Raw genomic sequence first — 56,416 nt, forward strand, 5'->3', positions numbered from 1 at the left:
CGGCGACGGGTACTGGCGAAGGCGGTGGTCAGCGAGAGATCCAGCGGCACCTCCCGCAGGCGGATGCCTTCGCGGTCGAGCCCCGGCTCCTTCGCCATGACCAGCAGGCGGATATATTCCTCCGGCTGCAGGCGGATCACCAGCGTGTTGGGCTGGAGCATGCCGCCGCGCTCGGCGAAGATCGAGTGCGGCACCGGCTTGAACTGGATGGAGATCTCCGACTGGCGGGCTGCCAGCCGCTTCCCCGTACGCATGTAGAAGGGCACGCCCTGCCAGCGCCAGCTGTCCACATGCGCCTTCACCGCGACAAAGGTCTCGGTGTTGGAGGGCTTCTCGAGCTCGTCCACATATCCGCGGACGATTTCCCCGTTGACGGCGCCGTCGCGATACTGGCCGATGACCGTTTCCGACTGGACCTCGGCCGGTCCGATCGGCCGGAGCGAACGCAACACCTTCACCTTCTCGTCGCGAATGGCGGTGCCGTCGAAACGGGCCGGCGGCTCCATCGCGATCAGCGCGAGCAGCTGCAGCATGTGGTTCTGGACCATGTCCCGCAGCGCGCCGACATCGTCATAATATCCGGCGCGACCCTCGAGACCGACGGTCTCCGAGACCGTGATCTGGACGTGGTCGATGCCGCGGGCGTTCCAGATCGGCTCGAACATGGCGTTGCCGAAGCGCAGCGCCAGGATGTTCTGGACCGTTTCCTTGCCGAGATAATGGTCGATCCGGAAGGTGCGATCCTCGGGAAAGGCTTCCGCGACGATGTCGTTGATCTCGCGGCTCGACTTGAGGTCGTTGCCGAGCGGCTTCTCAAGCCCGATCCGTACGTTCGAGCCGGCGAGGCCTGCCGATTCGAGCCCCTTGATCGTGGGGGCGAACAACCACGGGGCGGTGGACAGGAAGATCGCAAGCCCGCCGGAGATGTCACCCAGCTTTTCGGCGAGGCCGGCGAAGCCTTCGACCTGGGATGCGTCCATCGCATGATAGTGCAGGCGGTCGAGAAAGCCTGCGACGGCCGCCTCGTCCTGCCGGTCCGTTGGAAGATGCTCGTCCAGTGCGGTCTTAGCGAACGCGCGGTAGCCGGCGTCGTCATGGTCGTGACGTGCGGTGCCCGTGATGGTCAGCCCCTCCGGGAGCAGCCCGTCGGCATGGAGGCCGTACAGCGAAGGCAGCAACATGCGCTGCGCCAGGTCGCCCGTGGCCCCGAACAGCAGCAGCTTGCCGACCGGCTGTCTCATATACACTCCCTTATTCTAGCTCCGGGCCTGCGATAGCCGGCTTGCCGCGGCGCGCAACCCGCAGGATCGCCAAACGGCTGCGCTTACAGGACCAGTCCAGCGGCGGGATCAAACCCGGCCATGATGTTGAGGTTCTGCACCGCGGCACCTGCCGCTCCCTTGCCGAGGTTGTCCAGCGTGGCGAGGAGCCGCAACTGGCCGGTCACGGCATTGCCGAAGACGCGCACGGTCAGCCGGTCCGATCCGGCATTTTCCTCAATCGATACGGTCGGCGCCTCCGCCGACCCGACACGAACGACGGGAGAGCCACGATAGGCGTCCTGGAGCGCACTCTCGATCGCCGGGAGCGTGGGACGGGGCGTCATCGCGTGGAGCGGCAGCGGAACTTCCACCACCATGCCGCGATAGGTGTTCGCGACGGCGGGGGTGAAGATCGGCGGATGCGCGAGTCGTGCGTGGCGCTGCATCTCGGCGACGTGCTTGTGGCCGAGCGCCATTGCATAGGCGCGGAACGCCGGCGGGTTCGGCTGCTGATACTCCTCGATCATCGATCGACCGCCGCCGGAAAAGCCGGAGACGGCATTCACGCTGACGGGCCAGTCGTGCGGAATGAGGCCGGCCCGGACGAGCGGGCGTACCAGCGCAAGGAAACCGGTGGGATAGCAGCCCGGGTTCGCCACCCGTGCGGCTTCGGCGATCAGGGCCGGCTGGGCAGGTTCCAGTTCCGCCATTCCATAGACCCAGCCCTCGGCCGTTCGATGCGCGGTCGAGGCGTCGATCACGCGCGTGCGATCGTTCTCGATCAGCGACACGGCCTCGCGAGCAGCGTCGTCGGGCAGGCAGAGGATGACGAAATCGGCGTCGTTCAGCGCTTCCCGCCGCGCGACCGGATCCTTGCGCCGACTGTCGTCGAGCGTGACCAGCGCGATTTCAGGCCGGCCGGCCAGTCGTTCGCGGATCTCGAGACCGGTGGTACCGGCGGCACCGTCGATGAATATGGTCGCGGTCAAGGCTGCCGCCTCCGGACAATAGGACCATGGGTGGCGATCAACGCCGCGATGGGTGCCCGTCCGACGCCCGTCGCGCCGACATGAACGGCGTTCTGCGCATCCACCACGACTGCCGCATCGTTCTGGAAGAAGAGGATCTGGCCCCGCACGAAGGGCGCGGTCTCGGCCAGGTTCATCCCCATCTGCGTCGACTGGAGATCCAGGAAGCGGGGCGCTTCGATCCCGGCAAGCTGAAGCGAGAGAAAGACCAGCCCCGCGGTGTCGAGGCCGGCGCCCGAGCGGCCACCAGGACGCGCTGGGGCGCCCACCAGGCGCTCGGCTGCCGCCGCGATGTCCAGGGAAAGAACGTCGAGCGGCAGTAGCGCGTCGGCGTCGATATAGCCGCCGTCCACTTCGAACGCCGATTCGCCGGAACGAAGCGCAGCCACGCAGTTCCCCATCGCCAGCTCGCCGACGCTGTTGCTGTCGAGCGACGGCAGCGCCCGAACCTTGGCGTTTCGCACGGCGACAATGTGGGTCGGTGCCCAGAATGCCGTGAAGACGTCCGCGTCGACAAAGCCAACGCTCCCGTCGACCGGCGATACGCCCCAGATATGGTTGCCGGAGAATTCCAGAGCGTCGAAGGGTTCGCCCGCAAGCACTTCCGAACGCACGCTTTCCAAGACGCCGGCCTGCGCCAGAACCGGTGTGCTGCGGCCCGCGGTGCGCGGCACGGACAGGGCGTAATGCGGCGCGAACACGCGCGTTGCGAGGCGGATGTCGGCTAGGTCACGGCGCGCGGCATCGACGCGCGCGTCCAGGATCGAAGAGCGTCCCGCGAGCGAAAACCGGCTACGCGGTTGCCCTTCGGGCAACGAGCTCGCTGACTCGATCGTCCGCGAGGAAATGCCCGAACTCTGCAAGAAAATCTGCCCCTTCGCTGGTTTGTGCGACGAAGATGTTGCGTTTGTCCGCCTCGTCGCGCTGACGGCGCAGATACCCGAGGGTGCCCAGCCTGTTCAAGGCGCGCGTGACGACCGGCTTCGACACGTTCAATGCCCGCGCCAAGCCGCGCACCGTATGCGGGCCCGGCTCGAGATAGACAAGCAGCATCAGCGCCATCTGGCGATTGGTCAGGTCGGGTTCACCGGACCGGACGTAATCGACCAGTCCGCGCATCCACCTCCCGAGCGAGTTCTCGGAGAACGGTTTCACGTTTTCTCCCATGACGTTATGCTTCGTCCGCGCTGGAGCTGACCGGGAGATGAACGCCCTTGGGAGGGGCAAGTTTCCCGCCGCTTGCGAAATGTTACGGGTGCGTCGATCCGTTCCGGTTGATCCCCCGCCTGCGCTCGCCTATGTCGCCGCCATCCCAGAAAAATTCGGATCGCTGTCCCGACATGTTCACCTTCCTGCTCGTCGTTCATGCCATCATCGCTGCGCTCCTCGTGACGGTGATCCTGATGCAGCGTTCGGAAGGGGGCGGCCTGACCACGGGCGGTAGCCCGTCGGGTCTGATGTCGGCACGCGGCGCGGCCGATTTTCTCACGCGCTCCACTGCGATCCTGGCGGGGCTGTTCATCGCGATGAGCATCCTGCTCGCCGTGCTGGCGGCTACGCGGCACGATGCTATCGACACGTCGCTCGCCCGCCCGACGGCACCTGCGGCCGCTCCCGCGGCACCGACCGCTCCCGCGGATGCAGGGGCGCCCGCGAACCTCGCGGCTCCGGCTCCGGCCGAGAACGGCGCGGTTCCGATCGCCCGCTAACCTTCTTTTTTCAAACCATCCGTCGCTTTTGTTGAGCGCGCGAGGCATCGCGCGCTTGCGCAGCACGGCTGCTACACGTTAGGCGTTTCCTCCCATGGCGCGGTATATTTTCATCACCGGCGGCGTGGTATCGTCGCTCGGCAAAGGACTCATGGCAGCCAGCCTCGCGGCGCTGCTTCAGGCGCGGGGCTACAAGGTCCGCATCCGCAAGTTCGATCCGTATCTGAACGTCGATCCCGGCACGATGTCGCCCTATCAGCACGGTGAGGTCTATGTGACCGACGACGGCGCGGAGACCGACCTCGATCTCGGTCACTACGAACGGTTCACGGGCGTCGCGGCGCACCAGTCGGATAACGTCACCTCGGGGCGGATCTATCAGCAGATCATCGCGCGCGAGCGGCGTGGCGACTATCTGGGCGCCACCGTCCAGGTGATCCCGCATGTGACCGATGCGATCAAGGCGTTCGCGCAGGCGGACACCGACGATCTGGACTTCGTGCTCTGCGAAATCGGCGGCACCGTCGGCGACATCGAGTCGCTGCCGTTCATCGAGGCGATCCGTCAGCTCAAGAACGAACTCGGCCGCGGCCAGTCGATCAGCGTCCATGTGACGCTGGTGCCCTATATCTCCGCAGCCGGCGAGTTGAAGACCAAGCCGACCCAGCATTCGGTTCGCGAACTCGCAGCGCTCGGAGTGCAGCCGGACGTGCTGGTCTGCCGTTGCGAGCAGCCGCTGCCGGAGGGCGAGCGCGCCAAGATCGCGCTGTTCTGCAACGTTCGCAAGGAAGCGGTCATCCCGGCGCTCGACGCGTCGAGCATCTATGCGGTGCCGCTCCAGTATCACGGCGAAGGGCTCGACTCCGAGGTCCTGCGCGCCTTCGGCATCGAACCGGGCGAACCGCCCAGGCTCGATCGCTGGTCGAACATCGTCGAGCGACTTTCCAACCCCGAGGGCGAAGTGACGGTCGGCGTGGTGGGCAAGTACGTCGGCCTCCCCGACGCGTACAAGTCGCTGCACGAGGCGCTGGTCCACGGCGGCATCGCCAACCGGGTGAAGGTCAACGTTCGCTGGCTCGACGCCGAGCTGTTCGAGCGCGACGAGGAGACGATCGCCAGCCAGCTCGAGCCGATGCACGCGATTCTGGTGCCGGGCGGCTTCGGCGAGCGCGGGTCCGAGGGCAAGATCGCCTCGGTCCGCTTCGCACGCGAACGCGCGGTGCCGTTCTTCGGGATCTGTCTCGGCATGCAGATGGCGTGCGTCGAGGCAGCGCGGGAGCAGGGGATCGCCAAGGCATCGACCACCGAGTTCGGGGCGACCGAGGAGCCGGTGGTGGGTCTGATCACCGAGTGGATGTCGGAAAAAGGTCTGGAGAAGCGCGAGGCCGGCGGCGACCTTGGCGGCACGATGCGCCTCGGTGCCTATCCGGCGAAGCTTGCCGGCAACAGCGTCGTCGCGTCGATCTACGGCAGCACCGAGATCAGCGAGCGGCACCGTCACCGCTATGAGGTGAACACGCATTATCGCGACGTGCTGGAGCGCGGCGGCCTGGTGGTGTCGGGCACCTCGCCCGACGAGACGCTTCCCGAGATCGTCGAGCGGCCGGATCACCCCTGGTTCGTGGGCGTCCAGTTCCACCCGGAGCTCAAGTCGAAGCCGTTCGATCCGCACCCGCTGTTCGCGAGCTTCATCGAGGCCGCAGTCCGGCAGTCGCGGCTCGTCTGAGCGGGAAGGGCTGGCATCGCGCCAGCCCCGGACATGCAAAGGGCGCCCGGGCCATCGCCCGAGCGCCCCTGCTTCGGCGCGCAAGGGAGCGACGCGCCTTAGTCGGTAAACTGGATCAGGCGGCCTGTGCCTCCTGATGGTCATCGGCCGGACGGTGCTCCACGGCCGGAGCCGCACCCGTCGAGACCGCAATCTTGCGCGGCTTCATGGCTTCCGGAACCTCGCGAACCAACTCGATCACGAGCAGGCCGTCGGCGAGATTGGCGCTTTCCACCCGCACGAAGTCGGCGAGTTCGAAGCGACGCTCGAAGCTGCGGTTGGCGATGCCAAGGTGCAGGAACGCACTACGCTGTGCATCCGTCTCGGCGGCCTTCTTGCCGGTCACCAGCAGCATGTTCTGCTGTGCGGTGATATCGATCTCCTCGGGCTTGAAGCCGGCGACCGCGAGCGTGATGCGATAGCGGTCCTCAGCCAGGCGCTCGAGGTTGAACGGCGGGTAATTCTCCGACGAGGCCTGCCGGGCCGAAGCCTCCAGCATGTCGAAAAGGCGATCGAAGCCGATCGTCGAACGGCGGTACGGGGTGAAATCGAACTGGCGCATGCAAATCCTCCATTGAGCAAGTTGCTTGTCTGGGACGCCGGCATCTGCCCGGCTCCCGAGCGACCCCGAAGGCATCGCTCATCAGAGGATTTGGTGAACGGGATCGGCCTTTCAAGAGGATCGACGGAACCCGAAACGACAAACGCTCGGACCGTTTCCGATCCGAGCGCCTGCGTGACGATCGCTCGTCAGCCCCCTTGTCAGCTTCCTGCCCGCGCGCTGCTTCCCTTTAAGGACAGCGGGGCTTGAAAGCCTCCCCGAACCACGGCCTGTTTGCCTGCGTTTCGTGGGGACTTGCTACGTCGCGCGCCGGACCTTGTCACCAGCCTGCGCCGCTCTCCTAAGAGAATCGCTTAACCGTGTGTTCATTCGGCAACAGGGCAGATTGCCTCTCTCCGCCACGCCACCTACAGGCGTGCTCATCTGTTTCTCTTGCGAGACCTGCCCAGCCGATGCTCCTGTCCAGCTACGAGCGCATGATCGCCCGACGCTACCTCCTGCCCGGAAGGGGGGAGGCGTTCATCGCCCTCGTCGCCGGGATCAGCCTGATCGCCGTGATGCTGGGCGTTGCCGCCCTGGTGATCGTGATGAGCGTGATGAACGGCTTTCGAGCGGAGCTGTTCGACAAGATCGTGGGATTGAACGGCCACGCGGTGGTGCAAGGCTACAACGGCGTGCTGCGGGACTGGCGGCAGGTTCTGGACGACGCGCGCAAGACGCCCGGCGTGACTTCGGCAACCCCGCTGATCGAGCAGCCGCTGTTCGCGACGCTGGAAGGCAGGTCCGATTTCGTGCTGGTGCGCGGCATGGAGGTGCCGGACATCCTGGGCAATCCCACGATCCGCGACAATGTGAAGGCCGGCTCGCTCACTTCGCTCGTGCCCAACAGCGGAACGGTCGCGATCGGGTCGCGCCTAGCGGAGTCCCTGGGCGCGTCGGTGGGAAGCGACATCTCGATCATCAACCCGCAAGGCCCGGCGACGCCTTTCGGTACCGCGCTCCGGATGGTGAGCTATCGGGTCGGAGCGATCGTCGAAGTCGGCGTCTACGACTATGACAAGGCGTTCGTCATCATGCCGATGGAGGATGCGCAGACCCTGCTGATGCTCGGTGACGGCGTGAACATGGTCGAGATCAACACCAACGATGCCGATCGGGTCGAGCGCATCTTGGCGCCGCTGGCCGACAAGGTGGGTGCGCGCGGGCGGTTGGTCGACTGGCGTCAGCTCAATTCCCAGCTGTTCGAGGCGCTCGCGGTCGACCGCATCGTCACCTTCACCGTGCTGTCGATCATCATCCTGGTCGCCGTGTTCAACATCCTGTCGTCGCTGATCATGCTCGTGCGCGCCAAAACGCGCGATATCGCGATCCTGCGGACGATGGGGGCAAGCAGGGCGAGCCTGCTGCGGATCTTCATGACGGTCGGCACCACCGTGGGGGCGCTCGGCGTCGGGGCAGGGCTCGTGCTGGGCTTCGTGTTCCTCCACTTCCGCCAGAGCGTCGTCGGGTTCATCGGGCTCGTGACGGGCCAGAACATCTGGGACCCGACCGTCCGCTTCCTGACCACGCTGCCGTCGAAGGTCGATCCGGTGGAAATCACCGCCATCTCCGTCGTCGCGCTGCTGCTGGCCTTCCTCGCCACGCTGTATCCGGCCCTCAAGGCCGCCAACACCGATCCCGTGCAGGTGCTCCGTTATGACTGATCCCGTCCTGCAGACCCAGGAGCTGCGCCGCAGCTTCACCCAGGGCGAACAGACGATCCACGTGCTGCGTGGCGTCGACCTGGTGGTCCAGCGCGGCGAGATCGTCGCCCTCCTCGGGCCGTCGGGTTCGGGCAAGTCGACCCTGCTCCAGGCGGTCGGCCTCCTCGAAGGCGGGTTCGAAGGATCGATCCGGATCGCCGGCGTCGAGGCGGCGCGCCTGGACAGCGCCGGACGCACGGCGATGCGGCGGGAGCGGCTGGGCTTCATCTACCAGTTTCACCACCTGCTGCCGGATTTCAACGCGGTGGAGAACGTCGTGCTGCCGCAGTTGATTGCGGGAAGCGATCGGCCGAACGCCGAGGCACGCGCGCAGGCGCTGCTGACGGCATTGGGGCTTGGCCATCGACTGGGGCATCGCCCCAGCCAGCTGTCGGGCGGCGAACAGCAGCGGGTGGCGGTGGCGCGTGCCTTGGCCACGCAGCCGGCCCTCGTGCTCGCGGACGAGCCTACCGGCAATCTGGACGAGGCGACGGCCGATGTGGTCCTGGCCGAGTTCCTGCGCCTGGTGCGCCATGAGGGGTCGGCCGCGCTGATCGCCACGCACAACGAACGCCTCGCCCAGCGAATGGATCGTGTCGTGCGCCTACACGAAGGCAAGCTGGACTGAGCAGGAGCCGCCGATGACCACGATCACCGAACTTCCCGTGACGCGTTCGGACGGCAGTGTCGGCACGCTTGCCGACCATGCCGGCGAGGTCCTGCTGATCGTCAACGTTGCGTCGAAGTGCGGTTTCACGCCGCAGTACGAGGGGCTCGAGGCGCTGCAGCGGGGGTATGCGCACCAGGGCTTTTCGGTGCTGGGGTTCCCCTGCAACCAGTTCGGCGCCCAGGAGCCCGGCGACGCGGCGGAGATCGCGAGCTTCTGCTCGCTGACCTATGATGTCACCTTCCCCTTGTACGCGAAGATCGACGTCAACGGGGAGAATGCAGCACCGCTATTTCGCGCTCTTGCGGCCGAGGCTCCAGGCTTGCTTGGCAGCAAGTCGATCAAGTGGAACTTCACCAAGTTCCTGGTGGATCGCTCCGGCAAGGTGGTGGCGCGCTATGCTCCCACCACCAAGCCAGAGGCGATCGCCGCAGATATCGAGCGTCTGCTCGGCGCCTGATCGTTCAGCGGGATACGTCGAAGGCGGGTGCTCCCGCGCGGTGGCTGATCGCACTCGCGATCGCCGTGATGCCGCCGAGCAGGAAGCTGAAGCCGAGGATGTAGCCCGGCAGGGTCAGCGCGGAGAACGGCACGGTCGCCAGGATCAGGATGGCCAGCACTAGATTGACCGCGCCGAGGACTAGCATCAGCCCACGGAGCCGCCGCAGCTTCAGGCCCCAGCGAATTTCCATCAGCCCGCGCACCGCAAGCCAGATCGCCACCAGCAGGGTCAGAGAGATCGCGCCGGCGACCGGGCGGAACATCAGCATCAGGCCAACGATGACCGACAGGATGCCGTAGGCGATCGAATAGCCGCGGACGTCATGTCCTCTCCCCGCGAAGCCCGCAATGATCGCGAGGACGCCGGAGATCAGGAAGAAGCTTCCAACCACGATCGTGACCGCGATGGTGGCGGAGAAGGGCCAGGCGAAGGCGAGCAGCCCTAAAATGGCAGAGGCGATCCCATAGAGGAGGATCCAGCCCCACCCGGCGCCTGTCCCGGGAAAGGCGGTAAACGGATCCTGGGGGGAAGTTCGAAAATCGGCCATCGCGCAACTCCCGTTCGGTTCGGACCAGAACGGCGGGTCGTAGCGGACGTTCCACCGGTCGGCGCGCTGGAAGAATCACGCGATCTCGGCTAGGCATCGGGCATGCCGCATTCCGGGTTCGTACCACTTCGCACCTTTTCCTCCTTCACCATGCTCGAAGGCGCGATCGATCCCAAGGTGATCGCGAAGAAAGCTGCCAAGCTCGGGTTTCCCGCGATCGCACTGAGCGACCGTAACGGCCTCTACGCGGCGATGGCATTCTCGGACGCCTGCAAGGCCGAGGGCGTGCAGCCGATCATCGGCACCCTTCTCAGCGTCGCGCGCCCGGTGCCGGAGGGGGTGGAGCCGCCGCTCGACTGGCTGGCCCTCTACGCGCAGGACATGCGCGGCTACGAAAACCTCTGCGCGCTGGTGTCGAAGGCGCATCTCGATCGCCCGGTCGAGATCCCCGCCCATGTGCCACTCTCGGCGCTTGAAGGGTGCACCGATGGCCTGCTGGCGTTGACCGGGGGCGGCGAGGGGGCGCTCGCCCGTCTCTTCGCGGAGGGGCAGGAGACAGCCGCCCTTGCCTACGCGGACAAGCTGGAGGCGCTGTTCCCCGGCCGGCTCTACGTAGAGCTGTGCCGGCGGAACGAGGAGATCGAGCAACGGGCGGAGGCGGCGCTGCTCGATCTGGCGTATGACCGCAACCTGCCGCTGGTCGCCACGAATCCCTGTTGCTTCGCGGATCCCGATTTCCACGAGGCGCACGACGCGATGCTCTGCATTGCGAGTTCCAGCTATGTCGCGAGCGAGGATCGCCAGCGGAGTTCTCCCGATCTCTGGATGAAGCCCGCGGACACGATGCGGGCGCTGTTCGAGGACCTGCCGGAGGCGATCGCGAACACGCTGGTGGTGGCGCAGCGCTGCGCCGTGGCTGCTCCGAAGCGCAAGCCGATCCTCCCCAGCCTGGCCGGTGATCGCGAAGGCGAGGCGACGCGGCTGCGCGAAGACGCCTTCGCCGGGCTCGTGGCGCGGCTTCGCAAGATCGTGGAACTGGAAGACGGGGAAGGGACGGAGCTTGACGAACCCGCCTTGCGCGCGCGCTTCCCGGAGTATTTCGAACGTCTGGAGTTCGAGGTCGGCATCATCATCCAGATGGGCTTCCCCGGCTACTTCCTGATCGTCGCCGACTTCATCAAATGGGCCAAGGACCACGACATTCCCGTGGGGCCGGGCCGTGGTTCGGGCGCAGGCTCCGCGGTCGCCTGGGCGCTCACCATCACCGACCTCGATCCCATCAAGCTCGGACTGCTGTTCGAACGCTTTCTCAACCCGGAACGCGTGTCGATGCCCGACTTCGACATCGACTTCTGCGAAACGCGGCGTGGCGAGGTGATCCGCTACGTCCAGGGCAAGTACGGCCGCGATCAGGTGGCGCAGATCATCACCTTCGGTAAGCTGAAGGCGCGCGCGGTGTTGAAGGACACGGGCCGCGTACTGCAGATGAGCTATGGCCAAGTCGATCGACTGGCCAAGTTGGTCCCGAACCACCCCACCGATCCGTGGACGCTCGAACGCGCGATCAACGGCGTCAGCGAGCTTGCGCACCAATATGAGCGGGAGGACGATGTCCGCCGCCTGCTCGACCTCGCGATGCGGCTTGAGGGCCTGCCACGCCACAGCTCCACTCACGCCGCCGGCGTGGTGATCGGGGACCGGCCACTGGCCGAGTTGGTGCCGCTGTACCGCGACCCCCGCTCGGACATGCCGGTCACCCAGTTCGACATGAAATATGTCGAGGGAGCGGGGCTGGTGAAGTTCGACTTCCTCGGCCTGAAGACACTGTCGGTTCTGAAGAAGGGCGTGCAGCTTCTCGCGAAGCGCGGGGTCACCGTCGACCTGGACAGCCTGCCGTGGGACGATGAGGGCGTCTACGCGCTCCTCCAGCGCGGCGAGACGGTCGGCGTGTTCCAGCTGGAATCGGAAGGCATGCGCCGCACGCTGACGGCCGTGCGGCCGACCAATTTCGGCGACATCATCGCGCTCGTGTCGCTCTATCGGCCGGGTCCGATGGACAACATCCCCAGCTTCGGCGCGCGCAAGGCGGGTCGCGAGGAAATCGTCTATCCGCACGACCTGCTCGAGCCGATCCTGAAGGAGACCTACGGGATCTTCGTCTATCAGGAACAGGTGATGCAGGCCGCCCAGATCCTGGCCGGCTACAGCCTGGGCGGCGCCGACATGCTTCGCCGCGCGATGGGCAAGAAGGTGCAGGCGGAGATGGACGCGCAGCGCTCGATCTTTGTCGAGGGCTGCGCCAAGGTGAACAACATTCCCGAGGCGAAAGCCAACGAGCTGTTCGACTTGATCGACAAGTTCGCGGGCTATGGCTTCAACAAATCGCACGCGGCCGCCTATGCGCTGCTCGCCTACCAGACCGCCTGGCTGAAGGCGCATTACCCGCACGAGTTCTTCGCCGCGTCGATGTGCTTCGACATGGCGCAGACCGACAAGCTCGCCATCTTCGTCGACGACATGAAGCGGCTCGGCATCGCCTGCCTGGGGCCCGACCTTAATGCGAGCGAGGCGGAGTTCGACGTGCAGCCGCACGGCGACGGACTGGCGGTTCGCTATGCCCTCGCGGCGCTCAAGGGCGTGGGCGAGCGGGCGATGGAGCTTCTGGTCGAGGAGCGCCGCGCAAACGGTCCTTTCAAGACGCTGGACGACTTCGCCCATCGCGCCGACCCGCGGCTGCTCAATAAGCGCCAGCTGGAAACGCTCGCTTCCGCCGGTGCCTTCGACAGCATCGTGCCCGATCGCGCCGCGGTGGCAGGCGCTGCCGAGATCGTCCTGGGCGTTGCGGCGCGGACGCAGGAGAACAAGCTGAGCGGCCAGGGCGGCTTGTTCGGCATCGGCGGCGGCGCGGCCGAGCCGGCGATCCGACTGCCGGATGCGCACTGGTCGATGACGCAGGCGATCTCGGCAGAGCGCGAGGCGTTCGGCTTCTACTTCTCTGCCCATCCGCTCGACCGCTATGCGCATCTCGCAAAGGTCCATGGCGCGCGCAGCATCGCGGCGCTCGCCGACACGCCGGTGCCGGAGGGCGGTCGTTCGGGGGCTACGGTCGCCGCATTGGTCGAGGATGCACGCTGGCGTACGTCCGCGCGCGGCAAGCGGTACATGATGGCGACCCTGTCGGACGCGAGCGGCCAGTGCATCGCCACCTGCTTCGAGGATGCCGCCGCCGATGCGCTGGAGGAAGCCAGCAAGCTCGGCGGGTGCGGGCTCATGACGCTCGAACTCGATCGTCGGCCGGGGGACGAAAGCGCGCGCGTGACGGTGAAGGCGGTGAAGCCGTTCGAGGCGCTGGCAAACAGCGTCCGACTCACCCTCGAACTCAAGGTCGAGGACGCCACGGCGCTCCCGGCGCTGGCGACCCTTTTGGCCGGACACCGGGGTGCGCGGGGTGAGGTTTGGGCCGAAGTCGCCGCAGCGGGCGAGACCACGGCGCATCTGCTGCTGGGGCGCGACTATCTGCTCGACGGGGAACTCACCAGCCACGTCGAACGCCTTCCTGGGATCACCTCCGCCAATCTGCGCGCGGCCGACTCGAAACGGCTGGCGGCCGTCGCCTGAAGCTCAGCCGGCTACGACCAGCTTGACCAGCCGCCCGGGCGTGAGCGTGGGCGTGTCCTCAAGACCGTTGAGGGTCACGAACCGCTCCCGCTGGTAGCTCGGATAGGCCATCTGGCGCGCGAGGCTGTCGATCGTGTCGCCGGCTTTCACCGTCACGATGCGGATCCGCTTCCCCTTGATCGCGGCGGCTGCCTGCGGGGACAGTTGCGCCACGCTGGACACCATGCTCGCAAAGGCGCCGAGGCGATTGCCGGAGGGCGTCACCACGAGAAAGTAGTAAGTCGCCGACGGAAAGCGATACGCCACGACGGTCGCGTCCACCGCACGGCCGTTGCTAGTGGCGGAGACGGTGCCCTGCACCATCTGAAGCCCGTTCACCTCGCTGGTCCGCAGTTCGACACCGGACGTATCCCGAGCGCCAAGTTCCCCCAGGCGCGCTCGCACGAAGCCGGGCAGGTCGCTGGTGGCGGCCGCGGCCCGGAACTGCGCTTGTCCACCGGTTCCCGCCACTGTCACCGCATCGGTGCCGTTGTCGATCTTGTAGCCTGTCGGGGCGGTAAACTGCAGCCGCAGCTGCGGATGGCGGAAGGTCTGGCCGTCGATGATCCCCTGTGCCGGATTGTCGTCATACGGAAGTCCATCGAGCATTCGCAGAAACGCGGTGTCCTGAACGTTCGAAGCGGGTGCGGCCCGCATCTGCTGCGCAAGCTGGCGGGCGCGGGCGACACGATCTTCGCCGTTCGGATGGGTGCTCGCCCAGGTCGGCACCGCATCGGCCTGCCGTCCCTCGATCCGCGCGGCGAGCGTCTGGTCATCGTTCAGCTGGCGAAGCATCGCGGACATACCATAGGGGTCATAGCCCGCAGCGGTGGCGTAGCGGACGCCCAGGCCGTCCGCTTCATACTCCTGCGACCGACTGAATCCGAGGGTGTAGAGCTGTGTTCCGGTGCTCGCGATGCGCCCTAGGACGTCGCTGCCGGTGAGCCAGCCTACTCCCGCCGAGAGAAGGCCGCCCAAGGTCGCTCGCGTGTTGCGCTTGTTGGAATGCCGCGCGGCAACATGCCCGACCTCGTGGCCGAGCACCGCGGCGAGTTCCGCCTCGCTGTTCATCAACGCGAGCAACTGACGCGTGACATAGACATAGCCGCCGGGGATCGCGAATGCGTTCTCGACCGGCGAGTCGAGCAGGGTCACCGTGAAGTCGCCCTGCGCGTTCGAGAGACCGGACTGGACGGCCACGCGCTTGCCGACCCGTTCGACGAACGCCGCCTGAGGCCCTGTATAGGCGCCGCCGAACTCCGACAGCAGTTGGGGATGGGCCTGCGCACCCTGAGCCTTGTCGGACCGGGAGATGGTGCGGGCTGTCTGTGCCGAGGCAGGAAGCGTCGGCGTCACGATCAGGGCGGTAGCGACCGCCGCGGCTATGTAGGTACGGGTCATGGCGTCTCCGGGGTGGAGAGCGCGCGGAGCCCCCGGCGGTTCCCTCATCGCCCGCTTAGTCGAACAGATCGCCCTGCGGTCCCCTCGGCCGGCGAAACCGGTCGCAGTTCAGCGGCGCACGTCCGCGTTCCAGTCCGTAGCGGCGGATCGCGATGCGGAACCGGGTCCGCATCAACTCGGCCCAGGGGCCCGAGCCCTGCATGCGCGTGAAGAAGTTCGGATCGTTGACCCGCCCGCCGCGTAAGGAGCGGATGATTGCCATCACCTTTTCGGCACGGTCCGGGAAATGCGTGTCGAGCCATGCGCGGAACAGCGGGGCGACCTCCCAGGGCAGACGGACGGGGAGAAAGAAGGCGCCGCATGCGCCCGCGGCCGCCGCCTCTTCCAGGATGCGCTCCAGCTCTCCATCGGTGATCGCGGGGATCACCGGGGCTACGGAGACGGAGCAGGGGATTCCGGCTGCGGTGAGGGCGGCCACTGCGGCGAGCCGCTTGCGCGGGTGCGGCGCGCGCGGTTCGAGGGTGCGGGCGATCACAGGATCGAGCGAAGTGATCGACATCGCTACGGAGACGAGGCCCTTCGTCGCCATCGGCGCCAGTAGATCCAGGTCGCGCACCACGCGGTCGGACTTGGTGGTGATGGTCAGCGGATGGTCGCACTCGGACAGCACCTCGATGCATGCCCGAGCAATCCGCCAGTCGGCTTCGATCGGCTGATAGGGATCGGTGTTGGTGCCGAAGGCGATCGGCCGGACCTGGTAGCCGGGCTTCGAAAGCTCGGCCCGGAGCAGCGCAGGCGCATCCGGCTTGGCAAACAGCCGTGTCTCGAAGTCGATGCCCGGGGACAGATCATGAAAGGCATGGCTCGGCCGCGCGAAGCAGTAGATGCAGCCGTGCTCGCAGCCATTGTAGGGATTCACCGAGCGATCGAAGCCGATGTCGGGCGACCGGTTGTAGCTGATGATCGTGCGCGGCGTGAGCAGGCCCACGCTGGTACGCACCGGCGGTGGCGCACCGTCGATCGCCTCGCGGGCATCCAGCCAGTCGCCATCCACCTCCCGCTCCGGCAGGTTGAAGCGGGTGCTGGTGGTGTTGATCGTTGCGCCACGGGCAGTGCGAGCCATGACGCAGAAAGAACATAAGCAGAACGCGAAATCAACCCTGCGGCAATCAGCGCTCGCGCAGGCGGGGCATCAACTCGACGAAATTGCAGGGCGTGTGGCGGCTATCCAGTTGCGAGGCGAGAATGCCCTCCCAACCGTCGCGAACCGCTCCGGTGGAGCCGGGCAGGGCGAACACATAGGTGCCCCGGGAGACGCAGGCGCAGGCGCGCGACTGGACGGTCGACGTGCCGATCTTCGCATAGCTCAGCCAGCGGAAGAGCTCGCCGAAACCGGGGATCATCTTGTCCGCAACGCGCTCCACGGCTTCGGGCGTGACGTCACGCCCGGTCACGCCTGTGCCGCCGGTCGTCAGGATGCAATCGATTGCGGGATCGTCGATCCATCCGTGCAACCGTCCTACAATCGCGGCGACATCGTCGGGAAGCAGCGCGCGATCGGCGAGCACATGACCGGCCTCGGTCAACAGCCCGACGAGCGTATCGCCCGACCGATCCTCCGCAAGCGTCCGCGTGTCGGAAACCGTGAGGACAGCGATGCGGACAGGGATGAACGCGCGCTGGAGATCAATTGGCATGGGCGACGGACGAGCGGCCGTTGCTGCTGAGACGCACCGCGCCGCCGCCCTTGGCTCCGGGGAACTTCGGCCACATGCCTTGCGCGAGCGCCGCGCGGCTGGCGGAGGTTTTTCCCTCCTGCTTTTCGTACATCCAGTAGTTGCGCAGCACTGACATCACGTAGCCGCGCGTCTCCCAATAGGGGATCGACTCGATGTAGAGGAGCGGATCTCCGCCGTCGTGCGCCTGCAGGTCCCAGGCCTGCACCGGACTCGGCCCGGCGTTATAGGCGGCGATCACCTTGGGCAGCAGCCCGCCGGTCGCCTGCATGTCACGCAGCTTCTCGAGATAGCTTTGACCCACTTCGATGTTGGTCGAAGGACGGGCGAGGGCAGAGCGATCGATCGTCACGCCCTTGGCACGGCCGAAGTCGCTCGCGGCTGCCGGCATGATCTGCATCAGGCCAAAGGCGCCCGCGGGGCTCACCACCTGCGGGTTGAACTTCGACTCCTGCAAGGCGTGGGCATAGACCAGTGCCTTGTCCACACGCCAACCGCCGTCCGGCGTCCAGTCTGGTGCCGGGTAACGGGCCTCCAGGACGGGCTTCGCCCCGACAGGTGCATTGTGCGACAGCCAAAGCTGGGTCGCCGGCAGGTTCATGCTGCCCGCGACGCGCGTGAGCGCAGCATAGTCGCTCGCATCGCCGATCCTGGCCTGGTGCCGCAGAACCTGGTCGGCCAGTGCCGCTTCGCCGATCTCGGACAGGGCGGCCGCGACACGGACATTCGGGCGCCGTTCCAGTGCCTGCCAGTCCGCCGTCACGCGTTCAGGGGCCGACTTGCGGTCGACCATGCCCAGCGCCTGGCGGGCGAGCAGACCGTAATAGGTTTCGCCATATTGCGCGGCGCTTTGCAGGCGCGGCTGCACCAGGTCCGGACGACCGCACGCGATGTCCGCCCGGGTCGCCCAATAGAGGCCGGCGGAGCGCAGCTCGGTATCGGTGGCACGACGGGCGACGTCGCCGAACGCCACCTGCGCCGCGGCGCAGTCCTTTTGCCGCCAAGCCGCGAGGCCCTGCGTCCAGTCCGCCTGCGCGGCCCAGTCGCCTTGCCCCCTTTGTGCGAGCCGCGCGACCCGGCGGGCGTTGCCGTCGTCCCCGGCCACGAAATAGATCCAGGCGACGCGTTGCTGCCATTCCGTCAGCGCGTCAGGCGTCAGCTCGCTCGCGCGCTGATTGAGCAACGCCTCGGCCGCAGGGCCATCGTCGAGCTTGACGAACGGCTTCATGGCGATGGCGAGTTCGGCGGCCACCTGGTCGCTGCGGATCGCGCGCGTCCGGACGCGCGTCGGCGCACCATCGAACCACGTCATGCGCTGTTGGCTGGGCAGCGCGGGAAGGGAGGCCGCGCCGCGAAGCTGTGCAAGACGGGCGAGCTGCGGCGCCTCCGGGAGTTCGGGCGCTTCCGCCAGAAGCGCAAGCAAAGGCTCAAGCGCGACCTTGGGAGAATTGGGCGCGGTATAGAGCTCGGCACGGGCAACGGCGTGCAGCGGGCCCGGCTTGAGCGCATCGAGCTGAAGCTGTGCATCGGCCCAGCGCGCATCCCGGATCGCTGCGAATACCGAGCGATAGGCTGTGCGCTCTTCGCTGCTCAATTGGCGAGGGACGCCCTCGAGAGCGCCGTGTTTCGCGCTGCCCCGCGCAAGGACGCGACCCTCGTCGAGATCGCTGGCGTTCGCGGCCAGAGGAGCGGCCATCAACAGGGCGCCTACCGCAAGAGCGATTTTCACGCGTCGTTTTCCTCGATCAACAGCTGCAAGTCGCGCCAGGCCTCCGCCTTGCACATCGGTCGCTCCAGCAGCACCCGCGGGTGGTAGGTGGCGACCGCCTTGCACGCCAAATTGTCATCGCTGAGCACGTCCGAACAGTCGCCGTGCGCTCCAGCCTTCGAGCCGAGCACGGCGCGACTTGCGATCTGGCCGAGCAGCAACAGCCGCCTGGGGCGGACGATCCCCACCAGGTGCCGGGCCATCGCCTCAAGTTCGGTGGCGCTCGCACGCGGCACCCGCCCCGCAAGTGGGCGGGCGACGCAGACGGAGGCGATCAGCGTCTGTTCGCGGGCCAAACCGATCGCCGCCAGCATCCGGTCGAGCAGGCGGCCTTCGGGTCCAGCAAGCAGGTGCCCGGCTGCGGCGTCCGCCTCTTCGGGAACGTCGGTCAGCACCATCAGCGCCGCAGTGGCTGGGTCCCCGCTCGGCGCAACGCGCGCCAGCGCCCATTTTGCGTCGGGTGCCTGATCCCCCATCCGGTAGGCGAGGAATTCCTCATAGGTGACCGGATAGCCTGGGTTCGGCGCTGCCGCCGGTGCTGCCGGCGGAAGTGGAGCAGGTGCCGGCAGAGCGTCAGGAACCAACCAATCGCGCGGCCGTTCTTCGACCAGCGTGTCGACACCCGCCTCAAGCCACCAATCCAGTGTGCTTGCCGCGATATTTCGCCAATCGAGATGCTGATCCGCCCCCATCACCCTATATAGGCCACCGGGTTGACGCCGCGGTCAATCTGAATGAATTCCGCTGCCGACAAGACGTTGCAGGTACGCGACGACACGGTGCCGCAGCGAGCGTGGGAGTAGGAGTGCATGAACGAGCGGGAATCAATGCCCTATGACGTCGTGATCGTCGGCGCGGGCCCCGCAGGTCTGTCGGCTGCGATCCGGCTGAAGCAGCTGGCGAACGAGGCCGGTCGCGAGATCGCGGTCTGCGTGCTGGAGAAGGGGTCCGAAGTCGGCGCCCACATCCTCTCGGGAGCGGTGATCGATCCGCGCGCGCTGGACGAGCTTTTGCCGGAATGGCGCGATCAGGGCTGCCCGCTCGCAGCGGTGCCGGTGACGGAGAACCATCACTGGATCCTGAACGCCACGGGCAAGACGGAAATGCCGCACTTCGCGCTGCCGCCGTTCATGTCGAACGAGGGGACTTATACCTGCTCGCTCGGCAGCCTGTGCCGCTGGCTGGCGGAACAGGCCGAGGGTCTCGGCGTCGAGATCTTCCCCGGCTTCGCCGCGGCCGAGGTGCTGTTCCACCACGATGGATCGGTCAAGGGCGTCGCGACCGGCGACATGGGCATTGCGCGCGACGGTACCCGCAAGCCGGACTGGCAGCCCGGATTGGAGCTCCACGCCAAATATACCTTCCTGGCAGAGGGCGTCCGTGGGCACCTTAGCAAGGAGCTGATCCGCATCTTCGACCTCGCGAAGGATGCGCAGCCGCAGGTCTATGGCATCGGCATCAAGGAGCTTTGGGACATTGCGCCCGAAAAGCATGTGCCCGGACGGGTGATCCACACGCAAGGCTGGCCACTGTCAGAAACCCGCGGCACCAACGGCGGCGGCTTTCTGTATCACCAGGCGAACGGGCAGGTGGCGCTTGGCCTCGTCACCTGGCTCAACTATTCCAATCCCCATCTTTCGCCGTTCCACGAGATGCAGCGGTGGAAGACGCATCCGGAGATCGCCAAGATCCTGGAGGGCGGCAAGCGCGTGTCCTATGGCGCGCGTGCGATCAACGACGGCGGCTGGCAATCCGTACCCAAGCTGGTCTTCCCCGGCGGCGCCCTGATCGGCTGCTCCGCAGGCTTCGTGAACGTGCCGCGGATCAAGGGCACGCATACGGCGATGAAAACCGCGATGCTCGCGGCCGAGGCCGCGTTCGACGCCATCGTGGCCGAACGCGCCGGCGACACGCTCGACGCATATCCCCGCGCCTATGAGGCGAGCTGGGTGTATGAGGAACTGCGCAAGGTCCGCAACGTGGTGCCGCTGGTCAAGAAGTTCGGCGACTTCGTCGGCTCGGGGCTCTCCGGCATCACCATGTGGGCCGAGCATTGGGGCATCCGCATGCCGTTCACGATGCGCCACCATCCGGACCACGAAAGCCTGTGGCGCAAGGATCAGGTCCAGCCGATCGCCTATCCGAAGCCCGACGGGAAGCTGACGTTCGACCGTCTTTCCTCGGTGTTCCTGTCGAACACCAACCATGAGGAGGATCAGCCGGTCCACCTCACGCTGCGCGATCCCGACATTCCGATCGACTATGACCTGCCGATGTTCGACGAGCCGGCGCAGCGTTATTGCCCCGCGGGGGTCTACGAGGTGGTGGAGACGGAGGGCGCCAAGCCGCGCTTCGTGATCAACGCCCAGAACTGCGTCCACTGCAAGACCTGCGACATCAAGGATCCCACGCAGAACATCAACTGGGTGGTGCCCGAGGGCGGGGGAGGGCCGAACTATCCCAACATGTAAGCGCCTGCTGCTGAGCGCCGTTGCTTCAGCGGGTGTTGCCGTTGCGTCGCCTGCCGCCGCTGCCGAGGAGAACCTGCCCGCCTATGTTCGTGCACGCGCGGCGGATGCGGACGGCGCGGTGGACGCGGCTGCACGCTATTACGCCCTCGCGCTCGCTGCCCGGCCCGGCAGTGAAGTGGTCGCAATTCGTGCGTATCGCGAGGGCCTCGCGAGCGGAGACCTAGCGCTTGCCCGCAAATCGCTGGCGGTGCTGTCGCGTGCGGGCGTTGCGCCGCCGGACGCCGCTGTTCTCGAGTTCGCGGATGCGGTGGTGGCTCGGCAGCCGGATCGTGCGTCTGGGGCAGTGGAGACGCTGGGCGAAGGTCCGCTCGACTTCCTGCAACCGGTGCTTGCCGCATGGCTTGCGCTCGATCGGGGCGACCCGGCAGCCGCACTGCAGTTCGCCTCGCGAGAAGGCGACGCCCTCGACCGCCGCTATGCGTCCGAGAACCACGCGCTGATCCTCCTCGCAAGCGGTCGCGCGGCAGAGGGGCTGGCTGCGGTCCAAGCACAACTCGGCACCCTGCAGGAGGACCTGCAGTTTCGGCTGGCCGCCGCGGCGCTGCTGGCGGGCAAGGGCAAGCGGGACGCCGCGCGGGCTTTGCTGGCGGGAGAGGATCCCGTGCTGGCGCTCTACCGCCAACGGCTGGGTCGGGGCGCAAAGGGCGACGCCAGGTTCGGGGCGTCGCGCTTTCTGACACGCGTTGCCAAGGATCTCGCGTCCGAGGAAACCGCGTCCCTCGCGATCGCGCTTGCGCGTGCGGCCCTGGTCCTCGACCCGCGCTACGACGGGGCACGGATCGCGCTCGCCGATGCGCTGTCGCTGGAGGGCGCCGATGCCAAGGCGCATCAGGCGCTGGCGGCGATCTCCGCCGGAAGCCCGTTCGCTCGCGAGGGACGTGCCGCAGAGGCGACCGTGCTGGCGCGCGCCGGCGAGGAGGATGCCGCCATCGCTGCAGCCACGGCGCTCTCCTCCGGCTCCGATAGCAGCGGGGAGGATGCACGCCGGCTCGGCGACCTGCTCGCCGAGGAGAGTCGGTTCGGGGAAGCCGCTGCCGCTTATGCGACAGCGCTTGATCGGGAAGGGGAGCCGCAGGACTGGGCGTTGCTGCTCCAGCGGGGGGCGGCTCTGGAGCAGGCGGGACGGTGGGATGAGGCGCTGCCGGTCTTACGCCGCGCCGTCGAGGTCGCGCCCGCAGAGCCGCTGGCCCTCAATTACCTCGGCTATGCCCAGGTCGAGCGGAACGAGAATTTGCCTGGCGCCATCGCGATGCTCGAACAGGCCCGTCAGCTTGCCCCGGAGGATCTCAACATCGCAGACTCGCTGGGGTGGGCCTATTATCGACAGGGGAACGCAGCGCGTGCCCTGCCGCTGCTGGAGCAGGCAGCCCGTGCCAACGAAGTGAGCGGGACAGTGCAGGAACATCTGGGGGACGTGCTTTGGCGGCTCGGCCGCCGTTATGAGGCACGCTATGCCTGGTCCGCCGCCCGTCTGGACGCGGATCCAGCGAAGGATGCGCAGTTGGCGGAGAAGCTCCTGCAAGGATTGCCCGCGGCCTCGGCGTCGCCCCGCCAATGATCCACGAAGTCGCTCGCGCGAAGCTGAACCTCGCGCTTCATGTCCGGCACCGCCGTCCCGACGGCTATCATGCGCTGGAGACCCTGTTCGCGTTCGTGGAGGACGGCGACCGGCTGACCGTCGCCGACGCCGAGGCGGACAGCTTCGTCATCACCGGCCCTTTCGCAGGCACGCTCCAGGCGGAGGGCGACAATCTCGTCACGCGCGCCCGCGATCGTTTCCGCTTGGCCTTCGGTAATGGGGGACCCTGCGCGATCCTGCTCGACAAGCGGCTTCCGGTCGCCTCCGGCATCGGCGGCGGATCGGCGGATGCGGCCGCGACGCTTCGGGCGCTCGCGACTCGCGCCGGGGTACGGGACGACGATCCGGCCCTCCTCGCCTGTGCGGACGCGCTCGGATCGGACGTGCCGGCCTGCCTGCTCAGCCGAACGGCGATCGGCCGGGGGCGCGGTGAGGATCTAGTCCCGATGGACGGTCTCACCGGAATTCCTGCGTTGCTGGTGAACCCGGGCGTGGGCGTCCCCACGGCAGCGGTGTTCGGCCGCTGGGACGGTGTGGACCGCGGGCCGATCGGCAGCGGCGACCTGCTGGAGGTCGCCTGTTCCGGCCGCAATGACCTGGAGCCTCCGGCACGGTCGCTGGCACCTGCCATCAACGCCGTGCTCGCCCTCCTGGAGCGCCAGCCCCGCACCCGTTTGGTACGGATGTCGGGTTCGGGCGCGACTTGCTTCGCCTTGTTCGAGGACACGCTCGCCTGCGCTTCGGCAGCCGAGGCGATCCGGGATGCCGAGCCCGCGTGGTGGTGTCTCGAAACGGCACTGATCTAGACTGGGAATCCCGCGGCGGGACGGCGTGTCGCGGCAGAATTGGCTTTTGCAGGATTGCAGCCGTGTCTCCGCTCGGGCCTAAACGAACGGCGGATCAGACGCCGTCAGCGGACGTCCGTGGATGGCCCCTGCCTCGTGCAAGCGCCATCCTCCCGTCCAGGGGGTGACAGCCGGCCGTTCCTGGGGCAGGTCGCTGCCATGTCAGACCGCAGCCCTGCCGGATCCTCTTCCTACCCGAACGATCTTCCGCCCGCCGAGCGGATCGACGGCATCGCAGGCGGTGTGCTGCTGCTGTGCGACCATGCGTCTAACCACGTGCCCGCGGACATCGGGCTTGGCGTGCTGCCCGCCTTGCTGGATCTGCACATCGGCTATGACATCGGCGCGGCCGCGCTGACCCGCAGCCTCGCATCAAGCCTGGGTGCGCCGGCGGTTCTCGGCACCGTTTCCCGGCTGGTGATCGACCTCCATCGGGAGCCGGATCATAGCGGTCTCATCCCGGCTCTGAGCGATGGCCAGGCGATCCCGGGCAACCACGGCGCCGATCGGTCCGCACGGATTGAGCGGTTCCACATTCCCTATCACGCCGCGATCGGACAGGCGGTGCAAGACTATCGGCCCGAACTGGTCGTGGCGATCCACAGCTTCACGCCGCGGCTCGCGAGCGATGGCCGCGAACGGCCCTGGCAGGTGGGGATTCTCTACAATGAGGACAGTCGGGCGGCTCACCCCGCGATCCGGGTGCTTCGGGAGCGGGGTTTTGTCACGGGAGACAACGAGCCCTATTCCGGGCGCGAGCTCAACGCGACGCTCAACCGCCATGCGGAGGCGCATGGCATCCCGAGCATGTCCGTCGAGGTTCGCAACGACCTGATCCAAGACGAACACGGTGTAGGCAAGTGGTCGATCATCCTCGCCGATGTCATCGCGCAGGTGCGTGCGGAGCTCGTGCGATGACGGCGGTGTTCTGGCGATGCGGCGGCACCGGGCTTCTGTCGCTGATGCTCGCAGCGTGCGGCGATGCCGGGCCGCCTGAGCCTCCCAGCGGCTTGCGTATCGCCTGCGCAGCGGAGGGTGCGCAGTTGGCGCAGAACTGCTTGGTCGAACAAAGTGAGGGGCAGCAAGGCTTGGTGCTGACCGTGCGGCGTGCCGATGGTGGTTTCCGGCGTCTTCTCGTCGCCAGGGACGGGAGCGGCGTCACTGCCGCGGACGGTGCGGAGCCGGCGCTCGTGCGCTTGCGGTCACCCAGCGAGATCGAGGTGCAGATCGGCGGCGACCGGTACCGTTTGCCTGCACGCGTAGACGGAGGGGCTGGAGCATGAGGATCCTGCCTCCAGGCGCCCCGATCCTGCGTGCAGACGAAATGCGGGTAGCCGAGCAGCGCTGCTTCGACTGCGGCGTCTCCCAATCCGAACTGATGGAGCGCGCCTCGCTCGCCGTTGCGCGGGAAGTCGCCCGGCTGGGCGCGGGGCAGCCGGTGCTCGTGCTTGCGGGACCGGGAAACAACGGAGGCGATGCCTATGGCGTCGCGAGGCTGCTGCGCAACTGGGGCCATGACGTGGCGGTCGCCGCGATCGGCCGGCCCAAGAGCGGTGCGGCCGCAGCCAACGCCGCGGCGTGGCAGGGTCCGGTGGAGAGCCTTGAGCAGGTGAGCTCAAGGCCGGTCCTGGTCGACGGCTTGTTCGGTACCGGCATGTCGCGCGCGCTGGACGCTCCCGTAGCCGCCCAGCTGGCGCGGCTCGTTGCGGCGGCCTCCGTTTCGGTGGCGATCGATATCCCCTCGGGCATCGAGACCGACACCGGCCTCGATCTGGGCGCGCCGGACGGGATGACGGCCACGGTGGCGCTCGGCGCGCTCAAGCCGGCGCATGTGCTCGGCGCCGGCCTCTCCAAATGCGGTCACGCCCTGCTTGCCGACATCGGCGTGGAGATGGCCACTGACTGGCGCAGCATCGCACGTCCGACCATGCAGGCTCCGAAAGCGCAGGCGCATAAATATGATCGAGGGCTGGTGGTCGTGGTCGCCGGCAGCATGGCCGGAGCCTCTCGCCTCGCGGCGCGGGCGGCGCTCCACGGTGGCGCCGGCTATGTGATCCTGGCGGCGCCGGAGCCTGCCACCAGCGGCCCCGACGCCATCGTCCACCGCACGATCGACGGCGGGGATGCGCTCGCCGACCTGCTTGCGGATCCGCGCATCGGCGCGGTGGTGATCGGACCTGGCCTCGGCCGGGACGCAGCGGCCATGGACCTCCTCAAGGCGGCGATCGGCTGCGAGCGGGATCTGGTGATCGACGGCGACGCGCTCAGCCTGCTGGGCGGGACGGCTGCCGAACGTCTGCGCACCCGCAACGCCGCGACGCTGCTTACCCCTCACTCGGGCGAGTTCGCGCGCATGTTCGATGCCGCCGGCAGCAAGATCGAGGCGACACTCGCTGCCGCCAGGAACAGCGGCGCTACGGTGATCCACAAGGGCGCGGACACGGTCATCGCGTGGGCTGACGGCAAGGTCGTGGTCGCATCCGCGGCATCGTCGTGGCTGTCGACCGCCGGTACCGGCGACGTGCTGGCGGGGCTCGTCGCCGCGCGTCACGCCGCCGGCGGCAGCGCGGATGAAGCCGTATGGCTGCACAGCCGCGCCGCGCGACTTGCCGGTCCCGCGTTCGCAGCCGACGACCTGATCGCCCGGATCCCAGTCGCGATCGGAGAATGCCTGTGAGCGGCGATCTGATCGTGCGCGTGGCGGCCCGCGGCGAGGGCATCTCCGCCGATGGCCGTCACGTAGCCTTTGCGGCCCCCGGCGACCGGCTGCTCCCCGACAACAGCGTGGTGCCCGGTCCCCATCATCAGGTGCCGCCCTGCCGGCATTTCCCGGCATGCGGCGGCTGCCAACTCCAGCATCTCGACGAAGAAAGCTACGCCCTGTTCGTGCGCGATCGCGTGCTAGGCGCGCTTGCGACTCAGAACCTGGCGACGGAAGTCCTTCCCGCGCTTGTCTCGCCGCCGCGCACCCGGCGTCGCGCAACGCTGCATGCCGAGCGTCGCGGACGCCAGGTGTTGCTTGGCTTCACGGAAACCGGCAGCCACCGCATCGTCGACATGATGGAATGCCACGTGCTGCTTCCGGAGCTGTTCGCGCTGGTCGCGCCGCTGAGGACGCTGCTGGCGGCCATGCTGGGAGAGCGCCGCGCGGACGTCCATCTGGCGCAGACCGATCGCGGCGTCGACGTGCTGATCACCGGCTCCCTCGGCGACAAGCTCGCCGAAGTGGAGGCGCTGACCGGCTTTGCGGAGCGGCACGGCCTCGCCCGCCTGTCGGTGGACGACGGCTATGGCCCGGAGACTCGGTGGGAGCCGGAGCCCGCGACGATCAGCTTCGCGGGCGTGCCGGTCGCGCTTCAACCGGGTGCCTTCCTGCAGGCTACGCGAGAAGGCGAGGCGGCCTTGGTCGCGGGCGTGAAGGATGCGGTCGGAAGCGCTCCGATCGTTGCAGACCTGTTCGCCGGACTGGGCACCTTCTCCCTCGCGTTGGCAGAGCGCGCCAAGGTATATGCAGGCGAAGCCGCCCGGGAGCCGATCCTCGCGCTAAAGGCCGCCGCCTCGCGCGCTGGCCGACCCGTATTTGCCGAGCATCGGGACCTCTACCGCCGTCCGCTGGCCCCTGCCGAACTCGACCGGTTCTCGGCAGTCGTGATAGATCCGCCGCGTGCCGGTGCTCGCGAGCAGGCAGCGGCGATCGCCGCCAGCAAGGTGCCGGTCGTGGCGTATGTTTCGTGCAATCCCAGCAGCTTCGCACGAGATGTGAAGATGATGTGCGAGAGCGGCTACCGGCTCGATTGGGTGCAGCCGGTTGGCCAGTTCCGCTGGTCCACCCATGTCGAGCTGGTGGCGCGGCTCAGCCGCTAGTGGGGTACACGGCCCCGGTGAAGTAGAGTCCGTCCGGCGGCGCATTGAGGCCCAGCCGCGAGCGATCGCGCGCGGCGAGCACCTCGCGCACCTGCTCCGGGCGCCAGCGTCCTTGCCCCGCCAGGGCGAGGCATCCGACCATCGAGCGAACCTGGTGGTGCAGGAACGAACGGGCGGCGGCGTGGATGAGCACCCGATCGCCACGCCGTTCGACGTCCAGTTGGTCGAGGGTGCGCAGCGGGCTCTCGGCCTGGCAATGCGCGGAGCGGAAGGTCGTGAAGTCGTGCCGACCGACGAGATACTGCGCCGCGGTCTGCATTGCATCGACATCGAGCGGTTGCGGCACTTGCCACGCGAGGCCTGCTTCCCAGGTGAGCGGTGCCCGCCGGTTGACGATCCGGTATTCGTAGGAGCGACCGACGCAGGAGAAGCGGGCGTGCCAGTCGTCCTCCACCCCCTCGCAGGCGAGAATGGCGACGGGATCGGGCCGCAGATGCGCGTTCAGCGCTTCCATGAGGCGGAAGGGCAGGATGGTCTTTTCGATTTCGACGTGCGCCCGCATGGCGAGCGCATGGACCCCTGCGTCCGTGCGACCGGCAGCGTGCACCGCGACCTGCTCACCGGTGACCCGCCAGGCCGCTTCCTCGATCGCCTGCTGGACGCTCGGACCGTGCGATTGCCGTTGCCAGCCCATGAAGGGGCGGCCGTCATATTCGACCGTCAGGGCGAACCGGCTCACGACAGCAGCGTGCCCGCGGGAATGGGGAAGCCGCGCAGGAGGTCTGCCGCAGGCATGGCGCCCCGGCCGGCGCGCTGAAGCAGGGTGGGCCGGATCGCCCCCGTGCCGCACGCGATCGTAAGCCGCTCGTCCAGCACGGTACCCGGCGCGCCGCTCTCTTCTGAGACTTCCGCCGCCAGGACCCGGAAGCGCTCGCCATTGAATTCGAAGAACGCTGTGGGATGAAACGCCCGGACCTGCCGCTCCACCGCGTCTGCTGCTGCATCGAAGCGCAGGCGCGCTTCGGACTTGTCGAGCTTGGCGGCGTAGGTGACGCCGGTTTCCGGTTGGGGAACAGGCGGATAGCCGTCGATGTTGCCAAGCACTTCGACCATTGCCGCGCCACCCAGTTGCGCAAGGCGATCCGTCAGTTCGGCGGCCGTGTCCCTGCCGATCGGCGTGCGTAGCTCATGCCGCACCGGGCCGGTGTCCAAGCCAGCTTCCATCTGCATTATGCCCACGCCCGTCTCGGTGTCGCCGGCCAGGATCGCCCGCTGCACGGGCGCAGCGCCCCGCCACCGCGGCAGCAGCGAGGCGTGGACGTTGAGACAGCCGAGCCGCGGCGCATCCAGAACCGCTTGCGGCAGGATGAGCCCATAGGCCGCGACGACTGCCACGTCCGCGCCCAACGCTGCGAAGTCCGCTTCGGCTTCGGCAGTGCGCAACGTCGTCGGATGCCGGACCGGGAAACCGAGCGCTTCGGCGCGGGCATGCACCGGCGTCGGGGTCGGCGCCTTGCCGCGGCGGCCGCCTGCACGCGGCGGCTGCGTGTAGACGGTGACGATCTCGTGCCCGGCAGCCACCAGTGCGTCCAGGATCGTGACCGCAAAGCCGGGCGTGCCCATGAAGATGATGCGCATCCGCGCTCTCGACACGCTAGCGGCCCGGCACGCAACCCCCTATCTGTCGTAGCGATGGCTTCCCCAGAGATCGAGGCGCTGACGCAGGCGCTGTCCCGCTTGCCGGGCCTTGGCCCACGCTCCGCGCGTCGGGCCGTATTGCACCTCATCAAGAAGCGCGAAACGGCACTGGTTCCGCTGCTCGGCGCCTTGGAGCGGGTGAGCGAGCGGCTGTCCACCTGCTCGGTCTGCGGCAATGTTGATACCAGTGACCCTTGCGCCGTCTGTGCCGATCCGCGGCGGGACGCGCGTGCGCTGTGCGTCGTCGAGGAAGTGGCGGATCTGTGGGCGCTGGAGCGTTCCCGTCTGTTCCCGGGCCGCTTCCACGTTCTGGGCGGGCGGCTGTCGGCGCTCGAGGGCGTACGCCCGGAGGACCTTGCGATCGACCGGCTCGTCGCGCGCGTGGCCGATGGCGGCGTCGACGAGGTGGTGCTCGCGATGAACGCGACGCTGGAGGGACAGACGACTGCGCACTATCTGGCAGAGCGGATCGAGGCGTATCCTGTACGGATCACGCAGTTGGCGCATGGCTTGCCCGTAGGCGGGGAGCTGGATTATCTGGACGAGGGCACCCTGGCACAGGCGCTGCGAGCGCGACGGCCCGTGGTGTGAGTGCATCGCTTGACGTGCCGGGGGGGCTTACCTAGCTAGCGCCCATGGCCATCCTGCCCATCATCGAGATTCCCGATCCGCGCCTGCGGCTGATTTCCACCCCCGTGGATGCGGTCGACGACGAGGTTCGCACGCTCATCGCCGACATGTTCGACACGATGTACGACGCGCCCGGCATCGGCCTCGCGGCGATCCAGGTTGCGGTTCCCAAGCGGGTACTGGTGATCGATCTTCAGGAGCAGGAAGACGCCGAAGGCAAGCCGGTCAAGGAGCCGCTCGCCTTCGTCAATCCCGAGATCCTCGAGACCTCCGACGAATGCTCCCTGTACAAGGAAGGCTGCCTGTCGATCCCGGACCAGTTTGCGGATGTCGAGCGGCCGGCGCGCTGCCGCGTACGCTGGCTGGACGAGCAGGGGGCCGAGCATGACGAGTGGCTCGAGGGGCTGCTCGCGACCTGTCTCCAGCACGAGATGGACCATCTGAACGGCGTGCTGTTCATCGATCACCTCTCGCGGCTGAAGCGGGAGATGGTCATCAAGAGGCTCAACAAGGCGCGCAAGGCGGCCTGATCGCGACGGCCGGATTGGGTCCCGCCGCCCGCACTCTCACGAGAGTCCGTCGATCTGCCCTGCCGCGTTGAGGCGAATGCCTTCGGCCGCGGGTACCCGCGGCAGGCCAGGCATGGTCATGATCTCCCCGCAGATCGCCACCACGAAGCCGGCACCTGCGGCGAGGCGCACTTCGCGCACATGCACCACATGTCCCGATGGGGACCCAAGCTGGGTCGGATCGGTCGAGAAGCTGTACTGGGTTTTCGCCATGCAGACTGGCAGGTCGCCGAAGCCGTCGGCTTCCCAGCGACGAAGCTGGGCGAGCACGCTCGCGTCTGCCACCGCCTCCTCGGCACGGTAGATCCGCTTCGCGACCGTGTTGATCTTGTCGAACAGGCTCAGGCGATCGTCATAGAGCGGCATGAACCGCGCCGAGCCTGCATCGGCCAGCGCCGCGACCGCCTCCGCCAGTTCGCCAGCGCCCGCTCCGCCATCGGAGAAGTGGGTGCAGACCACCGCGTGGCAACCCTGTGCCGCGGCGATCGCGCGCACGGCCGCGATTTCCTCTTCCGCGTCCGAAGCAAAGCGGTTGATCGCCACCACCGCCGGTACGCCGAACTGGGCGACGTTCTCCAGGTGGCGCATCAGGTTCGCGCCACCCCGCTGCACGGCGGCAACGTCGGGCGCCGCGAGGTCCGCCTTGGCGACCCCGCCGTTCATCTTGAGCGCCCGTACGGTCGCTACGATCACCACCGCATCCGGTGCGAGCTCGGCCATCCGACACTTGATGTCGAAGAACTTCTCCGCGCCCAGATCAGCCCCGAACCCCGCTTCCGTCACGACATAATCGGTGAGGCCGAGTGCGGTGCGCGTGGCGATCACCGAGTTGCAGCCGTGCGCGATGTTGGCGAAGGGGCCGCCGTGGACAAAGGCTGGGGTGCCCTCCAGCGTCTGGACGAGGTTCGGCTTTATGGCTTGGGCCAGCAGCGCCGCCATCGCACCAGCGGCATTCAAATCGCGTGCCGTGACCGCGCGGCGGTCGGCGGTGTAGCCGACGATGATGCGCCCCAGCCGGGCTTCCAGGTCGGCGAGGTCGCTCGCCAGGCAAAGGATCGCCATCACCTCGGAAGCGACGGTGATGTCGAAACCGGATTCCCGCGGGTACCCGTTGGTGGCGCCACCAAGGGAGTGGACGATGTCGCGCAACGCGCGGTCGTTCATGTCGACGACCCGGCGCCAGCTGATACGGCGCACGTCCAGCCCCAGCGCGTTGCCCCAGTAGATGTGGTTGTCGATCATGGCGGTGAGCAGGTTGTGGGCACTGGTGATCGCGTGGAAATCGCCGGTGAAATGGAGGTTGATGTCCTCCATCGGCACGACCTGCGCATAGCCGCCTCCCGCTGCCCCGCCCTTAGTGCCGAAGCAGGGCCCTAGCGAGGGCTCGCGCAGGCACAGCGCGGTGCGCCGGCCGCTTCGCGAAAGGGCGTCGGCAAGTCCGACCGAGGTCGTGGTCTTGCCTTCACCCGCGGGCGTGGGATTGATCGCCGTGACCAGGATCAGCTTGCCGGTCGTATCCCGCTTCGGCAGCGCTTCGACTGCGATCTTCGCCTTGTGGTGGCCATAGGGTTCAACGGCTTGAGACGGGATGTCGAGCTTCGCCGCCACCTCTGCGATTGGGAGCAGGGTTGCGGCGCGGGAGATTTCGATGTCGGTCAGCATCGGTGCGGCTTAGGCGAGCGGGGTGCCGGCGGGAAGGGTGGTTGGACGGGCTCTGGTGCGGAGCGCCCGGCAGGCTGCCGATGTTCTGCTTGTGACCTCTTGGGCGGACGCGTAAGTTCCGGGTTCGTTCGCGTGAGGGGTTTGAGTTGATGGACGCTGTGGTTCTGCTGGTGATCGTGCTGGCGATGGTCGTGGGGCTCGCGCTCGGCTGGTTCCTTGGGCAGCGTGGGATCGCCGAGGCGCGGGGCGAGAGGGATCGGCGAGAGGCCGATTTCAAGGCGGCGATCGCGGATCTCGCGCTGGCAAGCGAACGTGCGAAAGAGGCGGGCGCCCTGCGCCAGGAAGTCGAGGGACTCCGTCGCGATCTCCAGACGGAGCGGGTCGAGCATGCCCGGTTGAAGGCCACTGCCGAAGCGTTCGACGAGCGCCTCCAGGAATTCAAGGACGCGCGCGAGGCGATGTCGGCGCAGTTCCGTGAGACTGCCCAGGTGATGCTCGACGGGGCGCAGCGGACCTTCCTGGAGCGGGCGAGCGAGCGGTTCCAGCAGGCGGGCGAAACCAACGAGATGAAGCTCAAGGCGCTGCTGGCACCTGTCGAGCAGACGCTCCAGCGCTATGAGCAGAACGTCAGCAAAGTCGAGGGCGAGCGCAAGGAGGCCTATGGCAATCTTGCGGGGCTGATGGAGGCGATGCGCATCGGGCAGGAGTCGGTGAAGAGCGAGGCGGCGAAGCTCGTCAACGCGCTGCGCTCCGCGCCCAAGGCGCGCGGGCGCTGGGGCGAACAGCAACTCCGCAACGTCCTGGAAACCTGCGGCCTCGCCGAACACACCGACTTCGCGATGGAGGTGAGCGTCGAGAGCGAGGGCGGGCGGCTTCGTCCGGACGCCATCGTCCGCGTTCCTGGCGGCAAGAGCCTGGTGATCGATGCCAAGGTGTCGCTCAACGCCTATCAGGACGCGCATGGCGCGCTCGACGAACGCGAACGCGCGACCCACATGCAAGCGCACGTGGTCTCGATGAAGACGCACATCACGCAGCTTGGGGCGAAGTCGTACCAGGCGCAGTTCGACGACACGCCCGACTATGTCATCATGTTCGTGCCGGGCGAGCACTTCCTCTCGGCGGCCCTGGAGCATGCGCCGGATCTATGGGACTTCGCCTTCGATCGTCGGGTGCTGATCGCCACCCCGACCAACCTGATCGCGATCGCCCGGACCGTGGCGGCAGTTTGGCGGCAGGAGAAGCTTGCTGGCGAAGCCCGCCAGATCGCGGAATTGGGCAAGGAGCTCCATACCCGCCTCTGCACCATGGGGGCCCATGTAGCGAAGCTCGGCAAGAACCTGGAGACCGCGACCAGCGCCTACAACGCCTTCGTCGGCAGCCTGGAGTCACAGGTGCTGACCTCCGCTAAGCGCTTCGAGACGCTCAACATCGATACCGCGGGCAAGTCGCTCGATCCGCTCCCGGTCGTGGAGCAGACGACCCGACCGCTGACCAAGCTGGCCGCGGTGTTGCCGGCGGCGGAACCCGAACCGGCCGAGTGACGCGCTCCCGACGTGCTGCGGGCGGTGGCCGTGGCACGTCGACAGGCGATCAGCAGGTCGGCGGCTGCTCCAGCCGATCCAGTACGGTGTAGGCCATCACGGCGGTTGCGACGGCGGCGTTGAGGCTGTCGGCCTTGCCGCGCATCGGGATCTTGACCAGCAGGTCGCATTCCGCCGCCATGAAGTCGGGCATTCCTTGGGCCTCGTTGCCCGTCAGCAGAAATGTCGGCGCCTGGTAGGCCGGCGTGCGGTAGTCATGCTGCGTGTCGAGGCTGAGCCCGACCAGTTGGCCGGGACCCGAGCGCAGCCAATCGCGGAACTCGTCCCATCGCGCACGCGCGAACGGCACGGTGAAGATCGCGCCCATGCTTGCCCGCACGGCTTCGACCGAAAAGGGGTCGACGCAGTCGTCGAGCAGGATCACGCCGCCTGCGCCGGTGGCATCCGCCGTTCGCAGGATCGTACCCAGGTTGCCCGGATCCCGGAGCCGCTCGGCCACGAGCCACAGGGGGGCGGTGTTGCGATCCAGTCGATCGAGCGCAGTGGGCAACTCGTCATAGACGCCAAGCACCGCACCCGGATTGTCCTTGCCCGAAAGCTTGGAAAGGATGTCGGCATTCGTTTCGATCGCCTCGCCGCCCGCAGCTTCACAGGCGGCGACCAATGGCCGAACCAGCGCATGGTCGGCACTCGCGCGCGTGTAGAACAGGTAGCGGGGCAGGTGGCCGGCTTCCCGCGCCTCCGTCAGGATGCGGAGCCCCTCGGCGAGGAAGAGCCCCTCGTCGCGGCGGTGCTTCTTGTCGCGAAGGGTGCGGACCCGCTTCACCAGCGGGTTCGAATAGGCGGTGATTTCTCTGGGCATGGCAGCAGGAGCGAGGATCAATCCTCGCCGAAACGATCCTCGACGAGGGCAACCATCTCGCCGACCACGCGATCGGCTTCCGGTCCAGTAGCGCTGATCACGATCGTGTCGCCCATTGCCGCACCCAGCATCATCAGGCCCATGATCGAGGTGGCGGTAACCTGCGAGCCGTCCTTTTCCACCGTGAGCGGGATCGGCTGGCTCGAGGCCAGGGTCACGAACTTCGCGCTGGCACGGGCATGCAGGCCGCGCCGGTTGGCGATGCGGACCTCACGGCGGACCTCACTCATGCAGCAGCCTCTCCCAGCACTTCCGAGGCGACCGAGATATACTTGCGCCCGGCGTCCCGCGCGGCCGCCACCGCCTCGACGACCTTCATCGTCTTGCGCGCACCGCCGAGGCGAATCAGCATCGGCAGGTTGATGCCGGCGATCACCTCGATCCGTCCCGTCTCCATCAGCGAAATGGCGAGGTTCGACGGGGTGCCGCCGAACAGGTCGGTCAGCACGATCACGCCGTTGCCGTCGTTCACTTCCTCGATGCCGTGCGCGATGTCCGCGCGGCGTTCTTCCATGTCGTCTTCCGGGCCGATGCAGACGGTTGCGATCCGTTCCTGCCGGCCGACGACATGCTCCATCGCGACGACGAACTCTTCTGCGAGCCGCCCGTGCGTCACGAGTACCAAGCCGATCATTTCTCTCGAGCCCCCGAGCGATTCATGGAGCCTGCGGTGCATCCTCCAGCGAGTTCTGGGGAATTGTTCCCAGATCGCGGTGGGTCACCGTGGGCGAAAATCCTGCGTCGCGCAACCATGACGCCATCCGTTCTGCGACGTGGACCGAACGGTGTCGCCCCCCGGTACACCCGAACGCGACCGTAACATAGGCCTTTCCTTCGGCCCGGTAGCGCGGGAGGAGGGTGCCCAGCAGCGTCTCGATCGCCTGCATCGCCGCTGGATAGGCAGGATCCTCCGCCACATAGGCGGCGACATCGGCGTCCTGTCCCGTTCCGGGGCGCAACTCCGGCACCCAATGGGGATTTTGCAGGAAGCGCATATCCAGGACGATGTCGGCGTTGCGCGGCAGTCCCCGTGCGAAACCAAACGAAAGCACCGACAGCGTCGGCTCGCCGTGGCCTGGGATCGAGTACGTTACGCGGACCTGCTGCGCCAGGTCGGCCGCGGACATGTCGGTGGTGTCGACGAGCTGGCTCGCCCAGCGGCGCAGTGGCGCCAGGAGCTCCCGCTCCCGCGCGATGCCGTCGCTGGCTGGCCGATCGAGCGCGAGCGGGTGCCGCCGCCGAGTCTCCGCGTAGCGCCGCTCCAGTTCGGTGCTGGCACAGTCGAGGAACAGCGTGCCGATGTCGCGGCCGCCCTCCTCGTTCAGGAGCTTGATGCGGCGGACGATGCTCTCCGCGTCGAAGCCGCGGGTGCGCGAACCGATGCCGATGGCCAGCGGCTGGCCACCCTCGCGGTGGGTGACCGGCTGTTCGGTCGCGAGGAGGCGATCGAGCAGCAGCAGCGGCAGGTTGTCGACCACTTCCCAGCCGAGATCCTCGAGTGTCTTGAGCACGGTCGACTTGCCCGCGCCGGACAGACCGGTGACGAGAAGAATGCGCTGGGGCTCGTTCCGCGCGCTCATGCAGCGCCCGCGAGCATGCGAAGGGCGAGTTCCACCTTGATCGGTGCCGAGGGCTCGAGAGCAGGAAGCGCCACGAGCGGGATCTCGATCCCGGCGATGCAGCGCTGCTCCGGGCGTTCCGGCAGCCGCTCTGGCGTGGGCTCGATGCGGACCATCATGGCGACGGGTACCTCGTTCCGGAAGGGCAAAGAGACAATGCCGATCCCGCGCACTTCGATCCGCCCCGCAATTCGTTCCGGTGCGCGACCCACCAGGCGGGATTCCTGCACCTCAAGCACCGTATAGTCGTCGCTGACCAGCTCGGCGCCGCGATCCACCAGCCGGAGCGTCAGGTCGGACTTGCCAGCGCCCGACTCTCCTTCGATCAGCACGCCACGGCCGTCGATTGCGACACAGCAGGCGTGGAGTGTCTCCGCAGCCGGCATCACGCCGCGACCTGCGGCAGGCGGACAACGAAGCGGGCACCACTCAGGCGGTCTTCTCGGGATTCGACGGCGATCATGCCTCCATGCCCTTCGACAATGGTGCGCGCGATGGCAAGGCCCAGGCCCGAGTGGGTGCCGAAAGCCTCGCTGGCCGGACGGACCGAGTGAAAGCGGCGGAAGATCGCGTCCCGTGCTTCCTCGGGTACGCCGGGACCCTCGTCCTCCACGCGAACCACGATCGAGCTGTCCTCGGCGACCGCCGACACGGTGACGAGTCCATCGTCCGGCGAAAAAGAGACGGCGTTGTCCAACAGGTTCTCGAACACTCGCTCCAGCCGCGAGCCTTCGCCGGAGACGAGCAAAGGCCCTTCGCTGAGCCGATCGAAGCGTACGCGTACGCCTCTGACCGGCTCGCGTTCTGCGCGCAGGCGAACCAGCGCCTCCAGCAGGGCCGCCACGTCGATCGGCTCGAACTTGGCGCGGCTCAACTGCGCGTCGAGGCGCGAAGCATCCGAGATGTCGCTGATCAGCCGGTCCAAGCGGTGCACATCGTCGCGCATGATCGCCATCAGCCGTTCCTGCAAGGCAGGGTCCTTGACGTGGTCGAGACTGTCCATCGCAGAGCGCAGCGAGGCGAGGGGGTTCTTGAGCTCGTGCGTCACATCTGCGGCGAAGGCTTCCGTCGCGTCGATCCGCGCGCGCAGGGCGCCGCTCATGTCGGAGATCGCGCGGGCCAGCATCCCGATCTCGTCTCGTCGGTAGGGCAGGCGGGGCACGACGACCTCGCGCGCCCGGCCCAGGCGGACGCGCACCGCCGCACGCGCGAGCAGCCGGAGCGGCTGCACGATCGTCCGCGCGAGGAACAGGGACAGCAGTATGGAGACGAGCGCCACTACCAGCAGGACGACGCTCAACCGCAGGCGTTCGGCGCGAACGGTCTGGACGATGTCGCGGGCGTCCACCGTCGAATGGAGCGTAGCCCCGGCCGCGAGTGGCGCCGCGGCGGTGATCACCGGCGAGCGATCCGGTGCGCGCCAGACGGTCGCGACGCCTCTTCCCGTGGCCGCTGCGCTGACTACCTCGGGCCATTTCAGCCCGTCCGACTTGCCGCGTTCGCGGTACAGCGGGGCACGGCGGGTGCCGGCGACGGTGTCGATCATCGCGTCGAGCAGCCGTGCGACATCTTGCTGCCACGGCTCCTTGTCGGGATCCCGCAGTCGGAAATTCTGCACGCCCGCCGCGCGACTGTCGAAGCGCTCGATGCCACCGGCGTCATACACGCGCAGTCGCGCACCCTGGGCGCGGGCCATTCGCAGCAGGAGCCGGGTACGAGCTTCCGGGTCCACCGCGCGCAGGGCCTCGCCGGTGAGCGCAATCTCCCGCTCGGCCTGGCTCACCCGCTCATCGAGGATGCGCGCGCGAAAGCTGTCCAGGTAGAAGAAGCCGCCGGCGACGAGCGCCAGGGCGAAGATGTTGACGAACAGGATGCGCGGCGTGAGCGAAACCCGCCCGGAGCGGCGGGAGCCCAGCGCCTGCTCCCTATTCCTCCGAGAAACGGTAGCCGGCGCCATAGAGCGTCTCGATGGCGTCGAACTCGGAGTCGACCTGCCGGAACTTGCGACGAATGCGCTTGATGTGGCTGTCGATCGTCCGGTCGTCGACATAGATGTCGTCTTGGTAGGCCGCGTCCATCAGCTGGTTGCGGGTCTTCACGATACCGGGACGCTGTGCCAGCGTCTCGAGGATCAGGAACTCCGTCACCGTGAGCGTCACCGGGCCGCCGTTCCAGGTAACCCGGTGGCGCGCCGGATCCATCGACAGACGCCCGCGGACAAGAACCGGCTGCGGGGGCTCCTCGCCCGAGCCGAGAGCGACCGCGGGCGCTTCGGCACGGCGGAGGATCGCGCGGATGCGGGCAATCAACAGCCGCTGGGAAAAGGGCTTGGCGATGTAGTCGTCGGCACCCATGGCGAGGCCGAGCGCCTCGTCGAGCTCGTCGTCCTTGGACGTCAGGAAGATCACCGGGATCTGGCTCTTCTCGCGCAGGCGCCGCAGCAGCTCGAGCCCGTCCATCTTGGGCATCTTGATGTCCAGCACGGCAAGGTCCGGCGGGTTGTCGATCAATGCCTTCAGCGCTGCCTCGCCGTCCGAATAGACGCGCGTCGAGAACCCGTCCGCTTGAAGGGCGATCGAGACCGAGGTCAGGATGTTGCGATCGTCATCGACGAGCGCGATCGTCGCCGTCATCGCCGATCCCTTGGTTTCGCTGCCATGCTCCGGCGGTATCCCAAAGAGGTGGGAGGCTCAACCTCAACGGCATCGTGACGCCGGCGCGTGCGCGGGGTCACCCCCGCGCCTTTGCAATGAAGGCATCGATGTTCCGCTCCAGCACCGTCATCGGCACGCCGCCGCCGGTGATCACCGCGTCGTTGAACCCGCGGAAGTCGAAGCGGTCGCCAAGCGCCTGCTGCGCCTTGCGCCGCAGCCGGTTGATCTCCGAATGCCCGACCTTGTAGCCGCAGGCCTGGCCGGGCCAGGAGCAATAGCGGTCCACTTCACCGCTTACCTCCTCCACGGTCGAGCCGTTGGTGGTGGCGAACCACTGGATCGCCTGCTCGCGCGTCCACCGCTTCGCGTGAAGGCCGCTGTCGACCACCAGACGACAGGCGCGGAAGGCGATCGACTGGAGATAGCCGAGCCGCCCCACGGGATCCTTCTCGTAGACACCCAGCTCGTCGCCAAGCTGCTCCCCGTAGAGCGCCCAGCCTTCGGAAAAGGCGTTGAACCCAAGCGGCGACCGAATGAGCGGCAAGCGGAACGTATATTCGCCCTGCCAGACGTGCCCGGGGATGGCTTCATGATAGGAAAGGGTGGGAAGCGCGTAGCGCGGCCAGATCTCCGTGGTGCGCAGGTTGATCCACAGCTTGCCCGGAACGCTGCCGTCGATCGAGCCCGGTCCGCCATAGGCACCCGGCGCGCCCGCTTCCTCCACCAGGGGGATACGGCGCACCTCGGCGCGACCCGGAACCAGCGTGTGGAACGCGCGCGGCATACGGGCCCGCATGTCCTGGATGCGATCCGTCAGCAGCGCGATGATCTGCTCGCGACCCTTGTCGTCGTTCGGAAACAGAAAGCGCGGGTCCTTGCCAAGCGCCGTCATCCGCTCGCCGACGGTGCCCTTGGTATAGCCGAGCGGCTTCAGGATCGTATCCATCTCCGCCTGAAGCCGCGCGAGTTCCTCGCGACCCATGGCGTGGACCTCGTCGGGCGTCATGTTGGTCGTCGTGGAGGCCCGGAGCGCCCAGGCGTAATAGGCGTCGCCGTTCGGAAGGTTCCAGGCTCCGGCGTCGCTGGTCGCCTTTGCCCGCTGTTCCTTCAGCGCCGCCTCCTGGCGAAGCAGCGCGGGTCGGACCTTCTGCTCCAACACCTGCGCGACAGCCTTGGCGTCCGTACCCGGGATCTTGGCGGTGCGGCTGGCGTAGCTTTTGTAGAGATCCCAGTCGGTCACCGCTCCGGCATGGCTCTTGCCAATCTGTGCCAGGGTCTTGTCGAGCAGGAAGTCGGGCGGGATCACGCCCAGCGCCGTCGCAGCGCGCAGGCGCTCGGTCTCGCCATCCAGCTGATCGGCATAAGCGTTAACCCGGGCGACGAATGCCTCTGCATCCGTCCGGGTCTCGATCTTGTGATCGCTGTCCAGGAAGCGCGGGGTGTCCAGATAAGCCCCGACGTTCTGCACGACCACGTAGGGCGTGTTTCGCCAGCCCCCGACCGCGACGTCGCCATAGGGTTGGGCGAAGCCTTCAAGCGCAGTCTCGAACGCGGTGCGGACGACGTCGACATCGGTGCGCGTGGCCGTAGAGAGCTGCGCCGTGTCGATTGCCTTCAGGCGACGCACATGATCCGTGAGGTGCTGGCGCAGCTTCGCCTGACCCGCAGGGGAGCGGTCGCCGAGCCGGGACTTGAGCGCGGCCCGCTTGCCCGTGTCGATCCCCAATCCCGATGCCGTTTCGGGCATATCCGCCAGCAATGATTCCGCGATCTGCGACAACAGCGCTTCCGCCGCGGCGTCGGCTCCCGTGGCGGCGAAAGCGGTCGCCGGCAGAGCCTGGGTCGCAGCGGCGGCCGCGCCGGCAGCCAGAAGTTCGCGGCGGGTCAGGGTCATGCGGGCTCCTCAAGGGCAGCTTCGGGGCAGCGACATCTGCCCCGGCTTGGAATTGAGCGGCTTTGCTAGCATGACGGCGCCATGAGGACAGCCCATCTCGCTCGCCACCTGGCGGCGCACCCATGATCCGCCGCGTGCTGTTCGGCGAGCATTCCACGCAAGCGCCGGCAATCGCCCACTTCATCGACCGTGCGCGGTTCGAGCCGAGCTTCGCGGACCTCGCTTCTGCGGACTTCGCAGGCTTCGACCTGGTGGTGCCGCTTAGCGTCGCGCAGATAGCGCAGGCACGCCCAGCGAACTTCGACGGTGTTCGCCGCGCGGTGCTGCCGAGTCCGGAGCTCGTGGCGCTGTGCGACGACAAGCTCGCATGCAACGAGTGGATGATCGAACAGGGCTTCGGAGAGAACGTCCCGGCGCTGCTGGACGACGAACCGGATTGTTTCCCCTATATCCGCAAGTCCCGTCACGGGAACTTCGGGGCAGGTTGCGTGATGGTGCGCGATGCCGCGGAGGCGGCGGCGATCGGCACCATCCCGGAAGACTCCTTCCATCAACGGGCCGTGCCCGGCGCCGACGAATATGTCCTGCACCTGCTGCGTATCGACGGGCATGTCCGTTTCCAGCTTTGCTACCGGTACGACATGGGAACGCCTCTGGCCGTGCGCGGCGGAGCTCAGGGAGCCAAGGCGGTTGTGCCTGCCGATCCCGGTGACGCGCTATCGCTCTGCTGTGCCGTTCTGGACGCGATGGAGTACGAGGGTACCTGCTGCTTCAACTACAAGCTGGAGGACGGGCGACCGCAGATCCTGGAGATCAACCCGCGCTTCGGCGGCTCGCTGGTCGGCGAAGTCAGCGCCTATCTCCAGGCGCACGTCGACGCGCTGGCGCCAATCGCCCCCTAGCGCGGCGGCATGACCTTGGTTACATGGGCCGCCAACCTTCGACTCCCGCAGGATCTGGCGCCCCCATGGACATCCCTCTCGGTCTCACCTTCGACGACGTTCTCCTGTACCCGGCGGAATCCGACGTTCTGCCCAGCCAGGCGGACACGCGGACGCAGGTGACCCGCGGCCTCGCGCTCAACATCCCCTTCCTGTCCTCGGCAATGGATACCGTTACCGAGGCGGACATGGCGATCGTGATGGCCCAGCTCGGCGGCATCGGCGTCCTTCATCGTAACCTCGACCTCGAGCAACAGGTCGCCGCGGTGCGCGCGGTCAAGCGCTTCGAATCGGGCATGGTGGTCAACCCGATCACCATCCTGGCGGATGCGCCGCTCGCGGAAGCTCGGACGCTGATGGAGCGCCATCGGATCAGCGGCATCCCGGTGACGGACACGACGGGCAAGCTGGTGGGCATCCTCACCCATCGCGACGTCCGGTTCGCCGAGAACCCGGCGCAGCCGATCTCCGAGCTGATGACGCGCGACAACCTCGCGACGGTCCCGGCCGGCGTCAGCCAGGAAGAAGCACGCCGCCTGCTCCACCAGCGTCGCATCGAGAAGCTGCTTGTGGTGGACGAGGCGTACCGCTGCGTCGGCCTCATCACCGTCAAGGACATTGAAAAGGCGGTCACCTATCCTTCGGCCACCAAGGACGCCGCCGGCCGGCTGTGCGTGGCAGCCGCAACCACCGTCGGCGACAAGGGCTATGAGCGTACCGCCGCCCTGGTGGACGCCGAGTGCGACCTCATCGTCATCGATACGGCGCACGGCCACAACCGCGAGGTCGCGCGCGCCGTCGAACGCGTGAAGAAGCTGTCGAACTCCGTCCAGGTGATCGCAGGCAATGTCGCCACGGCCGAGGCGACCCGTGCGCTGATCGATGCGGGCGCCGACGGGATCAAGGTCGGGATCGGCCCTGGCTCGATCTGCACCACCCGTGTGGTCGCGGGCATCGGTGTGCCGCAGCTGACCGCGGTGATGGAATCGGCCAAGGAAGCGCGCAAGTCGGGCGTGCCCGTGATCGCGGACGGCGGCATCCGCACGTCGGGCGACGTGGCCAAGGCGCTGGCTGCCGGCGCATCCGCGGTAATGATCGGATCGCTGCTCGCGGGCACCGAAGAGGCCCCGGGCGAGACGTTCCTGTACCAGGGCCGCGCCTACAAGTCGTATCGCGGCATGGGCTCGGTGGGCGCGATGGCGAAGGGATCGGCGGACCGCTATTTCCAGCAGGACATCAAGGATCAGCTGAAGCTGGTGCCCGAAGGCATCGAGGGCCAGGTACCCTACAAGGGTCCGGCGCGCGACGTGATCCACCAGTTGGTCGGCGGCGTGAAGGCGGCGATGGGCTACACGGGTTCGCACACGATCCCGGAGCTCCAGGAGCGCGCGCGCTTCGTTCGTATCACCGGCGCGGGTCTTCGCGAGAGCCATGTGCATGATGTGACGATCACGCGTGAAGCGCCCAACTATCCGACCCGCTGACCGCGCGACGAGGGTGCTGCCGTGACACCGGCTGCGCGGGCGCAGGCCGCAATCGACTTGCTGGATGCCGTGATAGAGGCGGCGCGTAGCGGGGGTGCGGCCGCCGACACGGTCGCCCAGCGCTTCTTTGCAGCCCGGCGCTACGCCGGATCGAAGGATCGGCGGGCGATCCGCGGGCTTGTCTACGAAGCGATCCGCAGCTTCGGGGAGCGGCCGGCGAGCGGTCGTGCGGCGGTGGTCGCGCTGGCGCGTGGTCGCCCGGAATTGGCGGAGTGCTTCGACGGTTCCGGCTACGGACCGGCTCCGATCCAGGCGGATGAACCCGAGGCGGAGGCGGCGCTTGCGCCTGCGTGGCTGATCGAGGCGTTCGCGGCTTCCGAACTCGACACGAACGAAGTCGCTGCGCTCCTGGAGCGGGCGCCCGTCGACGTGCGGGTCAACCGGCTGAAGGGGGATCGCGCATCGGTCCAGGCGGAGATCGGCGGCGAGCCATTGGCGTTTGCATCGGACGCGCTGAGGCTGGGGACAGACGCCCCGGTCGAGCCGTTGCCCGCATGGCGGGAAGGCCGCATCGAAGTGCAGGATGCGGGCAGCCAGATCGTCGGCAGCCTCGCAGGTGCGGAGCCCGGCATGTGCGTCGTGGATCTTTGCGCAGGAGGGGGCGGCAAGACCCTCTCCCTGGCCGCCGCCATGGAGAACCGCGGTCGGATCGTGGCGAGCGATACCGATCGCGCGCGGCTTTCCCGACTTCCCGAACGCGCCGCGCGAGCGGGTGTCACCGTCGCGGAAACCCGGCTGCTCGACCCCAAGCGCGAAGCCGAAGGGCTGGCAGACCTTCACGGAAGCGCCGATGTCGTGCTGGTCGACGCGCCTTGCTCGGCCACCGGGACCTGGCGACGCAATCCCGAGGCGAGATGGCGGCTGACGCCTGAGCGGCTTGCCCGCTTTGCCGAGGTACAGTCTCGGCTGCTCGACGTCGGGGCGGAGTCGGTACGCCCCGGCGGAGCCCTGACCTATGTCGTGTGTTCTCTGCTGGACGCAGAGGGACGGGACCAGGTCGCAGCCTTCCTGAGCCGGCACCCTGGCTGGTCGGCTGCGCCGATCGAAGCCGCCGTCGGGCGACGGCATGGCGACGGGCGCCGCCTGACGCCCGCGCACGATGGCACAGACGGCTTTTTTGTCGCGAGGCTGGTGCGCGCATGATAGCCGTGCACTCGTGACGCTAACGGAGAAGATCATGCGCCTCACCACTCTGACGGCGGCAGCTGCACTGGCGCTCGTCAGCATCTCCACGTCGCTGAGCGGCCAGCGTCCCGACGACCAGATCAACCCGCGGTCGATGGCGTTGCTGCAACAGGGGGAGGCCGCGCGCGCGGCCGGACAGTTGGATCGGGCAGCCGGTCTGATCGAAACCGCGCTGGTGGTCGATCCGCGCAACCGGCAGGCCTTCAACGTGCTGGCGGAGATCGCGCGGGCGCGTGGGCTGCCCGGGCAGTCGATCCGGCTCTACCGTGAGGCGTTGGCACTGGAGCCGACCGACCTGCGGGCGCTACGCGGGCAGGGTGAGGCGCTGGTCGCGAAGGGTGCCATGGTGAAGGCGCAGGAGAATCTGGCGAAGATCCGGAAGCTGTGCGGCAACGACTGCACGGACGCGACGGCCCTCGCCGCTGCGATCAGCAAGGGGCCGCCGGCCACCGCCACCGCGCAGCAGTCGGTCACGCCTGCCCAGGCACCGGCGGCGACACCCGCCAAGCCGTAAGACCGATCAACTCGCTGGCGCGTCGAGCGCCCGGGCCAGGGCAACGAACTCCTCCACCCGGACCGTCTCCGCACGCCGGGTGACGTCGATCCCGATGCGCTCGGCTGCGTCGAGTGCGCCGGCGACCGGCTTCAGGCTCTGCCGAAGCATTTTGCGACGCTGTCCGAATGCGGCGGCGGTGAGCCGCTCCAGCGTCGCCATTCGCACACCCTCCGGCATCTCGGCAGGAAGAATGTGCACCACGGCGGACATCACCTTGGGCGGCGGGGTAAAGGCAGAGCGATGCACCGGCATCGCGATACGCGCCGTCGATCGCCACTGCGCGAGGACCGCCAGTCGGCCATAAGCTTCCTCACCCGCCTGTGAGACGATGCGCTCGGCCACTTCCTTCTGGAACATCAGCGTCAGGCTCTGCCACCAAGGAGACCAATCGGAGGAGAGCCAGCCGATCAACAGCGCCGTGCCGACATTGTACGGCAGATTGGAGACGATATGCGGCCGGCCCTCAAACAGGGCGGGCGCGTCGATCTCCAGCGCGTCCCCCTCGATGAGCCGGAGCTTGCCCGGATAGGCTTCGGACAGTTCCCGAAGGGCGGGGATGCAGCGATGGTCGCGCTCGATCGCCGTCACCTTTGCTCCGGCAGCGAGCAGAGCGCGCGTCAGCCCGCCTGGCCCAGGCCCGACTTCGAGCACTTCCTGCCCGGCAAGATCGCCCGGCACACGAGCGATCCGGGCCAGAAGCTGCCCGTCGAATAGGAAGTTCTGGCCGAGCGCCTTGCTTGCGCTCAGACCGTGGCGGCGGATCACCTCCCGCAGCGGGGGCAGCGTGTCCATGGATGCTACTGGCAGGCGCTGGTGCGCCGCACGGCTGCGGCCTGTGCAGCCATGCGGATCGCCGCGATCATCGCTCCGGGTTCCGCCTCGTTGCGTCCGGCGATCCCGAACGCCGTGCCGTGATCCGGCGACGTGCGTACGATGGGCAAGCCCAGGGTCATGTTCACGCCCTCGTCGAAGTGGAGGGTCTTGATCGGGATCAGCGCCTGGTCGTGATAGAGGCACAGCGCCACGTCGTAGAGTGCGCGCGCACGCGGGTGGAACATCGTATCCGCTGCATACGGCCCTACCGCGTCGATGCCTTCTGCCTGAAGCTGTTCGATGGCGGGAATCAGGAAGTCGATCTCCTCACTCCCGATCGCGCCGCCTTCGCCGGCATGCGGATTGAACCCGGCGAAGGCCAGGCGCGGCTTCAGGATGCCGAAGTTCCGCTGGAGGCCACGAGCCGTGGCGCGCGCCTTGGCGACGATCAACTCGATGCTGATCGTGCTCGCAACACTCCGCAGCGGGATGTGCGTGGTGATCGGAACTACCCGGAGGGTAGGGCCGGCGAGCATCATCACTGCGTTCTCATGCGCGACGCCGCACCGCTCCGCCACGAACTCCGTCTGGCCGGGATAGGTGAACCCGATGTCGTACAGCTGCTTTTTGGAAACCGGCCCGGTGATCACCGCGCTGGCGGCTCCCGATCGGGCGAGGCCGGCCGCCAGCTCCAGCGATTGAAGCGCGCACCGTGCACCGTCGATGTCGGGCGCCCCGGGAACGACCTCGCCAGCATCCGCCGCCGCGATCACCGGAAGCCCGTTGCCGAACGCGGCTGTCGCCTCATGCGGATCGCTGATGGCGACGACGGGACCATCCCAGACCTGCGACACCGCGCGCGGATCGCCGACCGCGAAGAACGGCGGGAGCATATGCGGCGCCCGCGCGCTCCATGCCTTGGCAATGATCTCCGGCCCGATCCCAGCCGGATCGCCCATTGAGACGGCCAGCGGGGGAAGCTCGGGCGGCCGCTGGCTGGAAGGCATCGCGCTAGGGATCAGCGATACTCCACGATGGCGTCGCGACGCAGGTCGCGCAGCATGCGCTGAGCACGCAGGTTCACGCGCTCCTGCTCGACTTGCTGCTGCACCGCCTCGGCGGACGGCAGGCTCGCTGTGCGGCTATCGTCGCGGCCGCACAGCACCAGCACCCGCACGCCTTCCGTCGGGCTGCCGAACGGCTGGGTGGCCTCGCCCACCTGCAGCTTCACCATCAGATCCTGGAGCGCCGGGGGCAGGTCCCGGACGCGGACCGAGTCGTTGTCGACCACTTCCACACCGAGGTCGCTCGCCACCTTGCTGACTTCGCCGCAGCCGCGGATCTTGCTGGTCGCCTCTGCGAACTGCGCGGCGAGCTTCGTCGCCTGTGCCTGGCTCGTGCCCGCGGGAAAGTTCTTGGTGAGCTGGCGCAGGCTGAGCCGCGCATCGCGCGGGTCGGCCATCAGCACCTGACGCTTGTCGGTCAGATACAGGATCGAGAAGCCGCCCGGCGTCTGGATCGGACCTGCGATCTGGCCCACTTCCATCCCCTGCGCTGCCTGCGCGAGCGGCGCCGGCAGGGTGGCAAGGCGGATCCAGCCCAGGTCTCCCTGCACCGCACGCGTCGACGCCTCGGAGAAGTTCGAGGCGAAATACTCGAACGGCGCACCCTTGCGGATCTGCTCGATGATCTTGCGGCTCGCGTCGATCACCTCAGCCTCTCGATCCGGCGTGGCGGAGAGATAGATTTCCTTCAGGTGATACTCGTCCGTGCCCTTGGCGGCCTCCAGACGGTCGAGGATGGCCTTCACCTCTTCGTCGCCGACGTTGATGAAGGGCTCCACGCGGCTGCGCAGGAGACGGCTCCAGGCAAGCTCCCCCTCGATCTGGCGCTTCATCGACTTTTCCGACGAACCGACCTGGCGCAGGTAGGCGCGCATCTGGTCCGGCGTCCGCTTGAAGTTGCGTGACACCCGGGCAAAGCCCTGGTCGATCTCCGTCGTCGTGACGGTGATGTCGTTGCTCTTGGCTTCCTGTATCTGCAGCGTCTCGTCGATCAGCTGGCGGACGATCTGCAAGCGCAGCTGGTCACGATCCTCCGGGCTCAGCTTGATGTTGTTGAGCGCCACGACGAGCGCGATGCGCTGGTCGACGTCGGTCCCGGTCAGCACCGCGTTGTTGACGATCGCCGTCGCCTTGCGGACGTTCGGATCCTGCTTGCCGAAGATGGTCGGATTCTGTGGGAGATTGAGGTTCGCCGCGGGGCTTGCCTGGTCGTCGGGCACGACCTGCGCCGACAGGGTCGATGCGGTCGCCGCACCGGCGAGCAGCAGCAGCGTGGCGGCATTCCGGAAGCGGCGCCCGTTCACGAAATTCTTGATCACCTGGTGTTCAACCTCATCAACCATCCGGCGCGACAGGGGCACAATCCAGCGCTCACCTTGCCCGCACGTCCCTGAACAGGGGCTTAGCGGCCCAGGTTCTTGAATGCCAGCGTCAGCAAGTAGCTGTTGCCGCCGCGCGCGTCGCCGTTGTCCTGATAGTCCCGCTTCCAGGTGGCGCCCAGCCGCAGGCAGTCGTCTTCATAGGTGACGCCGATCCGGTGCCGGATTGGATCGAAGCCGTCCGCGGCGGAGAGGACGTCCTCGCTGCGGTCGGTAAGATCGACGGTCGCGGAGCCGAACACGGACCAGAAGCGTGCAAACTGCACCCGGGCGCCCACGCGGGCCTCCTCGCGGTCCAGCAGGTCCTCGACCGCATCGATATCGCGGTTCAGCCGGAGATAGCCCAGCAGGAGGTACGTCTTGCGCGATCCGATCGTCGCGTCGACTTCGTTGCGGCGCACGGCCAGCCCGTCCTTGTCGAGGCGATAGCGGTGGGTGAACTGCACGAAGTCGCGGAAACGGACCTCGGTGCGTCCGACGATATCGGACAGGCGATCGTCCAGCCCTGTGCCATCCGGAAGGATCGTCTCGCGGTTCGAGAGGCGATAGCTTTGCCCCACGGTCGCGTTGATCTCCACGCCCGGCAGGTTGAGCGCGTAGTCGATGCCGTAGGTAAACCGCGTCGAGTCCTCGAACCGGTCGTAGCCGGGGAAGCGATTGAGCGCGAAGAGATTGGAGTCCTCGAGATCGACCGCCCGTGCGTCTTCGTTCGGAACCGAAAGGTTGGCGACATGCGGCGACACGACCGCCTGCAGTCGCGGCGTGATACGCTGGGTGCCGCCGAAGACCTCTCCCACGAAGGGCCATTGCACGTCGATGGCGACGGCGCCGATCGCGCGCGTGCTGACGCCCTCATTGCCGCGGTAGCTGGCGAGGATCGTCTCCAGCGTATCGTTCGCGTTGTAGATGTCCCCGCGGGCATAGGCGGTCAACGTTACCTGCTGCCCCCAGTCCGTGATGCGCCGCAGATCCCACTGCGCGGATGCAAAGGCGCGCTGCGTATCCTGGCCCTCCTGGCGGAACAGCGCGAGTGAGTTCGCCTGGAGCTGCAGGACGCCCCCGGCGATCCCTTCGATCCGCCGCCGGTAGTCGATCGCGGGAAGGGCGATCGGCTGCATCTTCTGGTTGTCGCCGGTCCGCATCGTCTGCACCGCCCAGCCATCGATTGAGAGGTAGCTATCCTCGTCGATCCGCTCGACCTTCAGGTTGTTGCGGAGCCGGTCTTCGCGGGAGATGTCGTACCGACGCAGGAACGTGTCGTCGGTCTGAAGGCGCAGAGACCCGCTTACGCTCCAGTTGGGGTCGAGCTGGAACCTGCCTACCGCGTCGATATAGCCGCGAAAGGAGCGCTCGCTGTTCACCGTCTCCCCGCTGTCCAGAACCTCGTCGCTCCGGCGACTGTAGGTTCCGTAACCGATCACACGCAGCGCGCCGGTTTCGGTGAGCTGCCGGTATTCCGCCTCCAGCATCGGCAGAACCGACGTGAAGATGTGTGGCGTGATGGTGAGGTCGCGGTTCGGCGCGAGTGCGAAGTAATAGGGGACTGCCACCTCGACCCCGTTCACCCGGTCGATCCGGAACGATGGGGTGAGCACGCCGCCCGCGCTGCCGCCACCTACCGAATGGCTGAACGCGGGGAGGGGAATGCCCGGCAGACTGAACAGCTTCAGCTGCGCGCCGGAGTAGCGGATGCGATGATCCGTCGGATTGTAGGTCACCCGGACGGCGGTGATCTGCCACGAGGGTTGCTTGGGGCAGCCTTCGGTATCTGTCACGGCACACGGGCTGTAGGCGGCCTGCTCGACCTGGATCACGCCGCCGGCGTCGCGGCTGCCGCGCTGGGCGGCGATCCGGCCGCCCTCGTCCAGCACGACCAGCATGTTCTGGATCAGGCCATCCTTCAACGAGTCGGTCAGCTCGATGCGATCGCCATAGGCCGTATCACCCTCCGGGTTCGTGACCGCGATGTTCCCCTCGGCCACGACCTGGCCCGACTTGCGGTTCCAGCTGACACGGTCGGCACGCAGCCGGTCGCCTTCGCGGAACATCCGCACGTCGCCGGTCGCCGTGACCACATCGGCCTCGGTGTCATAGTCGAGCCGGTCCGCGGTGAAGCGGATTTCATCCTCGGAGGCTGGCGCTGCTGCGGCTTCGGGCGGCGGCGGTGGCACCGGCCGGTCCTGAAGATCCTGCGCCATGGCGGAGGCGCCGCCGAACGCCAGCCAGAACTGCACCGCGCCGGACAGGAGGAGGACGCTACGCTTCACCTAGAACTACTCTCCATGCGGCGGCCGCGGCTCGCGGGGCGATCCATGAACCGGCCCTATCGCATCCGCTTTCGGGAACCGCAATCGCCCTCCAGTCGCTTTGCGTGCGTGCCGAGCCTGGCCTAAGGGTGCGGCTCGCCGTCCGGCGCCCGATTCCACCACAGGGACATTATCGATGCAGATCCGTTTCATCTCCTCGCGGCCCGCAGATGCTGCGGCGCTGGTGCTGCCGGTCGGGAAAGCAGGCATTGCTTCGCTCGGCGACGCGGGCCTGGAAAGCGCCACGGCTGCACTGGTGCGGGGAGCGGCCGAGGGCGCCCGGTTCGATGGGGAATCCGGCACGATCGCCGAGATCTTCGTGCCGCAGGGGAACGGGGCTGCGCGCGTGATCCTGCTCGGCACCGGCAGCGGCACCGAACAGGACCTGGAGCGCGCCGGCGGCGCCTTGACCGCGCGCTTCCTGACCGCCGGCATCCCTGCGCTGGTGATCGACCTCTCGACGCTCTCGGCGACGGCCGGCGCCACCGCCGTTGCGCGGCTGCTCGCCGCAGCCGAGCAGCGGAGCTGGCGCCATGACGTCTATCGGACCCGCATGCCGGCAAGCGCGCGCGCGACGCTGGAGCGGATCGAGGTGGTGGGCGCGCCGGAAGGGATCGACGCTGCCTGGACCGATGCCAAGGCCCTGACGGATGGCCTGGCGCTCACGCGCACCCTGGTGAGCGAGCCGCCGAACGTGCTGTACCCGGAGAGCTTCGTCGAGCGCTGCCGTCATCTCGAGGAGCTCGGCATCGAGATCACCGTGCTGGATGAAGCCGCGATGCGGGAGCTGGGCATGGGCGCGCTGCTCGGCGTGAGCCAGGGCTCCGTGCGCGAGGCGCAGTTGCTGGCGATGCGCTGGAACGGAAAGGGCGAGGGCGACGTCGATGTCGCATTCGTCGGCAAGGGCGTGACCTTCGACACCGGCGGCATCTCGCTGAAGCCGGGTGCCGGCATGGAAGACATGAAGTGGGACATGGGCGGCGCGGGTGCCGTGGCAGGCGCCATGAAGGCGCTGGCGCTGCGCAAGGCGAAGGCCAACGTCATCGGCGTGTGCGGCCTGGTCGAGAACATGCCCGACGGCAACGCCCAGCGCCCCGGCGACATCGTCACCTCCATGTCCGGCCAGACGATCGAGGTTCTCAACACCGACGCGGAAGGCCGCCTGGTGCTGTGCGACGCCATCACCTGGGTGCAGCGCACGCACAAGCCGAAGACGATCGTCGACCTGGCGACGCTGACCGGGGCGATGATCATCGCGCTGGGCAACGAGCATGGCGGCCTGTTCGCCAACGACGACTCGCTCGCCGACGAGCTGCTGGCCGCCGGCAAGGCGACGGGCGACAAGCTGTGGCGCTTCCCGCTTTCGCCGGCCTATGACAAGCTGATCGACTCGCCGATTGCCGACATGAAGAACATCGGCGGCCGGGGCGCTGGCTCGATCACCGCCGCCCAGTTCATCGGCCGGTTCGTCGAGCCGGAGGTCCGCTGGGCCCACCTCGACATCGCGGGCATGGTCTGGGCCGACAAGCCCGGCGTGGCCTGGGACAAGGGTGCGACCGGATTTGGCGTCCGCGTGCTCGACCGCTTCGTACGCGACCAGTTCGAAGGCTGATCGCGACGCGCCACCGCCATGCAGGTCGACTTCTACCATCTTACCCAGCTTCCGCTCGAGCGTGCGTTGCCGCGCATCGCCGAGCGGGTGGTGGCGGGGGGCGGTCGCCTGCTGGTGGTGGCCGAGCATGAAGAGGCGCGGCAGGCGCTGGACCGCTGCCTGTGGGCCTATGCGGCCGAAAGCTTCTTGCCGCACGCACAGGCGGGTGGCCCCGGCGACGCTCGCCAGCCGGTGCTGATTGCGGGCGACATCCAGCCCACGAACGGCGCCCGCAACATCGCGCTTGCGGACCGCCTATGGCGCGACGGCGCGCTGGCGTTCGAGCGAGCCTTCCACTTCTTCGACGACGAACGGATCGTGGAGGCCCGCCAGGCATGGCGCACGCTTGCCGACCGGACTGACGTTTCGCGCCGGTACTGGAAGCAGGGCGAGAGCGGCCGCTGGGAACAGGCGGCCTGACCTGCTCCCGGGGTGCTCCGGCTTGCATCAAAGCGGCATGAAGACTAGGGAGCCGCGACTTTTCAACAAGCCATCATCTCAAGGAGCCGTACGGCCATGGCCGCGACCCGCACGTTTTCGATCATCAAGCCCGACGCAACCCGCCGCAACCTGACGGGCGCCGTCACCAAGATGCTGGAGGAAGCCGGCCTGCGCGTCGTCGCGTCCAAGCGCATCCAGATGACCAAGGAACAGGCCGAGGGCTTCTACGCGGTGCACAGCGAGCGCCCGTTCTTCAACGACCTGGTCTCCTTCATGATCTCCGGCCCGGTGGTCGTGCAGGTGCTCGAGGGCGAGGACGCCGTGAAGCGCAACCGCGACATCATGGGCGCGACCAACCCTGCGAACGCCGAGCCGGGCACGATCCGCAAGGAGCTCGCCGAGTCGATTGAAGCGAACTCGGTCCATGGCTCGGATTCGGAAGAGAACGCCGCGATCGAGATCGCCTACTTCTTCAAGCCGGAAGAAATCGTCGGCTGATCGGGACGTCGCCCGCATGGGCGGCGATCCAGCGGAATTGAGGGCGCGGCTCCGAACGGAGCTGCGCCCTATTTCTTTGTGGGAATGGCCAGGCGGCGCCGTTCCGCCGTCCAAAGCCGGTCGAGCAGCGCAGCCGAGTTGCTCCCAGGATGCCGCTGCTTCAGCGCCACCCCCTGCAGCTTCAGCGTCCTGCCACCGAGCAGGCGCCCCTCCGTCGCGAAAACCAGCTCATAGATGGCGCTGTCCTCGCGCTGGACGTCTGCGTCCCAATAGTGGCTGTCGATGCGGATGGGCAGGCGCCCCTGGATGGTATCGGCGCCGCCATCGGTGAGCTTGAGCACCGGCTCCGCGATCCAGTCCGCGTCTATCCGGGTATCCAGCACGCCGTCCTTCGACGGCACTTTGAGCGAAGGCGGGAATTGCACCTCGATCCGCTCGATCCTGTGGTTCTTATCGCTCAGTTCCAGGCTGCTTCCGTCGCTTCCCGGCGTTCCGACAAGCGTCACGAGGCGGGCGACATGTGCCTGAGCATCCGCTTTCGCGCCCTCGCGTGCTGCCTCTTCCTCCCGCTGGATCTGGCTGTCCTTGCGCAGCGACACGTTGTTCCAGAGCGTCAGCGCCGAAATGACCAGCGCCACGACGCCGACGATCTCCGCCAGCGTCAACCAGCGCCAGCGCTTGCGCGGCTTCTCGCTCATCCCAGTTCGCTCATCGTCCGCCGGCCTCCAGCAGTGCCTGGGGCGCAGACAGCTCCCAGCCCCGCGCAATCGCGTCGCCGATCACCGTCCAATCGGCATCCTCGCTGATTGTGAGCGTGCGCCAGCCGCTCTCGCTGCGGGTCGCCAGCGCGCCGTCGCCGGTAATCCGCGCAAAGACAGTCCTGTCGACAGAGAAGCTCGACGTGTCGCCTTCGTTTTCCTCCTCCGCTTCGGGAAGGGCGAGCGCGACGCTGCGGACGCGGGCAAGGGGGGTGTCGGCCATGCTGCGTACGAACTCCGCCAGGATCCGTGGGTACAGTCGATGTTCCTCTACCAGCACCCGTGCGGCAAGTGCCTCGGCAGTATCGCCGAGGTGGACGGGTACTTCGGCCTGACCAAGCACGGTGCCGGCATCGAGCTCCTCGGTGACCAGGTGCACCGAGCAGCCGGCAACCGCGTCGCCCGCGTCGATCGCGCGGGCGTGCGTGTCGAGCCCCTTGTACTTCGGCAGCAGCGAGGGGTGGATGTTGAGGATGCGTCCCGCCCAACGCTCCACGAACGCCGGGGACAGGAGGCGCATATAGCCGGCCAGCGCGATCAACTCGACGCCGGCGCTCCGAAGTGCGGCGTCGATGCGGGCTTCGTATTCGGCCTTCGGCATCCCCTTCGGGCTCTGCGCGAAGGTCGCCACGCCCTGTCCGGCCGCCCAGGCGAGGCCGGCCGCTTCGGGTTTGTCGCTCAACACCAGCGCGACTTCGAACGGGCAATCCCGGGCGCGGGCCGCCTCTACCAGCGCCGCCATGTTCGAGCCGCGGCCCGAAATGAGGATGCCGAGCTTGCGGCGGACGTTCTCAGCCAAGGTGGGTCGCCGTCCACGCACTGCGCCCGCTCCAGGTGCCGGCGCTTCCGACCACGGTGCAACCACAGTCACCCGCTTCGACCGTGCCGATGCGGAAGACCTGCTCGCCCGCCTCTTCCAGCGCCGCTGCGACACCGTCCGCCTCTTGCGCTGCGACGAGCACCGCCATGCCGATGCCGCAGTTGAAGGTCCGCGCCATCTCTTCCGGCTCGATCGCGCCTTGCGCTTGAAGGAACGCCATCAGGCGCGGCTGTTCCCAGGCATCGGCGTCGACGCGGGCGTGGCAGCCGTCGGGCAGCACGCGCGGAATGTTCTCGAGCAGGCCGCCGCCGGTGATGTGGGCCAGGCCGTGGATGCGCTCCTCGCGCAGCAGCGGCAGCAGGCTCTTCACGTAGATTTTGGTCGGCGCCATCAATGCGTCGATGAGGAGGCGGTCTTGGTCGAAGAGGGCAGGCCGATCGAGTTTCCAGCCCTTGTCCGCAGCCAACCGGCGAACCAGCGAGAAGCCGTTCGAGTGAACGCCGGAGGAGGCGAGCCCGAGGATCACGTCGCCGACCTGGACACGACCCTTGGTAAGCAACTGCTCGCGCTCGACCGCACCGACGCAGAAGCCCGCGAGATCATAATCGCCTGCCGCATACATGCCCGGCATCTCGGCCGTCTCGCCGCCGATCAGCGCGCAGCCTGCCTGGCGACAGCCTTCTGCGATCGAGGCGATCACGCGCTCGGCAACCTCGGGCTCCAGCTTGCCGCTGGCGTAGTAGTCGAGGAAGAACAGCGGCTCGGCGCCCTGGACGATCAGGTCGTTGGCGCACATCGCCACCAGGTCGATGCCGACGCCATCATGGGCGTTGTGCTCGATCGCGAGCTTCAGCTTCGTGCCGACACCATCGTTCGCTGCCACGAGGAGCGGATCCTTGAACCCGGCCGCCTTGGGATCGAAGATGCCGCCGAACCCGCCCAGGTCGGCGTCCGCCCCGCTGCGGCGGGTCGAGCGCGCCAGCGGCGCGATGGCCCGTACCAGGGCATTGCCCGCGGCGATCGAAACGCCGGCTCCGGCGTAGGTATAGGGCGTCGCGCCCGCATCTTCGGTGCTCATGGGCGACCGACTAGCCATATCCTGCTTGGATTTCCACGCCCGCTTCGTCAAAAGGCGGCCGATGCCTTGCTTGCGCTTTTCCCGAACTCTGCGTGCCGGCCTGTTGGTGGCGCTGCTTGCTACCGGCGGTACTGTGATCGCGCAGATCGAGGACAGCGGCCGTGGCGTCGCGCCGATCGCAAGTTCCGGTAGTTTCGAGGTTTCCGGCGTCTCCGTCGATGTAGCTGGCCCCAATGCCGAAGCCGCGAGAACCGCAGGCTGGCGGCTAGCGCAGCGTAAGGGCTGGGACATGCTGTCACGGCGCCTGACGGGTCGTCCGGGCTCGCTTTCCGATTCGGCGCTCGACTCGCTGGTGAGCGGGATCGTCATCGAGAATGAGCAGATCGGACCGAACCGCTACGTTGCAAAGCTCGGCGTGCTGTTCAATCGTGGGCGCGCGGGCTCGATCCTGGGCGTCGCCGGGGAGACGCTCCGCTCGCCCGCGTTGCTGGTCGTGCCGCTCCAGGAATCCGGGGGCGCGGCGACGGTGTTCGAGCGCGCGACGCCCTGGCAGGAGGCCTGGGCGCGCTTTCGCACGGGCAACAGCGTCATCGACTATGTCCGGCTGACCGGCACCGGCCCCGACGCGTTGCTGGTGAACGGCGGCCAGGTAAGCCGCCGCGGCCGTGGGTGGTGGCGCACCATCCTCGATCAATATGGCGCAGCCGACGTCCTGATCCCGCAGGTGAAGCTGCGGCGCCAGTGGCCGGGCGGTCCGGTGATCGCCGACTTCTCCGCAGGCTATGGTCCCGACCATCATGTGCTCACCCGGTTCACCCTTCGGGTCGAGCGGACCGACGCGCTGCCCGCGCTGCTGGATGAGGGCGTCCGCCGGATCGATGCGGCCTATCAGCAGGCGCTCCGCCAAGGCACCTTGCGCACCGATGCAGCGCTGAGCGCACCGCCGCCGGGCCAACCAACTCCGACCGTGAACATACCCGCGCAAGGGGCGGCTGACCTGGGACCGGAGGTCGCCACGACCACGT

At 67.5% G+C, this 56,416-nt stretch carries 53 protein-coding genes (2 of these 53 only partly in view); 24 read left to right on the forward strand and 29 right to left on the reverse strand.

The window, feature by feature from the left end; translation table 11 throughout:
• The 4 genes from zwf to MHZ35_RS05620 all read right to left on the reverse strand — a co-directional run.
• A protein-coding gene (zwf, locus tag MHZ35_RS05605; RefSeq protein WP_239434722.1) for a glucose-6-phosphate dehydrogenase crosses the window boundary here: on the reverse strand, positions 1-1,241 show its 5' portion. It extends 217 nt beyond the left edge of the window; 1,241 of the gene's 1,458 nt are visible here — the first part of the coding sequence; it begins with the start codon at positions 1,239-1,241; the stop codon falls past the left edge of the window.
• An 83-nt stretch (positions 1,242-1,324) separates the two neighbouring features.
• Positions 1,325-2,251: an N-acetyl-gamma-glutamyl-phosphate reductase gene (argC, locus tag MHZ35_RS05610; protein WP_239434723.1), complete on the reverse strand. Its 927-nt coding sequence runs from the start codon at positions 2,249-2,251 to the stop codon at positions 1,325-1,327.
• The gene (locus tag MHZ35_RS05615; protein ID WP_239434724.1) at positions 2,248-3,105 is read right to left on the reverse strand and encodes a hypothetical protein; all 858 of its coding nucleotides are present in this window, start codon (positions 3,103-3,105) and stop codon (positions 2,248-2,250) included. Before MHZ35_RS05615 ends, argC begins: the two co-directional genes overlap by 4 nt.
• Complete coding sequence (locus MHZ35_RS05620) at positions 3,083-3,409, reverse strand: MarR family transcriptional regulator (RefSeq protein ID WP_125959725.1); 327 nt, start codon at positions 3,407-3,409, stop codon at positions 3,083-3,085. The genes MHZ35_RS05615 and MHZ35_RS05620 overlap by 23 nt, the downstream gene beginning before the upstream one ends.
• Before the next feature lie 221 nt (positions 3,410-3,630).
• Between MHZ35_RS05620 and secG the strand changes: the two genes are divergently transcribed.
• Together secG and MHZ35_RS05630 are read left to right on the forward strand one after the other, a co-directional pair.
• A complete protein-coding gene (gene secG / locus MHZ35_RS05625; RefSeq protein WP_125959585.1) occupies positions 3,631-3,999 on the forward strand; it encodes a preprotein translocase subunit SecG in 369 nt (122 codons plus the stop codon).
• Positions 4,000-4,093: 94 nt separating this feature from the next.
• Positions 4,094-5,725, forward strand: coding sequence for a CTP synthase (locus MHZ35_RS05630; protein WP_239434725.1), 1,632 nt, complete (start codon positions 4,094-4,096; stop codon positions 5,723-5,725).
• Between the two features lie 115 nt (positions 5,726-5,840).
• Here MHZ35_RS05630 and MHZ35_RS05635 read toward each other — a convergent pair whose 3' ends face one another.
• Complete coding sequence (locus MHZ35_RS05635; protein ID WP_239434726.1) at positions 5,841-6,326, reverse strand: Hsp20 family protein; 486 nt, start codon at positions 6,324-6,326, stop codon at positions 5,841-5,843.
• Between the two features lie 452 nt (positions 6,327-6,778).
• Between MHZ35_RS05635 and MHZ35_RS05640 the strand changes: the two genes are divergently transcribed.
• From MHZ35_RS05640 to MHZ35_RS05650, 3 genes are read left to right on the forward strand one after another with little or no spacing between them, the layout of a single operon-like run.
• Positions 6,779-8,029 carry a lipoprotein-releasing ABC transporter permease subunit gene (locus MHZ35_RS05640; protein WP_125959588.1) on the forward strand — a complete coding sequence of 417 codons (1,251 nt, stop codon included), beginning with the start codon at positions 6,779-6,781 and terminating at the stop codon, positions 8,027-8,029.
• Positions 8,022-8,696, forward strand: coding sequence for an ABC transporter ATP-binding protein (locus MHZ35_RS05645; protein ID WP_239434727.1), 675 nt, complete (start codon positions 8,022-8,024; stop codon positions 8,694-8,696). The genes MHZ35_RS05640 and MHZ35_RS05645 overlap by 8 nt, the downstream gene beginning before the upstream one ends.
• A 13-nt stretch (positions 8,697-8,709) precedes the next feature.
• Positions 8,710-9,195, forward strand: a complete 486-nt coding sequence (locus MHZ35_RS05650; RefSeq protein WP_239434728.1) for a glutathione peroxidase — start codon at positions 8,710-8,712, stop codon at positions 9,193-9,195.
• Between the two features lie 4 nt (positions 9,196-9,199).
• On the opposite strand, the gene MHZ35_RS05655 is transcribed toward MHZ35_RS05650, so the two are convergent.
• Positions 9,200-9,784, reverse strand: a complete 585-nt coding sequence (locus tag MHZ35_RS05655) for an HdeD family acid-resistance protein (protein ID WP_239434729.1) — start codon at positions 9,782-9,784, stop codon at positions 9,200-9,202.
• Positions 9,785-9,886: 102 nt separating this feature from the next.
• On the opposite strand from MHZ35_RS05655, the gene dnaE reads away from it, so the two are divergent.
• Positions 9,887-13,402, forward strand: coding sequence for a DNA polymerase III subunit alpha (dnaE, locus tag MHZ35_RS05660; RefSeq protein ID WP_239434730.1), 3,516 nt, complete (start codon positions 9,887-9,889; stop codon positions 13,400-13,402).
• Positions 13,403-13,405: 3 nt separating this feature from the next.
• Here dnaE and MHZ35_RS05665 read toward each other — a convergent pair whose 3' ends face one another.
• From MHZ35_RS05665 to MHZ35_RS05685, 5 genes are read right to left on the reverse strand one after another with little or no spacing between them, the layout of a single operon-like run.
• Positions 13,406-14,842, reverse strand: a complete 1,437-nt coding sequence (locus tag MHZ35_RS05665) for a M48 family metalloprotease (RefSeq protein WP_239434731.1) — start codon at positions 14,840-14,842, stop codon at positions 13,406-13,408.
• Between the two features lie 55 nt (positions 14,843-14,897).
• On the reverse strand, positions 14,898-15,965 hold the full coding sequence (locus MHZ35_RS05670; RefSeq protein ID WP_239434732.1) for a PA0069 family radical SAM protein: 1,068 nt from the start codon (positions 15,963-15,965) through the stop codon (positions 14,898-14,900).
• A 46-nt stretch (positions 15,966-16,011) separates the two neighbouring features.
• Complete coding sequence (gene moaB / locus MHZ35_RS05675; RefSeq protein ID WP_239434733.1) at positions 16,012-16,539, reverse strand: molybdenum cofactor biosynthesis protein B; 528 nt, start codon at positions 16,537-16,539, stop codon at positions 16,012-16,014.
• Positions 16,529-18,274 (reverse strand): lytic transglycosylase domain-containing protein, encoded by a 1,746-nt coding sequence (locus tag MHZ35_RS05680; RefSeq protein ID WP_274615679.1) that lies wholly within the window; start codon positions 18,272-18,274, stop codon positions 16,529-16,531. The genes moaB and MHZ35_RS05680 overlap by 11 nt, the downstream gene beginning before the upstream one ends.
• Positions 18,275-18,303: 29 nt before the next feature.
• Positions 18,304-19,038, reverse strand: a complete 735-nt coding sequence (locus MHZ35_RS05685; protein WP_239434735.1) for a uracil-DNA glycosylase — start codon at positions 19,036-19,038, stop codon at positions 18,304-18,306.
• Between the two features lie 117 nt (positions 19,039-19,155).
• On the opposite strand from MHZ35_RS05685, the gene MHZ35_RS05690 reads away from it, so the two are divergent.
• From MHZ35_RS05690 to MHZ35_RS05720, 7 genes are all read left to right on the forward strand, one after another.
• Positions 19,156-20,817, forward strand: a complete 1,662-nt coding sequence (locus MHZ35_RS05690; RefSeq protein WP_239434736.1) for an electron transfer flavoprotein-ubiquinone oxidoreductase — start codon at positions 19,156-19,158, stop codon at positions 20,815-20,817.
• A gap of 118 nt (positions 20,818-20,935) precedes the next feature.
• A complete protein-coding gene (locus MHZ35_RS05695; protein WP_239434737.1) occupies positions 20,936-22,435 on the forward strand; it encodes a tetratricopeptide repeat protein in 1,500 nt (499 codons plus the stop codon).
• Positions 22,432-23,262, forward strand: a complete 831-nt coding sequence (locus tag MHZ35_RS05700) for a 4-(cytidine 5'-diphospho)-2-C-methyl-D-erythritol kinase (RefSeq protein WP_239434738.1) — start codon at positions 22,432-22,434, stop codon at positions 23,260-23,262. Before MHZ35_RS05695 ends, MHZ35_RS05700 begins: the two co-directional genes overlap by 4 nt.
• Positions 23,263-23,460: 198 nt before the next feature.
• Complete coding sequence (locus MHZ35_RS05705) at positions 23,461-24,219, forward strand: N-formylglutamate amidohydrolase (protein WP_239434739.1); 759 nt, start codon at positions 23,461-23,463, stop codon at positions 24,217-24,219.
• Complete coding sequence (locus tag MHZ35_RS05710; RefSeq protein ID WP_239434740.1) at positions 24,216-24,584, forward strand: hypothetical protein; 369 nt, start codon at positions 24,216-24,218, stop codon at positions 24,582-24,584. The genes MHZ35_RS05705 and MHZ35_RS05710 overlap by 4 nt, the downstream gene beginning before the upstream one ends.
• Positions 24,581-25,978, forward strand: a complete 1,398-nt coding sequence (locus MHZ35_RS05715) for an NAD(P)H-hydrate dehydratase (RefSeq protein WP_239434741.1) — start codon at positions 24,581-24,583, stop codon at positions 25,976-25,978. Before MHZ35_RS05710 ends, MHZ35_RS05715 begins: the two co-directional genes overlap by 4 nt.
• Positions 25,969-27,165, forward strand: coding sequence for a class I SAM-dependent RNA methyltransferase (locus tag MHZ35_RS05720; protein ID WP_239434742.1), 1,197 nt, complete (start codon positions 25,969-25,971; stop codon positions 27,163-27,165). Before MHZ35_RS05715 ends, MHZ35_RS05720 begins: the two co-directional genes overlap by 10 nt.
• Here the strand turns inward: MHZ35_RS05720 and truA are convergent.
• Positions 27,155-27,904, reverse strand: coding sequence for a tRNA pseudouridine(38-40) synthase TruA (gene truA / locus MHZ35_RS05725; RefSeq protein WP_239434743.1), 750 nt, complete (start codon positions 27,902-27,904; stop codon positions 27,155-27,157). The two genes, MHZ35_RS05720 and truA, sit on opposite strands and share 11 nt — an antisense overlap.
• A complete protein-coding gene (gene fmt, locus MHZ35_RS05730) occupies positions 27,901-28,803 on the reverse strand; it encodes a methionyl-tRNA formyltransferase (RefSeq protein ID WP_239434744.1) in 903 nt (300 codons plus the stop codon). Before fmt ends, truA begins: the two co-directional genes overlap by 4 nt.
• A gap of 54 nt (positions 28,804-28,857) precedes the next feature.
• On the opposite strand from fmt, the gene recR reads away from it, so the two are divergent.
• On the forward strand, positions 28,858-29,454 hold the full coding sequence (gene recR, locus MHZ35_RS05735; RefSeq protein ID WP_125959606.1) for a recombination mediator RecR: 597 nt from the start codon (positions 28,858-28,860) through the stop codon (positions 29,452-29,454).
• A 44-nt stretch (positions 29,455-29,498) separates the two neighbouring features.
• Entirely contained in the window at positions 29,499-30,023 is a 525-nt protein-coding gene (gene def, locus MHZ35_RS05740) for a peptide deformylase (protein WP_239434745.1), read from the forward strand.
• Positions 30,024-30,059: 36 nt separating this feature from the next.
• Here the strand turns inward: def and MHZ35_RS05745 are convergent, their stop codons facing one another.
• Complete coding sequence (locus MHZ35_RS05745; protein WP_239434746.1) at positions 30,060-31,724, reverse strand: formate--tetrahydrofolate ligase; 1,665 nt, start codon at positions 31,722-31,724, stop codon at positions 30,060-30,062.
• Positions 31,725-31,873: 149 nt separating this feature from the next.
• Between MHZ35_RS05745 and rmuC the strand changes: the two genes are divergently transcribed.
• Positions 31,874-33,268 (forward strand): DNA recombination protein RmuC, encoded by a 1,395-nt coding sequence (gene rmuC, locus MHZ35_RS05750; RefSeq protein WP_239434747.1) that lies wholly within the window; start codon positions 31,874-31,876, stop codon positions 33,266-33,268.
• Between the two features lie 49 nt (positions 33,269-33,317).
• Here the strand turns inward: rmuC and MHZ35_RS05755 are convergent, their stop codons facing one another.
• From MHZ35_RS05755 to MHZ35_RS05790, 8 genes are all read right to left on the reverse strand, one after another.
• Positions 33,318-34,130, reverse strand: coding sequence for a TrmH family RNA methyltransferase (locus MHZ35_RS05755; RefSeq protein ID WP_239434748.1), 813 nt, complete (start codon positions 34,128-34,130; stop codon positions 33,318-33,320).
• Between the two features lie 17 nt (positions 34,131-34,147).
• Entirely contained in the window at positions 34,148-34,420 is a 273-nt protein-coding gene (locus tag MHZ35_RS05760; protein ID WP_125959610.1) for an HPr family phosphocarrier protein, read from the reverse strand.
• Complete coding sequence (locus MHZ35_RS05765; RefSeq protein WP_125959611.1) at positions 34,417-34,824, reverse strand: PTS sugar transporter subunit IIA; 408 nt, start codon at positions 34,822-34,824, stop codon at positions 34,417-34,419. Before MHZ35_RS05765 ends, MHZ35_RS05760 begins: the two co-directional genes overlap by 4 nt.
• A gap of 22 nt (positions 34,825-34,846) precedes the next feature.
• Positions 34,847-35,770 (reverse strand): RNase adapter RapZ, encoded by a 924-nt coding sequence (rapZ, locus tag MHZ35_RS05770; RefSeq protein ID WP_125959612.1) that lies wholly within the window; start codon positions 35,768-35,770, stop codon positions 34,847-34,849.
• Positions 35,767-36,195 (reverse strand): HPr kinase/phosphorylase, encoded by a 429-nt coding sequence (locus MHZ35_RS05775; RefSeq protein ID WP_239434784.1) that lies wholly within the window; start codon positions 36,193-36,195, stop codon positions 35,767-35,769. Before MHZ35_RS05775 ends, rapZ begins: the two co-directional genes overlap by 4 nt.
• Positions 36,195-37,766 (reverse strand): sensor histidine kinase, encoded by a 1,572-nt coding sequence (locus tag MHZ35_RS05780; protein WP_239434749.1) that lies wholly within the window; start codon positions 37,764-37,766, stop codon positions 36,195-36,197. The genes MHZ35_RS05775 and MHZ35_RS05780 overlap by 1 nt, the downstream gene beginning before the upstream one ends.
• Complete coding sequence (locus MHZ35_RS05785) at positions 37,735-38,442, reverse strand: response regulator (protein ID WP_239434750.1); 708 nt, start codon at positions 38,440-38,442, stop codon at positions 37,735-37,737. The genes MHZ35_RS05780 and MHZ35_RS05785 overlap by 32 nt, the downstream gene beginning before the upstream one ends.
• A 97-nt stretch (positions 38,443-38,539) precedes the next feature.
• Complete coding sequence (locus MHZ35_RS05790; RefSeq protein WP_239434751.1) at positions 38,540-40,357, reverse strand: DUF885 domain-containing protein; 1,818 nt, start codon at positions 40,355-40,357, stop codon at positions 38,540-38,542.
• 122 nt (positions 40,358-40,479) lie between these two features.
• Here MHZ35_RS05790 and MHZ35_RS05795 point away from each other — a divergent pair, with 122 nt between their 5' ends.
• The 4 genes from MHZ35_RS05795 (at position 40,480) to MHZ35_RS05810 (ending at position 44,541) form a co-directional block, all read left to right on the forward strand.
• Positions 40,480-41,259: a hypothetical protein gene (locus tag MHZ35_RS05795; RefSeq protein ID WP_239434752.1), complete on the forward strand. Its 780-nt coding sequence runs from the start codon at positions 40,480-40,482 to the stop codon at positions 41,257-41,259.
• A gap of 65 nt (positions 41,260-41,324) precedes the next feature.
• Entirely contained in the window at positions 41,325-42,782 is a 1,458-nt protein-coding gene (gene guaB, locus MHZ35_RS05800) for an IMP dehydrogenase (RefSeq protein WP_239434753.1), read from the forward strand.
• Positions 42,783-42,803: 21 nt separating this feature from the next.
• The gene (locus MHZ35_RS05805) at positions 42,804-43,985 is read left to right on the forward strand and encodes an RsmB/NOP family class I SAM-dependent RNA methyltransferase (RefSeq protein ID WP_239434754.1); all 1,182 of its coding nucleotides are present in this window, start codon (positions 42,804-42,806) and stop codon (positions 43,983-43,985) included.
• Positions 43,986-44,019: 34 nt separating this feature from the next.
• A complete protein-coding gene (locus MHZ35_RS05810; protein ID WP_239434755.1) occupies positions 44,020-44,541 on the forward strand; it encodes a tetratricopeptide repeat protein in 522 nt (173 codons plus the stop codon).
• 6 nt (positions 44,542-44,547) lie between these two features.
• On the opposite strand, the gene rsmA is transcribed toward MHZ35_RS05810, so the two are convergent.
• From rsmA to MHZ35_RS05830, 4 genes are read right to left on the reverse strand one after another with little or no spacing between them, the layout of a single operon-like run.
• Positions 44,548-45,375, reverse strand: coding sequence for a 16S rRNA (adenine(1518)-N(6)/adenine(1519)-N(6))-dimethyltransferase RsmA (rsmA, locus tag MHZ35_RS05815; RefSeq protein WP_239434756.1), 828 nt, complete (start codon positions 45,373-45,375; stop codon positions 44,548-44,550).
• 5 nt (positions 45,376-45,380) lie between these two features.
• Positions 45,381-46,403: a 4-hydroxythreonine-4-phosphate dehydrogenase PdxA gene (gene pdxA / locus MHZ35_RS05820; protein WP_132883843.1), complete on the reverse strand. Its 1,023-nt coding sequence runs from the start codon at positions 46,401-46,403 to the stop codon at positions 45,381-45,383.
• 11 nt (positions 46,404-46,414) lie between these two features.
• On the reverse strand, positions 46,415-47,803 hold the full coding sequence (locus MHZ35_RS05825) for a peptidylprolyl isomerase (protein WP_446741017.1): 1,389 nt from the start codon (positions 47,801-47,803) through the stop codon (positions 46,415-46,417).
• Between the two features lie 59 nt (positions 47,804-47,862).
• Positions 47,863-50,106, reverse strand: a complete 2,244-nt coding sequence (locus MHZ35_RS05830) for an LPS-assembly protein LptD (protein WP_446741018.1) — start codon at positions 50,104-50,106, stop codon at positions 47,863-47,865.
• 175 nt (positions 50,107-50,281) lie between these two features.
• Here MHZ35_RS05830 and MHZ35_RS05835 point away from each other — a divergent pair, with 175 nt between their 5' ends.
• From MHZ35_RS05835 to ndk, 3 genes are all read left to right on the forward strand, one after another.
• Positions 50,282-51,757 carry a leucyl aminopeptidase gene (locus MHZ35_RS05835; protein ID WP_239434758.1) on the forward strand — a complete coding sequence of 492 codons (1,476 nt, stop codon included), beginning with the start codon at positions 50,282-50,284 and terminating at the stop codon, positions 51,755-51,757.
• A gap of 18 nt (positions 51,758-51,775) precedes the next feature.
• A complete protein-coding gene (locus tag MHZ35_RS05840; protein ID WP_239434759.1) occupies positions 51,776-52,216 on the forward strand; it encodes a DNA polymerase III subunit chi in 441 nt (146 codons plus the stop codon).
• A gap of 96 nt (positions 52,217-52,312) precedes the next feature.
• On the forward strand, positions 52,313-52,735 hold the full coding sequence (gene ndk / locus MHZ35_RS05845) for a nucleoside-diphosphate kinase (protein ID WP_125959627.1): 423 nt from the start codon (positions 52,313-52,315) through the stop codon (positions 52,733-52,735).
• Between the two features lie 68 nt (positions 52,736-52,803).
• On the opposite strand, the gene MHZ35_RS05850 is transcribed toward ndk, so the two are convergent.
• From MHZ35_RS05850 to purM, 3 genes are read right to left on the reverse strand one after another with little or no spacing between them, the layout of a single operon-like run.
• Positions 52,804-53,400, reverse strand: a complete 597-nt coding sequence (locus MHZ35_RS05850; protein ID WP_239434760.1) for a hypothetical protein — start codon at positions 53,398-53,400, stop codon at positions 52,804-52,806.
• A gap of 43 nt (positions 53,401-53,443) precedes the next feature.
• Positions 53,444-54,292, reverse strand: a complete 849-nt coding sequence (purN, locus tag MHZ35_RS05855; RefSeq protein ID WP_239434761.1) for a phosphoribosylglycinamide formyltransferase — start codon at positions 54,290-54,292, stop codon at positions 53,444-53,446.
• Positions 54,285-55,391, reverse strand: coding sequence for a phosphoribosylformylglycinamidine cyclo-ligase (purM, locus tag MHZ35_RS05860; RefSeq protein WP_239434762.1), 1,107 nt, complete (start codon positions 55,389-55,391; stop codon positions 54,285-54,287). The genes purN and purM overlap by 8 nt, the downstream gene beginning before the upstream one ends.
• A 106-nt stretch (positions 55,392-55,497) precedes the next feature.
• Between purM and MHZ35_RS05865 the strand changes: the two genes are divergently transcribed.
• A protein-coding gene (locus MHZ35_RS05865; protein ID WP_239434763.1) for a heavy-metal-associated domain-containing protein crosses the window boundary here: on the forward strand, positions 55,498-56,416 show its 5' portion. The gene runs 302 nt beyond the window's last position; 919 of the gene's 1,221 nt are visible here — the first part of the coding sequence; it begins with the start codon at positions 55,498-55,500; its stop codon lies off the right edge, out of view.

It is taken from the genome of Sphingomonas sp. ACRSK, from assembly GCF_022346685.1.
GTDB classification, from domain to species: Bacteria; Pseudomonadota; Alphaproteobacteria; order Sphingomonadales; family Sphingomonadaceae; genus Sphingomonas; species Sphingomonas molluscorum.

Coding starts and splice junctions, on each gene's coding strand:
- MHZ35_RS05825 (WP_446741017.1), bottom strand. CDS start 47,803: ATGGTTGATGAGGTTGAACACCAGGTGATCAAGAATTTCGTGAACGGG.
- rsmA (WP_239434756.1), bottom strand. CDS start 45,375: ATGGACACGCTGCCCCCGCTGCGGGAGGTGATCCGCCGCCACGGTCTG.
- MHZ35_RS05840 (WP_239434759.1), top strand. CDS start 51,776: ATGCAGGTCGACTTCTACCATCTTACCCAGCTTCCGCTCGAGCGTGCG.
- secG (WP_125959585.1), top strand. CDS start 3,631: ATGTTCACCTTCCTGCTCGTCGTTCATGCCATCATCGCTGCGCTCCTC.
- MHZ35_RS05680 (WP_274615679.1), bottom strand. CDS start 18,274: ATGGCCGCTCCTCTGGCCGCGAACGCCAGCGATCTCGACGAGGGTCGC.
- MHZ35_RS05795 (WP_239434752.1), top strand. CDS start 40,480: ATGATCCGCCGCGTGCTGTTCGGCGAGCATTCCACGCAAGCGCCGGCA.
- MHZ35_RS05620 (WP_125959725.1), bottom strand. CDS start 3,409: ATGCGCGGACTGGTCGATTACGTCCGGTCCGGTGAACCCGACCTGACC.
- MHZ35_RS05810 (WP_239434755.1), top strand. CDS start 44,020: ATGCGCCTCACCACTCTGACGGCGGCAGCTGCACTGGCGCTCGTCAGC.
- moaB (WP_239434733.1), bottom strand. CDS start 16,539: ATGCCAATTGATCTCCAGCGCGCGTTCATCCCTGTCCGCATCGCTGTC.
- MHZ35_RS05640 (WP_125959588.1), top strand. CDS start 6,779: ATGCTCCTGTCCAGCTACGAGCGCATGATCGCCCGACGCTACCTCCTG.
- def (WP_239434745.1), top strand. CDS start 29,499: ATGGCCATCCTGCCCATCATCGAGATTCCCGATCCGCGCCTGCGGCTG.
- guaB (WP_239434753.1), top strand. CDS start 41,325: ATGGACATCCCTCTCGGTCTCACCTTCGACGACGTTCTCCTGTACCCG.
- ndk (WP_125959627.1), top strand. CDS start 52,313: ATGGCCGCGACCCGCACGTTTTCGATCATCAAGCCCGACGCAACCCGC.
- MHZ35_RS05790 (WP_239434751.1), bottom strand. CDS start 40,357: ATGACCCTGACCCGCCGCGAACTTCTGGCTGCCGGCGCGGCCGCCGCT.
- MHZ35_RS05670 (WP_239434732.1), bottom strand. CDS start 15,965: ATGGCTCGCACTGCCCGTGGCGCAACGATCAACACCACCAGCACCCGC.
- recR (WP_125959606.1), top strand. CDS start 28,858: ATGGCTTCCCCAGAGATCGAGGCGCTGACGCAGGCGCTGTCCCGCTTG.
- MHZ35_RS05665 (WP_239434731.1), bottom strand. CDS start 14,842: ATGACCCGTACCTACATAGCCGCGGCGGTCGCTACCGCCCTGATCGTG.
- MHZ35_RS05785 (WP_239434750.1), bottom strand. CDS start 38,442: ATGACGGCGACGATCGCGCTCGTCGATGACGATCGCAACATCCTGACC.
- MHZ35_RS05645 (WP_239434727.1), top strand. CDS start 8,022: ATGACTGATCCCGTCCTGCAGACCCAGGAGCTGCGCCGCAGCTTCACC.
- MHZ35_RS05630 (WP_239434725.1), top strand. CDS start 4,094: ATGGCGCGGTATATTTTCATCACCGGCGGCGTGGTATCGTCGCTCGGC.
- MHZ35_RS05710 (WP_239434740.1), top strand. CDS start 24,216: ATGACGGCGGTGTTCTGGCGATGCGGCGGCACCGGGCTTCTGTCGCTG.
- MHZ35_RS05745 (WP_239434746.1), bottom strand. CDS start 31,724: ATGCTGACCGACATCGAAATCTCCCGCGCCGCAACCCTGCTCCCAATC.
- MHZ35_RS05755 (WP_239434748.1), bottom strand. CDS start 34,130: ATGCCCAGAGAAATCACCGCCTATTCGAACCCGCTGGTGAAGCGGGTC.
- dnaE (WP_239434730.1), top strand. CDS start 9,887: ATGCCGCATTCCGGGTTCGTACCACTTCGCACCTTTTCCTCCTTCACC.
- purM (WP_239434762.1), bottom strand. CDS start 55,391: ATGAGCACCGAAGATGCGGGCGCGACGCCCTATACCTACGCCGGAGCC.
- MHZ35_RS05780 (WP_239434749.1), bottom strand. CDS start 37,766: ATGGCGCCGGCTACCGTTTCTCGGAGGAATAGGGAGCAGGCGCTGGGC.
- MHZ35_RS05775 (WP_239434784.1), bottom strand. CDS start 36,195: ATGCCGGCTGCGGAGACACTCCACGCCTGCTGTGTCGCAATCGACGGC.
- MHZ35_RS05705 (WP_239434739.1), top strand. CDS start 23,461: ATGTCAGACCGCAGCCCTGCCGGATCCTCTTCCTACCCGAACGATCTT.
- MHZ35_RS05720 (WP_239434742.1), top strand. CDS start 25,969: ATGCCTGTGAGCGGCGATCTGATCGTGCGCGTGGCGGCCCGCGGCGAG.
- MHZ35_RS05685 (WP_239434735.1), bottom strand. CDS start 19,038: ATGGGGGCGGATCAGCATCTCGATTGGCGAAATATCGCGGCAAGCACA.
- MHZ35_RS05765 (WP_125959611.1), bottom strand. CDS start 34,824: ATGATCGGCTTGGTACTCGTGACGCACGGGCGGCTCGCAGAAGAGTTC.
- MHZ35_RS05655 (WP_239434729.1), bottom strand. CDS start 9,784: ATGGCCGATTTTCGAACTTCCCCCCAGGATCCGTTTACCGCCTTTCCC.
- pdxA (WP_132883843.1), bottom strand. CDS start 46,403: ATGCCTTCCAGCCAGCGGCCGCCCGAGCTTCCCCCGCTGGCCGTCTCA.
- rmuC (WP_239434747.1), top strand. CDS start 31,874: ATGGACGCTGTGGTTCTGCTGGTGATCGTGCTGGCGATGGTCGTGGGG.
- MHZ35_RS05715 (WP_239434741.1), top strand. CDS start 24,581: ATGAGGATCCTGCCTCCAGGCGCCCCGATCCTGCGTGCAGACGAAATG.
- MHZ35_RS05690 (WP_239434736.1), top strand. CDS start 19,156: ATGAACGAGCGGGAATCAATGCCCTATGACGTCGTGATCGTCGGCGCG.
- MHZ35_RS05760 (WP_125959610.1), bottom strand. CDS start 34,420: ATGAGTGAGGTCCGCCGTGAGGTCCGCATCGCCAACCGGCGCGGCCTG.
- MHZ35_RS05650 (WP_239434728.1), top strand. CDS start 8,710: ATGACCACGATCACCGAACTTCCCGTGACGCGTTCGGACGGCAGTGTC.
- rapZ (WP_125959612.1), bottom strand. CDS start 35,770: ATGAGCGCGCGGAACGAGCCCCAGCGCATTCTTCTCGTCACCGGTCTG.
- fmt (WP_239434744.1), bottom strand. CDS start 28,803: ATGCGCATCATCTTCATGGGCACGCCCGGCTTTGCGGTCACGATCCTG.
- MHZ35_RS05835 (WP_239434758.1), top strand. CDS start 50,282: ATGCAGATCCGTTTCATCTCCTCGCGGCCCGCAGATGCTGCGGCGCTG.
- MHZ35_RS05700 (WP_239434738.1), top strand. CDS start 22,432: ATGATCCACGAAGTCGCTCGCGCGAAGCTGAACCTCGCGCTTCATGTC.
- MHZ35_RS05635 (WP_239434726.1), bottom strand. CDS start 6,326: ATGCGCCAGTTCGATTTCACCCCGTACCGCCGTTCGACGATCGGCTTC.